This is a genomic window from Enterobacter sp. 18A13, assembly GCF_007035975.1.
Taxonomy (GTDB): domain Bacteria; phylum Pseudomonadota; class Gammaproteobacteria; order Enterobacterales; family Enterobacteriaceae; genus Enterobacter; species Enterobacter vonholyi.
Genome location: NZ_AP019634.1, coordinates 4,003,321 through 4,059,169, shown reverse-complemented (window position 1 = coordinate 4,059,169; position 55,849 = coordinate 4,003,321). Strand labels below are relative to the sequence as shown.

Genomic DNA, 55,849 nt, shown 5'->3' with positions numbered 1-55,849 from the left:
AGGTGACCTATGAGCAACACAGAAAGCATTATCGTTGGCCAGACAAAAACGTCCTCCTGGCGTAAGTCTGATACCACCTGGACGCTTGGCCTGTTTGGTACCGCCATTGGCGCAGGCGTGCTGTTCTTCCCCATCCGCGCGGGCTTTGGCGGATTAATCCCTATCCTGCTGATGCTGGTTCTCGCGTTCCCGATAGCGTTTTACTGTCACCGCGCGCTGGCGCGCCTCTGCCTGTCCGGCAGCAATGTCTCCGGCAACATCACCGAAACGGTAGAAGAGCATTTCGGTAAAACCGGTGGGGTGGTGATCACGTTCCTCTACTTCTTCGCCATTTGCCCGCTACTGTGGATTTACGGTGTCACCATTACCAACACCTTTATGACCTTCTGGGAAAACCAGCTCCAGCTGCCTGCGTTGAACCGCGGCGTGGTGGCGCTGTTCCTGCTGCTGATGATGGCCTTTGTTATCTGGTTTGGTAAAGACCTGATGGTGAAGGTAATGAGCTTCCTGGTGTTCCCGTTTATTGCCAGCCTGGTGCTGATTTCCCTGTCGCTGATCCCTTACTGGAACTCGGCGGTGATTGACCAGGTCAACCTGAGTGATATCGCCTTCACCGGCCATGACGGCATTCTGGTCACCGTGTGGCTGGGTATCTCCATCATGGTCTTCTCCTTCAACTTCTCGCCTATCGTCTCCTCTTTCGTGGTCTCCAAGCGCGAAGAGTACGAGCCTGATTTCGGAAAAGAGTTCACCGAGCAGAAATGTTCCAAAATCATCGGTCGCGCCAGCCTGTTGATGGTGGCCGTGGTGATGTTCTTCGCCTTTAGCTGCCTGTTTACGCTCTCTCCGCAGAACATGGCTGACGCCAAGGCACAGAACATTCCGGTGCTCTCTTACCTGGCGAACCACTTTGCGTCAATGTCCGGAACAAAATCGACGTTCGCGACGGTGCTGGAATACGGTGCCTCCATCATCGCGCTGGTTGCTATCTTCAAATCCTTCTTCGGGCACTATCTGGGCACGCTGGAAGGTCTGAATGGTCTGATACTCAAGTTCGGCTACAAGGGCGACAAGAAGAAAGTCTCTGTTGGCAAACTGAACACCATCAGCATGGTGTTCATCATGGGCTCCACCTGGGTTGTGGCCTACGCCAACCCGAACATTCTCGACCTTATTGAAGCCATGGGCGCACCAATCATCGCCTCTCTGCTGTGCCTGCTGCCGATGTATGCCATCCGCAAGGCACCGGCGCTGGCGAAATACAAAGGGCGTACCGAGAACGTCTTCGTTACCGCGGTCGGCCTGCTGACCATTCTGAATATCGTTTACAAACTGTTCTAACCCATTGCTCAGGAAGAGCGGAGTCACATGATGATTGAGTTTCCGGTTGTACTGGTTATTAACTGCGGATCGTCCTCTGTTAAGTTTTCGGTGCTCGATGCCAGCAGCTGCGATGCCCTGATGACGGGCATCGCAGACGGGATCAACACCGAGAAGGCCTTTATTTCCGTGAACGGGGGTGCGCCGGCCAGACTGGCTCACCAGGACTACGAAGGGGCGCTGGCTGCCATCGCCCTGGAGCTGGAGAAGCGTAACCTGATGAGCAGCGTGGCCTTAATTGGCCATCGCATTGCTCACGGGGGCAATCTCTTCAGCGAGTCGACCCTGATCACGGAAGAGGTGATTGAGCAGATCCGCCAGGTCTCACCGCTGGCGCCGCTGCATAACTACGCCAACCTGAGAGGCGTGGAAGCTGCACAACATCTGTTCCCGGGCGTGCAGCAGGTAGCGGTATTTGATACCAGCTTCCACCAGACGCTGCCGCCTCAGGCGTATCTGTACGGATTGCCGTATCGTTATTTTGAAGCGCTGGGCGTGCGCCGCTACGGCTTCCACGGCACCTCTCACCGCTACGTGGCCGCGCAGGCGCATACGCTTCTCGGGCTGTCCCCCGATGACAGCGGCCTGGTGATTGCCCATCTCGGCAACGGAGCCTCCATCTGCGCGGTGCGCAACGGCGAAAGCGTCGACACCTCGATGGGGATGACGCCGCTGGAAGGGCTGGTAATGGGGACGCGCTGCGGCGATGTGGACTTCGGCGCGATGGCGTGGATTGCCCAGCAGACCGGCCAGTCGTTCGAGGATCTGGAGCGCGTGGTCAATAAAGAGTCGGGATTGCTTGGGATCTCCGGCATCTCCTCCGATTTACGCGCGCTGGAGAAAGCCTGGCACGAAGGCAATGAGCGGGCGCAGCTGGCTATCCATACCTTTGTTCACCGCATTGCGCGACATATCGCCGGGCACGCGGCGTCGCTGCACCGCCTGGATGGTGTGGTCTTTACCGGCGGCATTGGCGAAAACTCAACGCTGATTCGCGCGCTGGTGGTGGAACATCTGAAAGTCTTCGGCATCAACCTCGACGACGCTAAAAATGCCCTGCCGGGCAGCGCGGGTGAGCGCGTGATCTCCACCGAATCGTCCCGCGTGGCCTGCGCGGTTATCCCTACCAACGAAGAAAAAATGATCGCGCTGGACGCCCTCCGTCTTGGGAAGGTTACCCCGGCCGCGGCTTACGCCTGATAAAGCGAGAATCACATGAATGTAACAATCGATACGGGCGTCGCACCCTACAGCGACGCATGGGCCGGGTTTCGCGGTGAAGAATGGAAAAACGCCGTCAACGTCCGCGATTTTATTCAGCATAACTACACCCCTTATGAAGGCGATGAAGCTTTCCTCGCGCAGGCGACGCCTGCAACGACGGCGCTGTGGCAGAAGGTAATGGTCGGCATTCGCCAGGAGAATGCCACCCACGCCCCGGTAGATTTCGACACCAACATTGCCACCACCATTACGGCCCACGGGCCTGGCTACATCGACCAGGATCTGGAGACGATCGTCGGCCTGCAAACCGAAAAGCCGCTCAAGCGCGCCCTGCATCCGTACGGCGGGATCAACATGATCCGCAGCTCGTTTGAGGCCTACGGGCGGGAGATGGATCCGCAGTTTGAATATCTCTTTACCGAGCTGCGCAAAACCCATAACCAGGGTGTGTTTGATGTCTACTCCCCGGAGATGATGCGCTGTCGTAAATCCGGGGCGCTGACCGGGTTGCCGGACGGCTACGGGCGCGGACGCATCATCGGTGATTACCGCCGCGTGGCGCTCTACGGCATCAGCTATCTGGTACGCGAACGTGAACTTCAGTTTGCCGATCTGCAGGGCAGGCTGGAGCGCGGCGAAGATCTGGAGGCAACGATCCGCCTGCGCGAAGAGCTGGCGGAGCACAGGCGCGCGCTGCTGCAGATCCAGCAGATGGCGGCGAACTACGGGTTTGATATCTCTCGTCCGGCTATGAACGCCCAGGAAGCGGTGCAGTGGGTCTATTTTGCCTACCTGGCAGCGGTGAAATCCCAGAACGGCGGGGCGATGTCGCTGGGGCGCACGGCCTCGTTCCTCGATATCTACATCGAACGCGACATGCAGGCGGGGCGGCTGAGCGAGGTGCAGGCGCAGGAGCTGATCGACCACTTCATCATGAAGATCCGCATGGTGCGTTTCCTGCGCACGCCGGAGTTCGACACGCTCTTCTCCGGCGATCCGATCTGGGCGACGGAAGTGATCGCCGGCATGGGGCTGGACGGACGCACGCTGGTGACCAAAAACAGCTTCCGCTATCTGCATACCCTGCACACCATGGGACCCGCGCCGGAGCCGAACCTGACGATCCTCTGGTCAGAACAGTTGCCGATCGCGTTCAAGAAATACGCCGCGCAGGTATCGATCGTCACCTCTTCTCTGCAGTATGAGAACGACGATCTGATGCGTGCGGACTTCAACAGCGACGATTATGCCATTGCCTGCTGCGTCAGCCCGATGGTGATCGGCAAGCAGATGCAGTTCTTTGGCGCGCGCGCCAACCTTGCCAAAACGCTGCTGTACGCGATCAACGGTGGGGTGGACGAAAAGCTGAAGATCCAGGTCGGGCCAAAAACCGAGCCGCTGCTGGACGACGTGCTGGATTACGACACCGTGATGGCGAGTCTCGATCACTTTATGGACTGGCTGGCGGTGCAGTACATCAGCGCCCTGAATCTCATTCACTACATGCATGATAAGTACAGCTACGAAGCCTCGCTGATGGCGCTGCACGACCGGGATGTCTATCGCACCATGGCCTGCGGCATTGCCGGGCTGTCGGTGGCAGCGGATTCCCTGTCGGCGATTAAATACGCTACGGTGAAGCCGGTGCGCGACCATACCGGCCTGGCGGTCGATTTCGTGATTGAAGGGGACTATCCGCAGTACGGCAACAACGACGACCGTGTGGACAGCATTGCCTGCGACCTGGTGGAGCGCTTTATGAAGAAAATTCAGGCGCTGCCAACCTACCGCAACGCGGTGCCGACCCAGTCGATCCTGACCATCACTTCTAACGTGGTTTACGGCCAGAAGACCGGGAACACGCCGGACGGACGACGCGGCGGCACGCCGTTTGCCCCAGGCGCAAACCCGATGCACGGGCGCGACAGGAAAGGGGCGGTGGCCTCGTTAACGTCGGTCGCCAAGCTGCCGTTCACCTATGCCAAAGACGGGATCTCCTACACCTTCTCTATCTTGCCGCAGGCGCTGGGCAAGGACGAGCTGGTGCGCAAAACCAACCTGGTGGGGCTGCTGGACGGGTACTTCCATCACGAAGCGTCTATCGAGGGCGGGCAGCACCTGAACGTTAACGTGATGAACCGGGAGATGCTCCTCGATGCCATTGCGCATCCGGAGAATTACCCGAACCTGACGATACGCGTTTCAGGCTATGCGGTGCGGTTTAATGCGCTGACGCGGGAACAGCAGCAGGACGTGATTTCTCGAACGTTTACCCAGTCAATCTAAATGTGAGTGCTCATGCCCCCTCAACCCAGGGGGCATGTTTTTGCCCGCGAAACATACAAAATTGTTTATATAATTACTCACACATATTCATCCGCTCTTGAAAAACAATGCCCGCTTTTCCTATCACAGCATGTAAGGACAGTAAGATGATGAAAATGACCCGTATTGCGCTGATCGCCGCCTCGCTGGCAGTGTGCAGTTTTACGGCACAGGCCGCGAACGTTGAGGCTGCTCCGTCTCCATCGCAGGATCCGCTGGTACAGCACCTGAAGCTCAGCAATGAGCAGGTTAAGAAGATTGAAGATCTGCATAAGCAGCTGGAACAAAATGTCAGCAAGATCCCGATGACGGGCGTAAAGGACGGCGCGCTGGTCGACATGTTCCAGGCGGGTAAATGGGACGAAAGCACGGTCAAAAGCCAGCTTGCCGCCTTTAGCAAAATTGAAGAGCAGACCCGTTATTACCGCGTGAAATATTACTTCGACGTCAGCCAGGTATTAACGCCGGAACAGCGTAAACAGATTAGAACTGATATGGCCAACGCGCTGGCAGAGTGATTTCGTCGTTGCGTACGGCGCCGGATAATTCTGCCGAGGCTCGAGCGGTTCCCTCTCCCGTTGGGAGAGGGTTAACGTGAGGGCATTCTCTAAACCGGCAAATCAATCAGCAGCGCGCGCAGCGGAGTATCTGCCACCAGCGTGATATTCGCTTCATCACGAATAAACGCCCCGTCGCCGCAGGTGAGGGCTTCTTTTTCTTCCGTGTGCGTCACCGCATGCACCGTACCGTGAATAGACTGTAGATAGGCGCGCGGACCGTGAAGCTGGAAGCTCGCCTGTTCACCTTTCTTCAGTTCGATATGATGCAGCCACACCTGCTGGCGCAGCTGCAGGCTACCTGTACTGCCGTCCGGCGATGCAATCAGCTGCTGCTTATCGCCCGTTAAATCTAACTTCTGTACCAGCGGATTTTCCCGCTCAGGGCAGGCGTCGAGCCACAGCTGCATGCGGGTCAGCGTTTTATCTTTGCTGAGGTTATGCTCGCTGTAGCTGATGCCCGGCTGCGTGGAAATTAACAACGCTTCGCCAGCCTTTGCCTGGACATGATTGCCCTCGCTATCGCGGTATTCTGCCTCGCCTTCCAGGATCAGGTTCAGGATATCGACTTTCGGGTACGTACGCGGCTGGAAGGAGGCGCCCGGGGCGAGCACTTCCTGGTTCAGCACGCGCAGTGAAGCGTAACCGAGGAGTTTAGGGTCAAAGTAGTGTCCAAAGGAAAAGGTGTAGCGGGCCTGCAGCCAACCGAAATCGGCTTGTCCGCACTGTTTAGCTGTTCTTGTCGTAATCATAAACTTGACCTCTCTTTACACTAAAACAATGGTAAAGGTATGGACGCTTCATTGTTAGCCAGATATTCTGCCCGGTATGTTCAAATTTCCTGAATGAGAACGAGATGGCTAAAGAGAGAGCATTGACGCTTGAGGCGCTTCGCGTCATGGACGCGATTGACCGGCGCGGCAGTTTTGCGGCGGCGGCCGATGAACTGGGGCGCGTTCCGTCTGCGCTGAGCTACACCATGCAGAAGCTGGAAGAAGAGCTGGACGTGGTGCTTTTTGACCGCTCCGGTCATCGAACAAAATTCACCAACGTGGGCCGAATGCTGCTGGAGCGCGGCCGCGTACTGCTGGAAGCAGCGGACAAGCTGACGACAGACGCCGAAGCGCTGGCGCGCGGCTGGGAAACCCATCTCACGCTCGTGACCGAAGCGCTGGTGCCGACCGAAGCGCTGTTCCCGCTGGTGGACCGCCTGGCGGCGAAGGCCAATACGCAGCTGTCCATCATCACCGAGGTGCTGGCAGGGGCGTGGGAACGTCTGGAGACGGGCAGGGCAGATATCGTTATTGCGCCGGACATGCACTTCCGCTCATCTTCAGAAATCAACTCGCGCAAGCTCTACAGTGTGATGAACGTTTATGTTGCCGCCCCCAACCATCCGATTCATCAGGAGCCCGAGCCGCTCTCTGAAGTCACACGAGTGAAGTATCGCGGCGTAGCGGTAGCGGATACCGCGCGCGAGCGTCCGGTGCTGACGGTGCAGCTGCTGGATAAACAGCCTCGTCTGACGGTGACCTCGCTGGAGGACAAACGGCAGGCGCTGCTGGCCGGTCTGGGCGTGGCGACGATGCCGTACCCGTTTGTGGAAAAAGATATTGCGGAAGGACGACTGCGGGTTGTGAGCCCGGAGTACACCAGCGAAGTGGATATCATTATGGCGTGGCGTCGCGACAGCATGGGCGAAGCCAAATCGTGGTGCCTGCGAGAAATTCCAAAGCTCTTTGCGCACCACAACAAATAAGCGTACAGGCCCGGTAAACGTAAGCGCCACCGGGCAGTAATTTACGCGCCGATCTTAGGATCGGGACCAAAGCGGTTTTCGCCCGGCGTCCCGCTTTGACAGTTGAAAATCAAAATCACGATCCAGCCCACGATCGGGATTAACAGCAGCAATAACCACCACGCCGAACGATCGGTATCGTGCAGCCGACGGAACAGTACCGCCCACGATGGCAGCAGGACTAACAGGCCATAAATGGTGGTCAGCACGCCTTCACCGCCAGCCCGCTCCCAGCCAAGAATTTTATCCACAATACCCAGCACCATGATGAGGATGAAGTTCACCAGAACGAACATCCAGTACTCTTTGCGGCGGGCGCGGCCACCAAATCCAATGTAGTTGCGCAGTACTTTCAGATACCAGTCCATTTTCCTTGCCTCAATAATCGGTCAATCACTTGTTTTCTAAGCAATCAAAGTAAGGATAGATGGAGATTGTGAATTAAAAAAGGGCATCTATTGATGCCCTTAATATTTATCCAAATCGGACGTCGCGCCCGTGCGGTTCATCCAGGTTCTGCCACGGGCCGATGGAGATAATACCCGTCGGGTTGATGGTCTTGTGGCTGCGGAAATAGTGGGTGCGAATATGGTCGAAGTCGACCGTCTCCGCGATACCCGGCATCTGGTAGATGTCGCGCAGGAAACCATACAGGTTCAGGTAGTCGCTGATGCGGTGTTTATCGCACTTAAAGTGGGTGACATAGACCGGATCAAAGCGAACCAGCGTGGTCCACAGGCGAATGTCCGCTTCCGTCAGGCGATCGCCCGTCAGGTAGCGATGCTGGCCCAGGATCTGTTCCAGGCGTTCCAATGATTCAAACACCTTCCCGACCGCTTCGTCATACGCTTCCTGGCTGGTGGCGAAACCGGCCTTGTAGACACCGTTGTTGACGTTGTCGTAAATCCAGCCGTTCAGCTCGTCAATCTTATCACGCAGTTCAACCGGGTAATAATCTCCGGCACGAGCGCCGTGCGCATCAAATGCGGTATTGAACATGCGGATGATTTCCGCAGACTCATTGCTGACAATCGTCTGGTTTTTCTTGTCCCACAGCACGGGCACGGTCACGCGCCCGGTGTAGTGCGGATCGGCGCGCAGATAGAGCTGGTACAGGAAATCGTGGTGATACAGTTCGTCGCCGGTTGCCGCAGGAAAATCACTGCCGAACGTCCAGCCGTTTTCCAGCATCAGTGGGTTGACCACCGAAACCGGAATTAAGGATTCGAGACCTTTGAGCTTGCGCACAATTAGCGTGCGGTGCGCCCACGGGCAGGCAAGGGAAACATAAAGATGATAACGGTCTTTCTCAGCCGCGAAGCCGCCTTCGCCGCTCGGGCCGGGGGCACCGTCGGCGGTCAGCCAGTTACGGAAGGCCGAAACTGAGCGCTTGAAGCGACCTCCGGTGGATTTGGTGTCATACCAGACATCCTGCCATACGCCGTCTACGAGTTGTCCCATTTTTTCTCCTCCGTCAGATAGCAAAAGCGAGGAGAAGTCTCCTCGCTTTGAGTTCATTCAGTATAGCGTGCTTACCATTTCTTATTCAGAACGCGGTCGATGCTGTATGCGCCCGGGCCAGTGACGGCCAGCAGCAGGAAGCCACCCGCGATGGTCAGGTTTTTCATGAACATCAGAGAGTTCACGCCTTCCGCAAAGTTGCTGTGGAAGATGAAAGCCGTCAGCACGGTGAAGCCTGCGGTAAACAGCGCGGTAGTGCGGGTCAGGAAGCCGAACAGGACTGCCAGGCCGCCGCCGAACTCAAGAAGAATGGTCAGTGGCAACAGGAATCCCGGAACGCCCATGGCTTCCATATACTGCTGGGTACCCGCATAACCGGTGATTTTTCCCCAACCTGCCACGATGAACAGAATTGGCATCAGAATACGCGCTACCAGTACACCAACATCTTCTAATTTTTTCATTTTACTCTCCAGGAAACCACATCAGCGGCTGAACGTTATTTGTCTGCAATTCCGGGTAGATACCGCGTCGTTGCTGTCGATGGAGAGGATAATAAACGGGGCGGGTGGCAATTGTTAGCAAGGAAAACTGTCAATCTTCTTCAAAGATATTGAGTAAGGGAGGGGGAGGATTTTGCCGGGTGGCGGCTACGCCACCCGGCGATAAGGCTAGCGTAATTGCTGCTGCCGCAACGTTGCTTTCACCAGACGCCAGGCGCTCCAGGCACCAAACCCACGGCGCGCCCAGCGGATGAGCATATTTGGATGACGAACCGTCCAGATAGCCATCACGCTGCTGCCGACCAGCGCCCATGAACGCAGGCTCAGGAAGGTGTTCCAGCCTCGGTCAAACCGTCGCGTCGCGTCAATCCAGTCGCGACGGCTGGCCGACAGATCCAGCCGTTGCTGCTGGATCTGGCTTAGCAGGTACGCTTTTCGCTTTTGACGTTCGGCTTTACCACTCACGGCTTGTCATCCTCCAGCAGGGCGCGGTCGTTAGCCAGCTCCTGACGCGTATGGCGCAGGAACGTGGACTTACGCGCTTTACGCAGCGTCCAGATACCGCCAATCAACGCTGCTACCAGCAGAACGACGGTGGTGGCAATCATGGCGTTAAGACGATACTGCGGGTCAATGGCCCAGATGATTAACACCATCAGACTCATCAGACCAAACGCGGCGAAGAGCATGGTCAGTCCGAGCATCAGCAGCATCTGGAAGAGGTTGGCTTTCTCCTCTTCCAGCTCAACCACTGCCAGCCGGACGCGCGTTTCGGCAATCCCGACCAGCGTTGTTAAAATACGCTGGCCGATGCCGAGGACGTTGTTAGCAGGCCCTTGTGCGTGACGAGGATCTTCCATATCAACGACGCGTCAGAAGGACACCCAGTACCACACCCACTGCGGCACCAATTCCTACACCCGTCCATGGATTATCACGCACGTATTCGTCCGCGCGGGCAGCCGCTTCGCGGGTCTGTTTCGCCAGTGCATCACCGGTTTCACCCAGGCGGTAGCGGCTCTCTTTCAGGGCCTGCTCCGCCTTGCTGCGCAGCTTGCTGACCTCTTCTTTTGACTTGTCAGCAGAGGAGTTCAGCACCTCTTCAAGGGTATCGGCCAGGGATTTCAGTTCAGCGCGCAGATGTTCAGACGTCGTATCTTTTGACATGATTCTTTCTCCTGTTGAGATTTCCGTTAACTCAATAATCGCGAGCTTCCAGCGCTTTCAGGTCGTCCTGCGCTTCTTTCAACTTCTTCTCGCGCTTAGCAATTTTTTCCGCATCCCCTTTCTCTTTCGCTTCCTGCAGGTCGCGACGGCGCTCGGCTATCTCGTCCTTCTGTTCAGCGATTTTCTTCTTGTGGTCGGCACGAAGCTTGCTGTCTGAACAGTTCGCTTTCACTTCGCTCAGCGCTTTTTTAAGACCGTCAACACGGTGCTGATTGTTATGCTTTTCGGCATAACCGATCTCACGCTGAATATCCTGTTCTTTCTCCTGACAAAGAGAGTTTGCGAAGGATGCTGTGCTTAAAGAAAAAAGGGCCAGAGCCAGAGTCATGCGGAATTTCATTATCGAAACCTTCCATTGTGTTGCGGCGTAAGCCGCTATCCAAAGTTATGCGGAGTACAGTCGAGGGGTGCTCCGCGTACTTAAGCATAGTAAGTAAACGGGGGATTCACCAAAGTGAGTGAAAAGATTCGGAATCCTGGAAGTTATCCAAACCGATGCGACGTATCGCGAATCAACGAGAGCCAGGCTGCAGGCTGGCTCTCATCTTCCTGCTGGGCAATGATATACCCGTGCGGCAGCGTACGGTCGAGAACCACTTTCGCGGCGGCACTTTGCGCACGGGAATCAAACTTGATCAGTAAAACGTCGTCCTGCGGAGTGATGCTTTTAAAGCGGATCCCGTTCGCATCCAGATGGTGCCAGACAGAAAAACCGTCAGGCACGCTGGCACCCTGGTTCACCGGGCGAATGGCAAGCGTGGATTCCTGGTGCGAAAGCGCGCTCCATGCCAGCAGCATGGCGCTGAGCACCACCAGTGTCATCACGGCGCAGGCAAAACGGCGCAGGGCAAGCGGTGAGATAGCCATCGTTAGCCTCTGGCTCCGTATTTCTTTTTCCACAGCACGACCAGAGAGCCGATCAGGCCGAAGACCAGCAGAACCACAGGCAGCAGCATCAGGCAGGACATCAGCTGGTCTTCATATTTCATAAACACCGGCGTTTTACCCAACGCATAGCCGAGCGTTGTCAGAATAAGCACCCATAACAGACCGCTCATCCAGTTAAAGAACTGGAAGCGGGCGCTGCTCAGCCCCGACAGACCGGCAATGGTCGGCAACAGCGTACGTACAAACGCGATAAAGCGGCCAATCAGCAGCGCGGAAAGCCCGTGCTTATGGAAAAGGTGGTGCGCCCGCTGATGATAATGTGCAGGCAGGTGCGAGAGCCAGTTCTGGACGATCCGGGTATTGCCCAGCCATCTACCCTGGATGTAGCTCACCCAGCAGCCGAGGCTGGCCGCGACGGTCAGTAATAAAATAGTTTGCGGAAACGCCATCGCCCCTTTGGCACACAGCACGCCGACGAGCACCAGCAAACTGTCACCAGGCAGGAAGGCAGCAGGCAGCAAACCGTTCTCAAGGAACAGGATCATAAACAAGACGAAATAGAGCATGCCAATCATGGAAGGGTTGGCCAGCGTTTCAAAATCCTGCGCCCAAAGGGCATGCAGTAGTTGGGTCAAAAGTTCCATTCAGTGTTCCTGGAAATCGGTTAACGTCACGCCTGTTATCCGGGGCAAACAGCACGGCGACATTGTTGTGATTTCATTATGGTCGCTCGCGGACACATTGCGGTGTGGCCAACACGTTTCCCTGTTAATTGGCTGGTTAGCAAGCACTAACTTACAAAATAACGAAGTGAATCCAATTGTAACAAAGCCCAACGTTCTGCGTCACAGAATTTGCAGGCGTGAGTTGATTTTGGCGTAAGCCCAGGAAGTGAGCGAGGGGATTTACAAAGGCTGACACTATATATGTTTTGCTTACCCACTGGAGCCAGAAGGCGCAGCGAGGCGCCTGCCAGCGGGAAGGTCATCTATTTTGCGGCACTGGGGGCCGTATCGAGATGAACAACGGGATTATCGGCGAAAAGATAGCGGTCAGCGTTAAATTCGAAGTCGTCGCTGGTTTCATTGAACAGCATCTGCTTGGTGTTTTCCAGATGCTGCCACATCGCCAGCTTAGCGGCATGGGGATCTTTACGAATCAGCGCCTTAAGGATTTGATCGTGATCGTCACACCAGTTGTCGACGGTACGGGAATCGATATGGTCGTGCAGTTTCTTCCAGTACGGGTTATGAACGCGCTGAGTCCACATTTTCTCAACAATTGCCGCCAGCGCCGTATTTTGGGTTGCCAGGGCGACCTGGACGTGAAACTGCAGATCCCACTCTGAATCGCGGAAACATTTTTCCTTACGGGCATTCTCCTGGATTTCCATCAGCTTCATGATGTCCTGCTTGGTCACCTGCGTCGCCGCAAACTCAGCAATATTGCTTTCGATCAGTTGGCGAGCCTGGAGCAGCTCAAACGGACCGTAGCTGGCGAATTCCAGACTTTCGTCCGCGACGGGAGAGTGTTTCGGCAGATTAGAAATCACGTGAATGCCGGAGCCTTTGCGTACCTCAACGTAGCCTTCCACTTCCAGCATGATGATGGCTTCGCGCACCACGGTGCGACTGACGCTTTTTTCATCCGCAATGAAGCGCTCGGCGGGAAGTTTATCACCGACAAGATAGACTCCTTGCTCGATGCGATCTTTCAGCTCGGCAGCAAGTTGTTGATATAAACGACGTGGTTCGGTGATTTCCATATGCGCTCCAGGCAGGGTACGGCAGATGATTTGTTATACCACTTTTGCGTGCCACTCTCCAGATTTTGCCATTAAAAAAGCCGCCCGGAGGCGGCTTCGGTGAAACGCATTTTCGCTAACTCTGTGTCGCCGGTTTCCCGAGGGACTCTTTCGCTAGCTCTTCTGCCGATTTGCTTTTCAGCACCGTCCAGATCACCACCGCGCCCAGCAGGTCGAAAATAGCCAGCACGGCGAACAGCGGGCTGAAGCCGATGGTATCCGCCAGTGCGCCGACCACCAGCGCAAACATCGTACTCGCGGTCCAGGCGGCCATCCCGGTCAGGCCGTTGGCGGTGGCCACTTCGTTACGGCCAAAGACGTCAGAGGAGAGCGTAATCAGCGCGCCGGACAGGGACTGGTGAGCAAATCCGCCGATGCACAGCAGGGCGATGGCCACATACGGGCTGGTGAACAGGCCGATCATGCCCGGGCCAATCATCAGCAGTGCGCCCATGGTCACCACCATCTTACGGGAAACAATCAGGTTCACCCCAAACCAGCGCTGGAACAGCGGTGGCAGGTAGCCGCCCACGATACAGCCCAGGTCAGCGAACAGCATCGGCATCCAGGCGAACATCGCGATTTCTTTCAGGTTAAAGCCGTAGACTTTAAACATAAACAGGGGGATCCACGCGTTGAAGGTACCCCATGCCGGCTCGGCCAGGAAACGCGGCAGGGCGATACCCCAGAACTGGCGGGTGCCCAGGATCTGCCAGACGGTCATTTTTTTGCCGTTATTGGTCTGATGCTGCGCTTCCTGACCACCAATGATGTACTCGCGTTCTTCTTCAGACAATTTTTTCTGATCGCGCGGATGTTTATAGAAAATCAGCCACGCCATGGCCCACGCAAAGCTCAGCACGCCAGAGATGATGAACGCCATCTGCCAGCTGTGCATCACGATAGCCCACACCACCAGCGGTGGTGCAATCATCGCCCCTATGGACGAGCCGACGTTGAAGTAACCGACCGCAATGGAACGCTCTTTTGCCGGGAACCACTCGGAGCTGGCTTTCAGCCCTGCGGGGATCATGGCGGCTTCAGCTGCACCTACCGCGCCGCGCGCCAGCGCCAGGCCGCCCCAGCTTCCCGCCAGCGCGGTGGCTCCGCAGAACACCGCCCAGGCGATGGCGAAGAAGGCATAACCGATTTTGGTACCGAGAATGTCCAGCACATAGCCAGCAACAGGCTGCATGATGGTATAAGCCGCGGAGTAGGCGGCAATGATGTAGGAGTATTGCTGCGTGGAGATATGCAGCTCTTCCATCAACGTTGGCGCTGCTGCTGCCACGGTGTTACGCGTCAGGTAGCCCAGCACGGTGCCTAACGTCACCAGTGCGATCATATACCAACGTAACCCTTTAATTTTACGCATCTAAAACCTCATCGTTATGTTATTTCCGCGCCAGAACGCGGCAACCTCTCGACCGTTTCCGGGAGCAGTTGTGTAACGGGAGGGGCGCAGCCGGGAGCATGTCCCGGAACGGCCCGAACCTTGCCATAAGTAAGCGTGCATAAGTCGGTATCCGTACCGTTAAATCTGGTGTATCTGACACCAGTAATGCATTCCGTCGGCTTATAGTTTGCGACGGCGAAAAGATAACTTGTCATACAACTTTAAAAGGTGAGTGACATCACAAATGTATGATTCTTTGTGGGGACATTAATTGCTGAGCGCAAAGCCAGTAATGATGCGGCTTGTAGAAGGGTTTACTCCATTGAGGGTAATTTATTTGTTGACGTTTATTGATCTCACTCACGAAAAAAACGTCGGCTGGTGGAAATTGGTGTGATAACTTTGCAGCATATGAACATACGCTTTCTGCGCTCCCGTAATGAGGAAGACGATAATGACGCCGTTTATGACCGACGATTTTCTGTTAGATACCGAATTTGCTCGCCGCCTGTACCACGACTACGCAAAAGACCAGCCGATTTTCGACTACCACTGCCATTTACCGCCGCAGCAGGTTGCCGAAAATTATCGCTTCAAAAACCTGTATGACATCTGGCTGAAGGGTGACCACTACAAATGGCGCGCCATGCGCACCAACGGCGTGGCTGAGCGCCTGTGTACCGGCGATGCGACCGACCGCGAGAAGTTTGACGCCTGGGCGGCGACTGTTCCGCACACCATCGGCAACCCGCTTTACCACTGGACGCACCTTGAGCTTCGCCGTCCGTTTGGCATCACCGGCAAACTTCTCTCCCCAACGACCGCCGATGAAATCTGGGAGCGCTGCAACGCCCTGCTGGCGCAGGATAACTTCTCCGCGCGCGGCATCATGAAGCAGATGAACGTGAAGATGGTGGGCACCACCGACGATCCGATTGACTCTCTGGAGCATCATGCGGTTATCGCCAAAGACACCTCTTTTGATATCAAAGTGCTGCCAAGCTGGCGCCCGGACAAAGCCTTCAACATTGAGCAGGCTACCTTCGCCGACTACATGGCGAAGCTGGCGGAAGTGTCCGATACCGACATACGTCGTTTCACCGACCTGCAAACCGCGCTGACCAAACGTCTGGATCACTTCGCGGCGCACGGCTGTAAAGTCTCTGACCACGCGCTGGACGTGGTGCTGTTTGCAGAATCAAACGAGGCCGAGCTGGACAGCATTCTGGCACGTCGTCTCACCGGTGAATCGCTTAGCGAGCACGAAGTGGCGCAGTTCAAAACGGCGGTACTGGTGTTCCTCGGTGCGGAATACGCGCGTCGCGGCTGGGTACAGCAGTACCATATCGGTGCGCTGCGCAATAACAACCAGCGCCAGTTTAAGCTGCTTGGTGCGGATGTAGGCTTCGACTCCATCAACGACCGTCCGCTGGCAGAAGAGCTGTCCAAACTTCTGAGCAAACAGAACGAACAAAATCTGCTGCCTAAAACCATCCTGTACTGCCTGAACCCGCGCGATAACGAAGTGCTGGGTACCATGGTCGGCAACTTCCAGGGCGAAGGGATGCCGGGCAAGATGCAGTTCGGCTCCGGCTGGTGGTTCAACGATCAGAAAGACGGTATGGAACGTCAGATGACGCAGCTGGCGCAGCTTGGCCTGCTAAGCCGCTTTGTCGGCATGCTGACCGACAGCCGCAGCTTCCTGTCCTATACCCGTCATGAATATTTCCGCCGCATTCTGTGCCAGATGATTGGCCGCTGGGTGCACGCAGGCGAAGCGCCAGCGGATATCCAGCTGCTGGGCGAAATGGTGAAAAACATCTGCTTTAACAATGCGCGTGACTACTTCGCCATTGAACTGAACTAGGGCCGTTTGAGGTTGATATGCAATACATCAAAATCCATTCGCTGGATAACGTGGCCGTCGCGCTGACGGATCTCGATGAAGGCGACGTGGTGACCGTTGATAACCAGAGCGTCACCCTGCGTCAGGCGATTGCTCGCGGACACAAGTTTGCCGTGAAGCCTCTCGCCAAAGGGGACAACATCATTAAGTACGGTCTTCCGATTGGGCATGCGTTAGCGGATATCGAGCCGGGTGAACATATTCATTCTCACAATACGCGCACCAATCTGAGCGATCTGGACGAGTACAGCTATCAACCTGATTTACCCGCGGAAGAGCGTCAGGCGGCAGATCGTGAAGTACAGATCTACCGTCGCGCTAACGGTGAGGTGGGGATCCGCAACGAGCTGTGGATCCTCCCGACCGTCGGCTGCGTCAACGGCATCGCGCGTCAGATCCAGACGCGTTTTCTGAAAGAGACCAACAGTGCCGAAGGCACTGACGGGGTACATCTGTTCAGCCACACCTACGGTTGCTCCCAGCTGGGTGACGACCACATCAATACCCGCACCATGCTGCAAAACATGGTGCGCCACCCGAACGTGGGGGCGGTGCTGGTGATCGGCCTGGGCTGCGAGAACAATCAGGTGGACGCCTTCCGCGAGACGCTCGGTGAGTTCGATCCTGAGCGCGTGCATTTTATGGTGTGTCAGCATCAGGACGACGAAGTGGAAGCGGGCGTTGAGCAGCTTCATCAGCTGTATAACGTGATGCGCCACGACAAGCGCGAGCCGGGTAAGCTGAGCGAGCTGAAGTTTGGTCTGGAGTGCGGCGGGTCTGACGGCCTGTCCGGCATCACTGCCAACCCGATGCTGGGTCGCTTCTCGGATTACGTTATTGCCAACGGCGGCACCACTGTGCTGACCGAAGTGCCGGAGATGTTCGGTGCGGAACGTATTCTGATGAGCCACTGCCGCGACGAAGAGACGTTTGAGAAGACCGTCACCATGGTGAACGACTTCAAACAGTATTTCATCGCCCACAATCAGCCCATTTACGAGAACCCGTCACCGGGTAACAAAGCGGGCGGGATCACCACGCTGGAAGAGAAATCTCTCGGCTGCACCCAGAAAGCGGGCGCCAGCCAGGTGGTGGACGTTCTGCGCTACGGCGAGCGCCTGAAAACGCACGGTCTGAACCTGCTGAGCGCACCGGGTAACGATGCGGTCGCCACCAGCGCGCTGGCGGGCGCCGGCTGCCATATGGTGCTGTTCAGCACCGGTCGCGGCACGCCGTACGGCGGTTTTGTGCCGACGGTGAAAATTGCCACCAACAGCGAGCTGGCGGCGAAGAAAAAACACTGGATCGACTTTGATGCGGGCCAGCTGATTCACGGCAAAGCGATGCCGCAGCTGCTGACGGAATTCGTGGACGCGATTGTGGAATTTGCCAACGGCAAGCAAACCTGTAACGAGAAGAACGACTTCCGCGAGCTGGCGATCTTTAAGAGTGGTGTGACGCTTTAAATAGGGAGCGGGCTGGTGCCCTCACCCTGACCCTCTCCCACAGGGAGAGGGTACAAACACTAAAAACGGCAACCTCAGGGTTGCCGTTTTGCTGTTAACCTCGCAGGGCGTTCTTCGCTAAACGCGCGTCTTCCGCCTGACAGGCCGCTGCGGTAAACAGCACGTCGGTAGAGGAGTTCAGCGCGGTTTCGCAGGAGTCCTGCAGCACGCCGATGATAAAGCCGACGGCTACCACCTGCATGGCGATTTCGTTCGGGATACCGAACATATTACACGCCAGCGGGATCAGCAGCAGGGAACCGCCCGCCACGCCCGATGCGCCACAGGCACACAGCGACGCCACGACGCTCAACAGCAGCGCGGTTGGCAGATCCACCGGAATGCCCAGCGTATGCACCGCCGCCAGGGTCAGCACAGTAATGGTGATTGCCGCACCCGCCATATTCACGGTTGCACCCAGCGGGATCGAAACGGAATAGGTGTCGCGGTCCAGGTTCAGCTTCTCCGCCAGCGCCATGTTAACCGGAATGTTCGCCGCCGAGCTGCGGGTGAAGAAGGCGGTTACGCCGCTTTCGCGCAGGCAGGTCAGCACGAGCGGATACGGGTTGCGGCGGATCTGCCAGAACACCAGCAGCGGGTTGATCACCAGCGCCACCAGCAGCATACAGCCGACCAGCACAACCAGCAGCTGCGCGTAACCCCACAGTGCGTCAAAACCGGTAGTTGCCAGCGTGGAGGAGACCAGCCCGAAAATACCGACTGGCGCAAAGCGAATCACCAGCTTCACCATAAAGGTCACGGCGTTGGACAAATCGTTGACCAGGTTTTTCGTGGTCTCGTTGCCGTGGCGCAGCGCGAAGCCCAGACCAATCGCCCAGACAAGGATGCCAATGTAGTTTCCGCTCATCAGCGCGGTGATGGGGTTAGAGACCATGCTCATCAGCAGGCCCCGCAGGACTTCGACAATGCCGGACGGCGGCGTGATATCACCGGCCGCGCTGGTCAGGTGCAGCGTGGACGGGAACAGGAAGCTAAACACCACGGCCGTTAAGGCAGCCGAGAAGGTTCCCAGCAGATAAAGGAACAGAATGGGGCGAATGTTGGTTTTTTGTCCGTGCTGGTGGTTGGCAATTGACGCCATGACCAGCATCAGAACCAGTACCGGCGCGACGGCTTTCAGTGCACCTACGAACAGCGTCCCGAGCAGCCCCGTGGCTTCCGCGGCAGGTTTTGACACCATCGCCAGCAGAATACCCAGCACCAGCCCGACCAGAATTTGTTTAACGAGGCTGCCCTGCGCCAGGCGCGCGAACAGACCGCTTGATTGTATGCTCATACATATTTCCTGAGTGAAATTGCGTTCCATCCCGGATGTGCTCTTAGTCACATTTATGTCCGGATGTAAGTAAATGTTTGCCTGGTCGAGTATAGGGAATGTGCCAAAGGAGGGAAGCGTAAAATGCTGGATTTTACGTGTTGCATCATATTTTTTAACTACTGCGTTACAAAAGTGTGTTCACCCTCTCCCTGTGGGAGAGGGCCGGGGTGAGGGGATTACTCCACCTGCTGCTTCTTATCGTGCTGGCGGTTAACCCAGGTATTGATAATTAGCGTCACGATCAGAATGCCAAATACCACGCCGAGCGAAATAGCGATCGGGATATGGTAGAAATCGACGATTAGCATTTTGATACCGATAAACACCAGAATCACCGACAGGCCGTACTTCAGCATGGAGAAACGCTCCGCCGCGCCTGCCAGCAGGAAATACATGGCACGCAGGCCGAGAATGGCGAAAAGGTTAGAGGTCAGGACGATGAACGGGTCGGTGGTTACCGCGAAGATCGCCGGAATGCTGTCCACGGCGAAAATCACGTCGCTCAGCTCAACCAGAATCAGCACCAGCAGCAGCGGGGTGGCAAACAGCAGGCCGTTCTTGCGCACGAAGAAGTGCTCGCTCTCGATCTTGTCGGTCATGCGCAGATGGCCGCGGATCCACTTCACCAGCGGGCGATCGCCAATCGCAGAGCCGTCCTCTTTCGCCAGCGCCATTTTGACCCCGGTGAACAGCAGGAACGCGCCGAAGACGTACAGCAGCCACTCGAACTGGGTAATCAGCCAGCTGCCAGCGAAGATCATGATGGTACGCAGGATAATTGCGCCCAGCACGCCGTACACCAGCACGCGACGCTGCAGAGCCGCAGGTACGGCGAAGTAGCTGAACAGCATCAGCCAGACGAAGACGTTATCAACCGCCAGGGCTTTTTCAATCAGATAGCCGGTGAGGAAGGCAAGCGCCTGAGGGTCGGCAACCGCGCGGCCTTCGGTCGAGGCCAGGTACCACCAGAAGGCGGCGCAGAAGAGCAGAGAGAGGGTGACCCACACCAGCGACCAGGCGGCGGCCTGTTTCATGGTCATGCCGTGCGCGCCGCGACGTCCCTGCAAAAAGAGGTCGATCGCCAGCATGATGAGCACGACAACCGCGAATCCGCCCCACAACATGGGAGTGCCGACAGAATGCATACTATTTTCCTTACACATAAAAAACAAAAACGGCCATGGTCAGAAGACGATAGCCGTTAGCTTTTTATGCATAGACCTCGCCTTCCGGCAAGGTCTCACTTACAACCACGAAGGTTGCCCGGCGACCGGATGCGGTATTGCACGCATCGTAATGACGATCCACCGACGAAGAAGTTACTCCCCTTTGCAGGTAACAAAATATGTCAGACCATTGGTTTCGTCAATGGTCTGCGCCGTTTCATTACACAGCTTTACGCGATAACTTCCGCACTCACGCCGTCTGCAGGGAATACCACGCCGGTCTGGCGGCGGATCTCCGTTTGCAGCTTCGCCGTGGTGCGGCTCACCGCAAGGCCTGGGTGATTCACTTCGTTGTCTTCCACCAGACGGGCGAAGACCTCTGCCTCATAGAGCATAGTGTTAATATGCTGAGGCTGCGTCAGCTCCTGGGCTTTGCCGCCGCGCGGCACGAAGCTCACCTTCTGGCACTCGGAGATTTTCTCGATGACCAGCGAGCCCGCTTCGCCCTGAATTTCGCTCGGCAGGACAGAGTCGCTCACCTTGGAGTGCTGCAGCGTGACGCTGAAATCCCCGTAGTCCAGCACCGCGACACCGTGCGCATCCACGCCGCTCTCCAGCAGGCTGGCGGTAGCCGTGACGCCGTGCGGTTCGCCCCACAGGGCCACTGCAGAGGCCAGGCAGTAAAATCCGATATCCATTATCGAGCCGTTCGAGAACGCCGGGTTAAAGGTGTTCGGGTTCTCGCCGTCCAGATAGCGCTGGTAGCGCGACGAGTACTGGCAGTAGTTAATAAAGGCTTTGCGTACCTTGCCGATTTTCGGCAGGGACTGCTGCAGCAGCAGGAAATTCGGCAGGCTGGCGGTTTTGAACGCTTCGAAAAGAACCACCTGGTTTTCGCGGGCAAGCGCAATGGCCGCCTCCACTTCCTCAATATTTGATGCCAGCGGCTTCTCGCAAATCACATGCTTTTTATGGCTGAGGAACAGCTTCGTTTGCGGAAAGTGCAGGGAGTTCGGGCTGGCGATATAGACCGCGTCAATGGCATCGCTTTGCGCCATCTCATCAAGCGAGGTGAAGAGATGCTCAACGAGGTAATCGTTGGCAAAACTCTGCGCCTGCTCAAGGCTGCGGGAATAGACTGCGGTAAGTTTCAGTTTGCCGGTTTCGTGGGCGGCGTCGACGAACTGGCGCGTGATCCAGTTCGTTCCAATGACTGCGAAACGTATCATAGACGTTTACGTACTCCGTAGCGGGGAACCTTTAGCCACTGTAGCACGTCATCATGACAATTCGCGTGCGCTATTCCGCATTACCATTTAACGATAAATGCGTAAGCCACAGACGGGTATCAAACTCCAGCTGGTGGTACTGTGGCTCCATGTGGCAGCACAGGGAATAGAACGCTTTGTCGTGCTCTTTCTCTTTCAGGTGTGCCAGCTCATGGACGACGATCATCCGCAGAAAGGCTTCCGGCGCGTTGCGGAAAACCGTCGCGACGCGGATTTCGGCCTTTGCCTTCAGCTTGCCCCCCTGCACGCGGGAGACGGCGGTGTGCAGGCCGAGCGCGTTTTTCAGCACGTGGATCTTGTTGTCGTACATCACCTTGTTGATCGGCGGCGCGCTCTTCAGATACCGGCTTTTCAGATCCTGCGTATACTGCCAGAGGGCCTTATCGGTCGCGAAATCGTGGGTGCCGGGATAGCGTTTTTCCAGCACTGCGCCGAGCTTCTGCTCGGCAATCAGGCTGCGAACCTGAGTCAGTAAATGCTCCGGATAGCCCTGGAGATAAGTAAGTTGGTTCATCAAAAGCCCAAATTAATGCGAAAACGGGTATACTCACGCACCCTTTTCAGGGATACGCCAAATTTTACCATTCAGGAGGGCCGATGAGCCACTTAGACAACGGTTTCCGTTCACTCAACCTTAAACGTTTCCCGGAAACGGACGACGTTAACCCGCTTCAGGCGTGGGAAGCGGCGGATGAATATCTGCTGCAACAGTTGGATGAGACTGAAATCCGCGGCCCGGTTTTGATCCTGAATGACGCCTTCGGCGCGCTGGGCTGCGCCCTGACAGAGCACACGCCTTACAGCATTGGCGATTCCTACCTGAGCGAACTGGCGACGCGTGAAAACCTGCGCCATAACGACATCGACGAGTCCAGCGTGAAGTTCCTCGACAGCACCGCGGACTACCCGCAGGCGCCGGGCGTGGTGCTGATCAAAGTGCCAAAAACCATGGCGCTGCTGGAGCAGCAGCTGCGCGCGCTGCGTAAGGTCGTGACGCCTGAAACGCGCATCATCGCGGGTGCCAAAGCGCGCGATATTCACACCTCGACGCTGGAGCTGTTCGAGAAGGTCCTCGGCCCAACCACCACCACGCTGGCGTGGAAAAAAGCGCGCCTGATTAACTGCACCTTCAGCGCGCCGGAGCTGGCCGACGCGCCAGAGACCCTGAGCTGGACGCTGGAAGGGACCGACTGGACCATCCACAACCACGCGAACGTCTTCTCCCGCACCGGTCTGGATATCGGCGCGCGCTTCTTTATGGAACATCTGCCGGAAAATCTGGAAGGAGAGATTGTCGACCTGGGCTGCGGCAACGGCGTGATTGGCCTGACGCTGCTGGCGAAGAACCCGGAGGCCAGCGTGGTGTTCAGCGACGAATCGCCGATGGCGGTGGCCTCCAGCCGTCTGAACGTTGAAACCAATATGCCGGACGCGCTGGACCGCTGCGAGTTTATGATCAACAACGCGCTGTCCGGCGTAGAGCCGTTCCGCTTTAACGCCGTGTTCTGCAACCCGCCGTTCCACCAGAAGCACGCCCTGACGGATAACGTCGCGTGGGAGATGTTCCACCACGCGCGCCGCTGCCTGAAGATTAACGGCGAGCTGTACATCGTGGCCAACCGCCACCTGGATTACTTCCACAAGCTGAAGAAGATTTTCGGCAACTGCGTCACCATTGCGACGAACAATAAGTTCGTGGTGCTGAAGGCGGTGAAGCTGGGACGTCGTCGTTAAGATTGTTTTGCCTGGCGGCGCTTCGCTTGCACAGGCCTACGGTTTTGTAGGCCCGGTAAGCGCAGCGCCACCGGGCAATGCCCTAGATCGCCAGAGCTAATTTCGTCCCCTGCGCAATCGCGCGCCGCGCGTCCAGCTCCATCGCCACGTCGCACCCGCCAATCAGATGCACTGTTTTACCGGCCTCGCGCAGCGGATCGGCCAGATCGCGCTTTGGCTCCTGCCCGGCGCACAAAATGACATGATCCACGCGCAGCAGCTGCGGCTCGCCGCCGATCGTGACGTGCAGCCCCTCGTCGTCGATCTTGTGGTAGCTGACAGCCGGGATCATCTTCACCCCGCGTGAGAGCAGGGTGGCGCGGTGGATCCAGCCGGTCGTTTTGCCCAGCCCTTCGCCCGGCTTGCTGGCCTTACGCTGCAGCATCACGATCTGGCGCGGGCTTTTCGGCAGCTGCGGCCCTTCCGGGCGCAGGCCACCGGACTGGCTGAGGCTGGTATCAATGCCCCATTCGACGCAAAACTCGGCAATGTTCTGGCTGGTCGCCTCGCCCGGCTGGCTCAAATACATGGCGGTATCAAAGCCGATCCCGCCGCAGCCGATAATCGCCACCTTCTCGCCAACCGGTACTTTGTCACGCAGCACGTCGAGATAGCTCAGCACTTTTGGATGATCGATACCCTCGATCGCAGGCGTGCGCGGTACGATCCCGCTCGCCAGAATCACCTCATCGAAATCAGTCAGATCCGCCGCGCTGACAAACTGGTTAAGCCGCAGCTCGACGCCCGTCAGCTCGATCATCCGGCGGTAGTAGCGCAGCGTTTCGTAGAACTCCTCTTTGCCGGGGATCTGTTTGGCGATATTAAACTGCCCGCCAATCTCCCCCAGCGCATCAAACAGCGTCACGCTGTGCCCGCGCGAGGCGGCATTGACCGCAAACGCCAGGCCCGCAGGCCCTGCGCCGACAACCGCCAGGCGTTTTTTCGCTGTCGCCGGGATTACCGGCATTTTGGTTTCGTGGCAGGCGCGCGGGTTGACGAGGCAGGAGGTCACTTTCCCGACGAAGATCTGATCCAGGCATGCCTGATTACAGCCGATGCAGGTGTTGATCTCATCCGCGCGGCCGCTTTGCGCTTTGGACAGCAGCTCGGCATCGGCCAGGAACGGGCGCGCCATCGACACCATGTCGGCATCGCCGCGCGAAATCACATCGTCCGCCACCTGCGGATCGTTAATGCGGTTGGTGGTGACCAGCGGAACAGACACTTTCCCTTTCAGCCTGCGCGTTACCCAGCTGAACGCCGCGCGCGGCACCGGCGTGGCGATGGTCGGAATGCGCGCCTCGTGCCAGCCAATCCCTGTGTTGATAATCGTCGCACCTGCGGCTTCAATCGCCTGCGCCAGCTGCACGGTTTCGTCAAACGTGCCGCCGCCCTCCACCAGGTCGAGCATCGACAGGCGGAAGATGATAATAAAATCCGCGCCCGCACGTTCGCGCACGGCGCGCACGACTTCTACAGCAAAGCGCATCCGGCGGGCATAGTCGCCGCCCCATTCGTCGTCGCGCTGGTTGGTGCGGGCCGCGAGGAACTCGTTAATCAGATAGCCTTCTGAGCCCATTACCTCCACGCCGTCGTAGCCCGCCTCACGCGCCAGCGCCGCGCAGCGGGCAAAGTCGTCGATCAGCGCCAGGATCTCGTCGTGGGTGAGGGCGTGAGGTTTAAAGCGGTTGATCGGCGCCTGAATGGCCGACGGTGCGACCAGGTTAGGCTGGTAGCTGTAGCGTCCGGTGTGCAGGATTTGCAGGGCGATTTTACCGCCCTCGCTGTGCACCGCGTCGGTCACAATGCGGTGGTGCGGCAGCTGCGACGCATCGTTCAGCACCGCGCCGCCCTCCATGCCGACGCCGGAAGGGGTAGGGGCTACACCGCCGGTGACAATCAGCGCCACCCCGTGGCGGGCGCGTTCGGCATAGAAGGCCGCCAGACGCTCGGCCCCGTCCGGATGCTCCTCCAGCCCGGTGTGCATCGAGCCCATCAACACGCGGTTTTTAAGGATGGTAAACCCCAGATCGAGGGGGGCGAATAACGACGGGTAGCGGCACATAGTCTCTTCCAGTGTAAAATTATTGTTATGTGGTCGGATGAGTTACTAATTTAGCCAGCGGCAGCGGAAAGGTAAAAGCGGGATCGAATGATTGTGATAGATCTCAAAGAACTTCCCCAGTGGCGCTGCGCTTACCGGGGCTACAAAACCCCAGGACAGATAAGCGTAGCGCCATCCGGCGTTATTTACGGCGCCGCTGCCCGGACCAGCCCCGGAGCCTGCCACATCGAGGTCGTCAGCCCGTTGTCCACCAGCCCGAGCTGGTCGGCGTACACCGCCTGCCATTTCTGCATCATGCCGTCGTACAGCTCCCGGTGTTGCGGGTTCGGCGTGAACTCGCGGCTCCACTTCACCAGCCGCTCGCCCGTCGAGGCCATATCGGCAAACAGCCCCGCGCCAGCACCTGCCGCAATCGCGCAGCCGAGCGCCGTCGCCTCTTTCACTTCCGGCACGCGCACCGGCAGGCCGGTGACGTCGCTTAAGATCTGGCTCCACAGAGCGCCTTTGGAACCGCCGCCCGCAAACACCAGGCTTTCAAACGTTACGCCGGAGAAGCGCGAAATCTGCGCCAGGTTGCAGGCCGAGACGATCGCCGCATTCTCCTCCAGGGCGCGGAACAGCGTCGCTTTGTTGCATTTTTCCGGGTCGATGGAGAGGTTAATAAACGACGGCGCGGCGTGGTACCACTGCTTAAAATGCATCGCGTCGGAGAAGATCGGCATCACCCCGTGGGAACCCGCCGGCACGCGGCTCGCCATCTCTTCCAGCAGGGAGTAGGTGTCCATCCCCATCCGCTCGGCAATCAGCTTTTCCTCCGCGCAGAAGGCGTCGCGGAACCAGCGCATGGTCAGCCCGGTAAAGAAGCTGATCGACTCCGCCTGCGCCATGCCGGGAATGACGTGCGGGTTCACGCGGATGTTCATCTCAGGATCGGTGCGCACCTGCGGCAGGTTGACCACCTGCTGCCAGAAGGTACCGCCCAGCACCGCCGTTTGTCCGGCGCGAACCACGCCCAGCCCCAGACAGCCCAGCTGTACGTCGCCGCCGCCCATCACTACCGGCGTGCCTTCGCGCAGGCCGCTCTGCTGCGCGGCCTCTTTGGTAATCGCGCCCAGCACGGTACCGGTCTCTTTCACCGGGGAGAGGATATCGGCGCGCAGCCCGGCCATGTCGAGCAGCGCCGGACGCCAGTCGCGGGAAAACAGATCCAGCATGCCGGTGGTGCCCGCGTTAGACGGGTCGACCGCCAGCTCGCCGGAGAGCTTCGCCGCCAGCCAGTCGCTGATCATGGTGATGGTCGCGGCGTTGCGGTAAATATCCGGACGATGGTGCGCCAGCCACAGCAGGCGCGGCATGGCGCTCAGCGCCAGCGTCTGGCCGGATACCTCATACACTTCGGATTCAAAACGGTCATCGTGGATCTCTTTGAGTTCGGCCACTTCGCGGCTGGCGCGGGCGTCGACGTTGGCGCAGGCCCAGATGGCCTCGCCGTTGCGGTCATACAGCACGATCCCTTCGCGCATTGAACAGCAGGCGACGGACTGAATATCTGCCGCGGTCAGATTCGCGCGCGACAGCGCCTGATGAATGCACCGGCAGGCCAGCTGCCAGTTGGTCTCGAGGTCGAACTCCATCGACCCCGGCACGTTCTCAACGCTCAGGTGCTTCCACTCGGCCTGACCGACGGCAATCTGGTTGCCCTGTAAATCGAAAATAACGGCGCGAACGCTGCCTGTCCCTGCATCTAACGCTAAAAGGTAACTCATGAGCTTGCCTCGCTGTTAGCGCAGGGCGGGCTCTCATTTGGCCAGAGCCAGCACCGCGCGGGCTGTCGTCTCTTCCGTCACCAGGCCATTGATACGGCGACCCTTCAGTGCGGCATAAATCGCATCGGCTTTCTCTTCCCCGCCGGCCACGCCAACGATGGTGGGCAGCTGCGCCAGCTCATCAAGCGAGACGCCGAGTAATTCTTTATGGATCTCCAGCTCCTCAACGCATTCGCCTTCGGCATTGAGGAAATAGCCGAGAATGTCGCCGACCGCGCCTTTGCGGGCGTACATCAGCTGTTCACCTTCGCTGATATAGCCGGAGCGCAGTATCGTAGCGTCGCGGCGCTGGTTGACCGAACCAATGCCAACCACCGCGACATCGGCGGCGGTGGCGGCGAGGATCACGTCCCGCACGCTGGTTTCACGTTTTAAGATCCCGGCCACTTCGGCGGAAGACACGCGAAGCGGGGCGGGGATCATGCTGACGCTGCAGGCGGCGTCCAGCTGTCCAATACCGGTCATATATGGCCCGACGCCGCCGGAGAGCGTCACGAGGCGGATCTGCTGCGAGCTGATAAAGCCGCTCAGGTGCTGCAGGCTGCTCATGGTGGTTTCACCGAACCCCACCGCCAGCAGCTGGCCGGGTTCCAGCACGCCCATCAGCGACTGCGCCGCGCCAATGCCTAACCGCACGTTCATCGGCGGCGTATTCAGGGCGGGCATCACGCGCACCAGCTTCAGGCCAAAGCGCTGCTGTAGCTCGGTTTCCAGCGCCAGGCATCCCTCGTAGCGGGAGTTAATCTGCACGCGGATCACCCCGGACTGACGGCCTTTTTCCAGCAGGCGAGAAATCTTCAAACGCGGCAGCCCGAGCCGCTCGCCGATATCGTTCTGGGTCAGCCCGTCGTGGTAGTAGCACCAGGCTACGCGCGCCACCAGCTCCTCTTCCGCCAGCGCCAGCCCGGCAAACCTTCCTTCTTCCGCAGTGCGTTTATCGCTCATAGTTGAACTCTTATAAAAATTTAGATCATATGTTCGTGATGACGCGGAGGGAAAGTGTGAGCCACGCGACAAAACGGATCATTTCGATCGTTTCTGGTTTATTTGAATCTCAATCGATAAAACTGTGATCCCTGCACGGTTGTAAATATAGTTCACCGTCTACGCTTTTGAACATTATTAAATCTAAAAATCATTTGTTCAATAGCGGAGCGATGATGACACCACTTCTCGACGCGCGGAATATCAGCAAGCAGTTCTCAGGCGTGCCGGTTCTGAAAGGCATTGATTTCACGCTGCTTGCGGGCCAGGTGCACGCGCTGATGGGCGGAAACGGCGCGGGAAAATCGACGCTGATGAAGATCATCGCCGGGGTCGAGACGCCGGACAGCGGTGAACTTTCCGTCGAGGGGCAGTCATATGCGCGGCTGACGCCCGTGCAGGCGCACAGGCTCGGCATTTACCTGGTGCCGCAGGAGCCGCTGCTGTTCCCCAACCTTACGGTGCGGGAAAACATCCTGTTCCGCCTGCCGCGCGAACGCGATCGGGAAAAGCGGCTGGAGGAGAAGCTTGAGCAACTGCATTGCCAGCTCAACCTCGACGCCGCCGCCAGCACCCTGGAGGTGGCGGATCAGCAGATGGTGGAGATCCTGCGCGGATTAATGCGCAACGCCAGGATCCTGATCCTCGACGAGCCCACGGCCTCCCTCACGCCGGGCGAAACCGAACGGCTGTTTCGTCAGATCCGCGCCCTGCAGGCACTCGGCGTCGGGATCGTGTTTATCTCCCATAAGCTGCCGGAAATTCGCATGCTGTCGAGCCACGTCTCGGTGATGCGCGACGGCGCGGTGGTGCTGAGCGGCGAAACCGCGCAGTTTGACGATAGCGCCCTGATCGCCGCCATGACGCCGGTGAGCCGCGAGAAATCCCTGAGCGATACGCAAAAGCTGTGGCTGGCGCTGCCGGGCAACCGCCGCACCCAGCCGCAGGATTTTCCGGTGCTGCGGGTAGAGGACCTGACCGGAGAAGGGTTTATCGAGCTGAGCCTTGAGATCTACGCCGGGGAGATCGTCGGGCTGGCCGGGCTGGTCGGATCCGGGCGCACCGAATTTGCCGAAACCCTTTATGGCCTGCGGCCGGTGCGCGGGGGCCGCATCTGGCTGGAAAATCAGGAGATCGCCGGCGATCCGGTAAGTTCACGCCTGGAAAAAGGGCTAGTCTACCTGCCGGAAGACAGGCAGGTGTCCGGCCTGTTCCTCGACGCGCCGATCCGCTGGAACACCGTGGCGCTGAACGAGCCGTCGCTCTGGCAGCAGCGGAAAAGAGAGTCCGCGGTGGTGGAGCGCTATCACCGAGCGCTGGGGATCAAGCTCAACCATGCGGATCAAACCGTGCGCACGCTCTCCGGCGGCAACCAGCAGAAGGTGCTGCTTGCACGCTGTCTGGAAGCCAACCCGTTATTGCTGATCGTCGACGAGCCGACGCGCGGCGTGGACGTCTCGGCGCGCGCCGATATCTACCAGCTTATCAAAAGCGTGGCGGCGCAGAACGTGGCGGTGCTGATGATCTCAAGCGATCTCGATGAGTTTCCGGGCCTCGCGGACCGCGTGCTGGTGATGCACCAGGGCGTGCTCAGCGGCGAACTGCCGCGCCACGCCGTCAGCCTCGATCGCATGATGGCGCTGGCGTTCGGAGGGCAATCATGAAGACCTTACTGAAAAACCGCGAGCTGAGCGCGTTTCTCGCCATTCTGGCGCTGTTCGCCGTGCTGGTGGCGCTGAATCCCTCTTACTTCAGCCTGCAGACGCTGGGGATGATCTTCGCCAGCTCGCAGATCCTGATCCTGCTGGCCATCGGCGCGGCGCTGGTAATGCTGACCCGCAATATCGACGTGTCCGTCGGTTCAACGGTCGGGTTGTCCGCCATCGCCGTCGGCGTGGCGCTGAACGGCGGCTACAGCCTGCCCGTTTCCATTCTCTTCGCACTGTCGATCGGGGCGCTGGCCGGGGCGTTCAACGGTTTTCTGGTGGTGGGGCTGCGCATTCCGGCGATTGTCGCGACCCTCGGCACGCTGGGGCTGTACCGCGGGGCGATGCTGCTCTGGACGGGAGGAAAGTGGATTGAAGGGCTGCCGCCGGGGTTGAAATCCCTCTCTGAGCCTGCCGCCGTCGGCGTATCGCCCCTTGGCATGGTGGTGTTGACCATCGCGGCCACAGGCGCGTGGACGCTGTCGCGCACCGCGTTCGGGCGTGATTTCTACGCGGTGGGGGATAACCTCGCCGCCGCGCGCCAGCTGGGCGTAGCGGTGAACCGCACCCGCATGATCGCCTTTACCCTGAACGGCATGCTGGCGGCCTGCGCCGGGATCGTCTTTGCCGCGCAGATTGGCTTTGTGCCTAACCAGACCGGCAGCGGGCTGGAGATGAAGGCCATCGCCGCCTGCGTACTGGGTGGCATTTCGCTGCTGGGCGGCACGGGGACGCTGATTGGCGCGCTGCTCGGTGCGTTCTTCCTGACGCAAATCGACACCGTGCTGGTGCTGTTCAGGCTCCCGGCGTGGTGGAACGACTTTATCGCCGGGCTGGTGCTGCTGGGAGTGCTGGTGCTCGACGGGCGTCTGCGCCAGGCGCTGGCGCGGCATCAGCGGGCGCTGAAGTACGGTCGCTTCCAGCCGGGTAACAGAGGGGGAAAGCACGTCACCCCCTTTCCCAAACGTAAAAAAGAGGTGGCGTAAATGAGGCTTAACTGGGAAAGCGCGCTGCTGATTTTACTGGTGCTGGAGATCCTGCTCTTCGGCGCCATCAACCCGCGCATGCTCGATATCAACATGCTGCTGTTCAGCACCAGCGACTTCATCTGCATCGGCATTGTGGCGCTGCCGCTTACGCTGGTGATCGTCAGCGGTGGGATCGACATCTCCCTCGGCTCGACCATCGGCCTGTGCGCGATTGCGTTGGGGGTGATGATGCAGGCGGGCTGGCCGATGGCGGTCGCCGTTCCGCTGACGCTGCTGCTCGGCCTGCTGTGCGGGCTGATGAATGCGGCGCTGATCCACTACACCGGCATCAGCCCTTTGGTTATCACCCTCGGCACGCTCTACCTCTACGGCGGCGGGGCGCTGCTGCTCTCCGGCATGGCGGGGGCCACGGGCTACGAGGGAATCAGCGGTTTCCCGGACGGCTTCACGGCGTTCGCTAACCTCACGGTGTTGGGCCTGCCGATCCCATTGGTCTTGTTCGCGGTAATCACCGTCTTCTTCTGGCTCATTACCCACCGGGGGCGCTTTGGCCGTCATCTGTTCCTGATTGGCCAAAATCCGCGTGCGGCACGCTATGCGGCGCTGTCGGTGAACGGCATGCCCTACGCGCTGTACGGCCTGGTGGGCGTTGCCTCCGCGATTGCCGCGCTGGTCATGGTCTCCTATTTCGGCTCCGCACGTTCGGATCTTGGGCGCGATTTACTGATGCCCGCGCTCACCGCCGCCGTGCTCGGCGGAGCCAATATCTACGGAGGTTCAGGTTCGGTTGTCGGTACGGCGCTGGCGGCGCTGCTGGTGGGGTATCTCCAGCAGGGTTTACAGATGGTCGGTATCCCCAATCAGGTGTCGAGCGCGCTGTCAGGGGCGCTGCTGGTTGTGGTGGTGATGGGACGTTCGCTGAGTCTGCACCGCGAATGGGTGCGATCTCTCTTTAGAAAACTATCCGGAGCGTAAGATGAAAACAAAACTGCTCGTCCTGGCAATGGCCCTCAGCTTCGCTTCGGCGCAGGCGGCGGACCGCATTGCCTTTATCCCGAAGCTGGTGGGCGTGGGCTTCTTCACCAGCGGCGGCAACGGCGCGAAAGAGGCGGGGAAAGATCTTGGCGTGGACGTGACCTACGACGGCCCGACCGAGCCGAGCGTTTCCGGCCAGGTGCAGCTCATCAATAACTTCGTCAACCAGGGCTATAACGCCATTATCGTCTCCGCCGTGTCGCCGGACGGGCTGTGTCCGGCGCTTAAGCGCGCGATGCAGCGCGGCGTCAAGGTCCTGACCTGGGATTCCGACACCAGGCCGGAGTGCCGCAGCATCTACATCAACCAGGGGACGCCGGAACAGCTGGGCGGCCTGCTGGTGGAGATGGCGGGCAAGCAGGTCACCAAACCGAATGCCAAAGTGGCGTTCTTCTACTCAAGCCCCACCGTCACCGACCAGAACCAGTGGGTGAAAGAGGCGAAGGCCAAAATCGAGAAAGATCACCCCCAGTGGCAGATCGTAACGACCCAGTTTGGCTATAACGACGCCACCAAATCATTGCAAACCGCCGAAGGGATCTTAAAAGCCTACCCGGATCTGGATGCGATTATCGCCCCGGACGCCAACGCGCTGCCGGCCGCGGCGCAGGCGGCGGAAAACCTGAAGCGGGAAGGGGTGGCGATTGTCGGCTTCAGCACGCCGAACGTGATGCGCCCGTACGTTGAGCGCGGCACGGTGAAGGCCTTCGGCCTGTGGGACGTGGTGCAACAGGGCAAAATTGCGGTCAATGTCGCCGATCGTTTGCTTAAAAAAGGCGATCTTAACGTCGGCGACAGCGTGGACGTAAAAAACATCGGGGCGCTGAAGGTCGAGCCGAACAGCGTGCAGGGCTACCAGTATGAGGCGAAGGGCAACGGCATCGTGCTGCTGCCGGAGCGGGTGGTGTTCACCAAAGAGAACATCAGCAAATACGATTTCTGACGGGGGAGCAAATGGCTGATTTAGACGACATCAAAGACGGTAAGGATTTTGGCATCGGCACGCCGCAGCAGAATGTGCCGTTCACGCTGAAAGGCTGCGGCTCGCTGGACTGGGGCATGCAGTCGCGGCTGGCGCGCATCTTTAACCCAAACAGCAACCGCACGGTGATGCTGGCCTTTGACCACGGCTATTTTCAGGGGCCAACCACTGGCCTTGAGCGTATCGATCTCTCCATCGCGCCGCTGTTTGGTGAAACCGACGTGCTGATGTGCACCCGCGGCATCCTCAGGAGCCAGGTACCCGCCGCGACGAACAAACCGGTGGTTCTGCGCGCCTCCGGCGGTAACTCGATTCTGGGCGAACTCTCCAACGAGTGCGTGGCGGTGGCGATGGAAGACGCGTTGCGCCTGAACGTCTGCGCGGTGGCAGCGCAGGTCTATATCGGAAGCCCGTTTGAGCATCAGTCGATTAATAACATCATCAAGCTGGTGGACGCTGGCGCGCGCTACGGCATGCCGACGCTGGCGGTGACGGGCGTCGGCAAAGAGATGGCGCGCGACGCTCGGTATTTCTCGCTGGCAAGCCGCATCGCCGCCGAAATGGGGGCGCAGTTCGTCAAAACCTACTACGTGGATGAGGGTTTTGAAAAAGTGACCGCCAGCTGCCCGGTGCCGATCGTTATCGCAGGGGGCAAAAAGCTGCCGGAGCACGAGGCGCTGGAGATGTGCTGGCGCGCGATAGACCAGGGCGCGTCCGGCGTGGACATGGGGCGCAACATCTTCCAGTCCAGCGCGCCGCTCGCCATGCTCAAGGCGGTGAAAAAAGTGGTTCACGAGAGCTGGAATGCCCGCGATGCGTTCCAGTTCTGGCAGGAAGAGAAACAGGGAGAAGCAAAATGAACGTGACGCTGGTAGAGATCAACATTAAGCCAGAGCGGGTAGACGAGTTTCTGGAAGTGTTTCGCGCCAACCACGAGGGCGCAATCCAGGAGCCGGGGAACCTGCGTTTTGACGTATTGCAGGACCCGAGGGTAAAAACCCGATTCTTTATCTACGAAGCCTATAAAGACGAAGAGGCGGTGCTGGCTCACAAGCAAACCCCGCACTATCTGGCGTGCGTGGAGAAGCTTGAGGAGCTGATGTCGGAGCCGCGTAAAAAGCGCAGCTTTGTTGGGTTGTTGCCGGAGTAACAGGCGTTATAAAAGTGTTGTAGGCCGGGTAAGCGCAGCGCCACCCGGCATTTTTCAAACCAGCTCCAGATGGGCAAGTAATCTCGCGAGCGCTTCACGCGGCTCACCCTGAACCGCCTGCAAGGGGAACGGCAACGCGGGTGCAGCCACTTTTCCCATCATCTCTGCCGCCGCCGCGATAACCCGTAAGCTGCCGTAGTGACGGAACAATTCCCACAGTGGCTCTAATCGCTCGGATTGGGCAGTCTCTTTCGAACGGGCAATCGCCAGCGCTGTTTGCGGTAACAATCCGCCGAGCACCGAGTACCAGACGTCAAACCCGGCCTGCAGGGCAGAGGCCGCTCGCCAGTCGCCGGCGATGCCCAGCGTGACTGTCTCAGGAAGACGGGCGCGTACCTGCGACAGGTCTTCCGGCACGCGACCAAGCTTAATGGATCCCACATTCGGCAGGGCCGCGACGGAAAATAACAATTCATCGCTAAACGCAAACCCGGTGGTGGCCGGATTATCGTAAATGCACAACGGTATGGAGAGCTGGCGGGTCACCGTTTCATAGAGATTAAACACTTCGTCTTCCGTTAATCGCTGGTAGGACACGGGGGCCATCAGCACGCCGGAGACACCTGCCGCCTGCGCGTCGTCAGCCAGACGCAGTATATCGTCCAGCCGGAGTGCGCCAATGCTGACGATGACCGGAATATCATCAGCATGCGCCACCGCGCAGCGTGCGATCCGACCGCGCTCTTCTACAGTCAGATAGGCATAGCTTCCCGTTGAGCCGAGAATGCCCAGAGAATCCACGCCAGCGTCGACCACGGGGCGCAGAAGATTGATGAAGGATTGCTCGTCAAACGTCCCCTCTTTCAGGGGCGTTAACGGAAAAGCGCTTAACCCGTAAAACATCGTGTTGTCCTCTTACAGCGTGAGCATCTGAACCTGAGCCGTGGCCCCCGGCATCAGCCGCTGCAGGTTGTTGACCAGCTCATCTCCCGCCTCATCCAGCGCCGCAAGCGGCATCGACGGCAGGCTTTCAAGAATAAACCACATGGATTGCGCCTGGCTATCAAGGCGCGTCCGTATCCCCTGGCGCCAGTTCCAGCGGCGGCAGGTAACGCCAGTATCGTCGCGCCAGATAACCTCGCCCGGTTCCGGATGTTCCACCACCGGCTGTCCCTCTTTGAAGGTATCAAATGGCTCGCTGCCTTCGGCAAGCGTCAGACGTGGCGTACCCGAATAAGCCGCGAGATTTTCTCCGCCGACCGGAATGGCGTAGCGAATACTCACCGCGTTATAGATATCCACCACCGGATCCAGCGGCGGCAGCGAGCCATCTTTCAGGACCCGCTTACGCAGGGCGGATGCCGAGCAGGGCGTGCGTTTCGGTTTCGCGCCGAAGGCTTTAAACACTTCATCCCAGCCTGAAAGGTGTGCATCAGCCCAGGGCACATCATCATTAATCATCTGCTGGCAGGCCTGCGCCAGCGCGGCAGCCGCCACCTCCGGGTGGGTAATTGGCGCAGCTTCAACCAGAATGCTCAGCGCCCGAAAGCCTGGGGCAATCCCGGCAAGACGTGAGTCTATTGACGGCGTAACGAGAGACATAAATAATCCTGTATTGACTGTTTTATACCATGGTAGTGACCAATGACTGATAAAGTCAATATAATGACTGCGCACGGGGCCGATGTTGCCCAGGTAAGCCTGGCCGTGGCGAACCGCATACGCAACTGGCGCAAAGAGAAAAAGCTATCTCTGGACGAGCTGTCCCGCCGCGCAAGCGTCAGCAAAGGCATGCTGGTAGAGATCGAAAAGGGCGCAGCCAACCCCAGTATCGCCATCTTGTGCAAACTGGCTGCCGCGCTCGGTATCTCAGTGGCGGATATCGTTAACGTCACCAGCGAGCCGCTGGTGCATGTTATCGAAGAAGAGACTATTCCGGTGCTGTGGCAGGGCGAACAGGGTGGACGCGCCAGACTGCTGGCGGGAACGGCAGGCCCGGATATGATTGAGTTATGGCAATGGGAGATGCAGCCGGGGGAGCGTTTTACCTCTCCGGGGCACCCGGCGGGAACCTTTGAGCTGTTGCACGTGAACGAAGGCGTTTTAACGCTGACGGTGGATGAGACGGTAACCCAAGTTAACGCTGGCGCATCGGCTGTGGCGAAAACGGAAGCGGCGCACGGCTACGCCAATGAGGGCGATACCGTGCTTCGCTTCACCATGACGGTGGCGGAATTTCACCGCTAAAAAACCGGGCCTACAAACGCCTGTAGGCCCGGTGATTTTTTTACGCCTCTTCCACGCTCACCCGCAGCGCTGCCAGCGCTTTACGCGCCGCTTTCAGCACCTGCTCGCACTGCTCAATCGTCAGAGTCAGCGGCGGTTCAATGCGGATGGTTTTCGAGTTGTTGAGCGTTCCGGCCACCAGCACCCGCTGGCGGAACATCTCGCTCGCAAAGCTGTAGCCGATTTCGTTGTCGACAAACTCAATCGCCATCAGCATCCCTTTGCCGCGCGCCTCCTGTACAAGGTCAGGGTATTCCCGGCCCAGCTGGCGGAAGCCGTCCAGCAGCATGTCGCCTTTCTGCTCCGCCTGCGCGGGCAGGTTTTGCTCCAGCAGCACGTTGATGGTCGCCAGCGCCGCTGCGCAGGCCAGCGGGTTACCGCCAAAGGTGGTGGTATGCAGGAACGGATTGTCGAACAGCACCGAGAACACCTCTTCAGTAGCAACCGTCGCGCCAATCGGCATCACGCCGCCGCCAAGCGCCTTCGCCAGACACAGTATGTCCGGCTGCACGTTCTCGTGCTCGCAGGCAAACATTTTGCCGGTGCGCCCCATCCCGGTCTGGACTTCGTCGAGGATCAGCAGCGCGCCAAACTCATCGCACAGCTGACGCACGGCAGGCAGATAGCCCTGCGGAGGGAGGATCACGCCGCCTTCACCCTGAATCGGCTCCAGGATCACCGCCGCCACGTCATCGCCGGTTTTACGGCATTCACTCAGCACGGTGCGCATGGCGTTAATGTCGCCGAACGGCACGTGGCGGAAGCCCGGCAGCAGCGGCATAAACGGTTTGCGGAAGGTGGATTTGGCGGTAGCGGACAGTGCGCCCAGGGATTTACCGTGGAACGCGCCGCTGGTGGCGATAAAGGTGAATTTCCCGCGCGGCGACTGGTACGCTTTGGCGAGCTTTATCGCCGCTTCGACCGATTCCGTGCCGCTGTTGCTAAAGAAGCTGTATTTCAGTTTGCCGGGCGTTAAGGCCGCCAGCGTTTTCGCGAGCATGGCGCGAAGCGGGTCGAGCAGTTCCTGGCTATGGAGAGGTTGTTTCGCAAGTTGATTCTGTACGGCGGAAACCACAACTGGATTACGGTGCCCCACGTTGAAGATACCAAAACCACCAAGGCAATCGATAAACTCCTGTCCCTGGGTGTCGACAAGCGTGTTAAGACTCCCCGCTTGCCACTCTACGGCTCCGTAATCCCCGCCGGCGGTAACAGATTTGCGATACTCCAGAAACCCTGGATTGACGTGCTCTTTAAAGTAATCGATGACCTCTCGGTTAAGTTGTTTCATCTCCTCATGATCAAGCGTTCGCTTCTCAATGAGATTCAGTGCGTGCGCGGTACAGGCAAGAGCCGAGGCGCTGGAAGGTAACCTGTTCAAAATGTGCTCCCGGGGATCGCGTATCACATGATACTGGTTTAAGTATTGCAGGGATTACGCCACTTCAGATGCCTTAATGAAAATCGGGATAAACGCCAGGTTAAAATAATGTTGCACAATATTTAATCATGCCGAAGCAACCGAAACGGGATTTAGCGGTACAGGACAGATAAGGATAAATGGGGGCGAAAAAGCGCAACTGCACTAAAGAAGTGCATTCGCTGCAACTTAAGTGGGCGTTAACTGGTCATGCTTTATAGGTAATTTCTTTGTGAAAGTATTTGAAATCAATGAATTATAAATTCGTACAAAAAGTATGGTTTAAGTGAAATCTGCGATCTTCATCAAGTTTAACAACTAAAGATAAATTGTTTACCGCCGAAAAAACATTGACCCACAAAATTAACATTCAAATAACCTGCAAGGGATGCCCACGATGTCCTCTCCAACCTATGTCACCCAGAATGAATATCCTCTGGACGATGACACCACCTTAATGTCTACCACAGACGTCCACAGCTACATCACTCACGCCAACGACACTTTTGTGCAGGTGAGCGGCTACCGGCTTGATGAGCTGACGGGCCAGCCGCACAACCTGGTACGCCACCCCGACATGCCAAAAGCCGCGTTTGCCGATATGTGGTACACGCTGCAGCAGGGCGAACCGTGGAGTGGGATTGTCAAAAACCGGCGCAAAAACGGCGATCACTACTGGGTGCGTGCTAACGCAGTGCCGATGGTGCGCCACGGGCAGGTCACGGGCTATATGTCCATTCGCACCAAAGCCACGGCGGAAGAGATTGCCACCGTGGAACCGCTCTACCGGGCGCTCAACGACGGGAGCTGTAAGAAACGTGTGTACAAGGGGCTGGTGGTTGGAAAAGGCTGGCTGGGCAAACTGCCTGCTATGCCGCTGCGCTGGCGCGTGCGCAGCGTGATGGCGGTGCTCTTTGCCCTACTCGCCTCCACCCTGGCGGTGACCTCCGCCGGGTGGATGCCGCTCGTTGCTGCTGCGGTGGTGATGCTGCTGGGGACGCTGCTCTTTGAGCAACAGATTGTCCGCCCGGTAGAGAATGTGGCTCGACAGGCGCTGAAAGTCGCAACCGGTGAGCGCAACAGCGTGCAGCATCTGAACCGCAGCGACGAGCTGGGGCTGACGCTGCGCGCGGTAGGGCAGCTTGGCCTGATGTGCCGCTGGTTGATTAATGACGTGTCGAGCCAGGTGGTTAGCGTCCGCGACGGCAGCGACAGGCTGGCGCAGGGAAATGAAGATCTGAACGATCGGACCCGTCAGACCGTGGCGAACGTGCAGCAGACCGTCGCGACAATGAATCAGATGGCCGCATCCGTTCAGAGTAACTCCGAAACCGCCGCCGAGGTGGACAAACTCTCCGTGGCCGCGAGCAGCGCGGCGACAAAAGGAGGCAATGCGATGCAGACCGTCGTTAAAACGATGGATGATATTGCCGACAGCACGCAGCGAATTGGCTCAATTACCTCCCTGATTAACGACATCGCTTTCCAGACCAATATTCTGGCGCTGAACGCGGCGGTTGAAGCGGCTAGGGCAGGCGAGCAGGGAAAAGGTTTTGCCGTGGTCGCGGGCGAAGTCCGCCATCTCGCCAGCCGCAGCGCCAGTGCCGCGAATGATATTCGTAAACTCATTGATGCCAGCGCCAGCAAGGTGCAGTCCGGCTCTGAGCAGGTGCATGCCGCAGGCCGTACGATGGATGATATTGTGGTACAGGTGAAAAACGTGACGCAGCTTATCGCCCAGATCAGCCACGCGACCTCCGAGCAGGCAACCGGACTCTCTGAGCTGACCCGTGCGGTGGCTGAACTCGACAGCATTACGCAGAAAAACGCCGACCTGGTCGAGGAGAGCGCACACATTTCTGCGATGGTGAAGCATCGCGCCGGACGTCTCAAGGATGCGGTGACTGTGCTTCATTGAGCCAGTAATGTTCCAAAAAAAGCCGTTTATTTCGTAAGGAATAAACGGCTTTTTATTTTCTGCTTGTGACTATTAATGTATTTTATTGTTAATCTAATATTAAATAACTAAAGAAAGTGCCTCAGTTATTTATCCCTGCCTAAGTCAATTATCCAGAAGGCTATTTTGAAAAATGCCTCTCTGGTGGTCTGGTAACGATCAATGGGGCAATATTAATAGCCTCTACCTATCCATTGTGTGGGTTATGAAATAAAAAAACGATCAAACTCATAAAGTTAGCGAAATCGTTACCGATAACAGCGATCGTCTGAGAAATAATCACATCGATGGAGAAAATATGTTCTTACATGACGTAAAGATCGGCACGAAATTATTTCTGGCGTTTGGGTTCTTTATTGTCCTGATGGCGATAAGCGCGAGCCTGTCTCTGCTGAGTCTGAACCGGGCTAATAACGGGATGCAATCCATTATTACCAGTGATTATCCGACCACGGTAAAAGCGAACCAGTTAATTGATAACTTCCAGGAATTTATTAGCACTCAACAGCTGATGCTGCTGGACGAGCAGGGCACCTACACTGGGCAATCTCAGCAGCGCCTGAAAGAGATCAGCGAGCATATCACGGTGATCCTGGGAGAGCTGAACACCGCGTTGCAGGATCAAAAGTCTCAGCAGGTGCTGGCGGAGATCCGCAGCGTGCGTCAGCAGTATCTGGACTCGCGCTACCGCATTTTGCAGGCGGTGCAGAACAACAATCGTGCGGGCGCCATTCAGGAGATGATGACCACCACCCTCGCCGTGCAGCAGGCTTATAAAGCGAAGGTGAAGGAGCTGATTACCATTCAAAACAGCGAGATGCAGAGCGCTGGCGCGCAGGTGGAAGGGGATTTCCGGTCTAACCGCCTGCTGTTGATCCTGCTCACGCTCTTTAGCGTCGGGGCAGGCAGCCTGATTGGCTGGTTTATCGTGCGCGCTATCACTCGTCCGCTCGGCGAGGCGGTGCATTTTGCAAAAGCCATTTCTGAGGGCGATCTCACGGGCAGCATCACGCCACACGGTAAAGACGAAACGGGTCTGCTGCTGCACGCGCTGATGGAGATGAAAACGCGACTACTGGACATTGTGCAGCAGGTGCAAACCGGCTCGGAGAATATCTCCAGCGCAGCCGCGCAGATTGTCGCCGGGAATCAGGATCTGGCCGCGCGCACGGAAGAGCAGGCCAGCTCCGTTGAACAGACCGCCGCCTCGATGGAGCAGATCACCGCGACGGTGAAAAATACCGCCTCGCATACCGGGGAAGCGACCAACCTCTCGGCTGATGCCGCCACGGTGGTCAAAAACAACGGTGAGATGATGAAGCAGGTGACCAGCAAAATGCGCCTGATTAACGAGACGTCCAACCGGATGTCCGACATTATCGACCTGATCGACGCCATTGCGTTCCAGACCAACATTCTGGCGCTGAACGCGGCGGTGGAAGCGGCGCGCGCCGGCGAGCACGGTCGCGGTTTTGCGGTGGTGGCCGGTGAAGTGCGTCAGCTTGCCCAGAAGAGCGCGTCGTCTGCCAGCGAAATCCGCGAGCTGATTGAGAGCTCTACCAGCCAGACCCAGGACGGGATGAACCTGGTTGAAAAAGCGAGTGCGTTGATCAACGGGATGGTCGGCAACGTAGAAGAGATGGACGTGATTCTGAGGGAAATCCGCCAGGCTAGCCACGAGCAGACGGAAGGTATCTCGCAGATTAACAGCGCGATTGGCCTGATTGATGCCACCACCCAGCAGAACTCCGCGCTGGTGGAGGAGTCCGTCGCGGCGGCAGCATCGCTTAATGAACAGGCGATGCACCTGAAAGAGCTGGTACGCGTCTTCCGCGTGAGCGAGCACGCTCCGGCTTAATCAAGCTGGGAGATCTCCAGCGCCGCGCGGTCAATTACGCCGATAATCTGCTTAAGCTGCGCGTCGCTGAGCTCTCCCTGATTCACCTTCAGGTCTAACACCGCTTTGAAGTTATCCAGCGCCCGCTTCATCTGCGGGTTTTTGCGTAGCTGAAAACCGACAGAACGCGCTTTGATACGCACCTGGATCTGTTCCACCTGTTCCCGGTTTTCGTCCAGCCAGCGTTGTCCTTCAGCGGTAATCGCAATCTTCTTGCGACCGTTCTCTTCTTCCGTAATGGTGATAAACGTCTGATCCTGAAGATAATCCAGGGTTGGATAGATGACCCCTGGGCTCGGGGTGTAATTCCCTTGGGTCAGGTTCTCAATCTCTTTGATCAGCTCGTAGCCGTGGCTCGCGTTGCGGGTCAGGATATCCAGAATCACCAGCCGCAGATCGCCGTGGCCGAAAAAGCGCGGCCGCCGCCCGCCGCCCTCATGTTCGTGTCGCATAGTATGCCCTTCATTTTGATATATCTAAACTATATCTAAGATATATTCAGATGCAATCTAAAAGATCTTGCATTTTTACTTATTAGTAATCATTATCATTTAAAAACTGATTTAGATATATCGTATTCACCAGAGAAGGGGCTAAAAATGGCAACTACCCGTTACCCACAGCGCGTTCGTAATGACCTGAGTTTTCGCGAGCTGACGGTGCTCCGCGTTGAGCGCGCCAGCGCGGGTTTCCAGCGCATTGTTTTAGGCGGCGAGGCGCTGGAGGGCTTTAGCTCCCGCGGTTTCGACGACCATACCAAAGTCTTTTTCCCGGTACCCGGGGCGACGTTCGTGCCGCCGGTGGTTACCGAAGAAGGCATCGACTGGGGCGACGGCGTGCGTCCGCAGGCGCGCGACTATACGCCGCTCTACGATGAGGCAGATCATGAGCTGGTTCTCGATTTCTTCATTCATGACGGCGGCATTGCCAGCAGCTGGGCGATTGAGGCGAAAGCGGGAGACAAGCTGACCATCGGCGGCCCGCGCGGCTCGCTGGTGGTGCCGGAGGATTACGCCTGGCAGCTGTACGTGTGCGATGAGTCCGGCATGCCCGCGCTGCGTCGACGCTTAGAGAGCATTGCGCAACTGCCGGTTCGCCCGGACGTTCACCCGGTCGTGACGGTTGGGGATGAATCCTATAAGGACTATCTGGCGCACCTGAGCGAGTTCAACATCACCTGGGTGGTGGGCCACAGCGAGCAGGCAGTCGCAGATCATCTGGCTGCGCTGACCGTTCCGGGGGACGATTACTTTATCTGGCTGACCGGGGAAGGGAAGGTGGTGAAAACGCTGAGCCGTCAGTTTGAAACCGACGCGATTGACCCTCAGCTGGTGCGTGCCAGCGCATACTGGCACGCCAAATAGTCACGCGGCGGAATCCAGCTGCGCTTCGCTCACCTGATGTTCGAGCGAGGCGCGGACCTCGTGCAGCGCTTTCTCCTGCTGAGCGAAGTACGCTTCCATATTGCTCAGCGACGAGACCAGAAGCCAGGACTCCTCTTTCTCCAGCTCCGCCAGCTCATTCACTAAAATGTCGATCTGCTCTCGGACCTGCGCCATTTTTTTGCGGATACGTTCCAGATCGTTCAGCCTGTCGCTTGCCATCAATGGCTCGAAGCCCTGCTGCAGGCGGGCCACCAGCGAACGAATGGCTTTCACATCGCCACGCTGCTTCGCCTGGTTGAGCTGGACCATCATCGCGTTGGCTTCCTCTTTCAGGTCGTCCGCCACCAGGTCAGGGTGGCAGAGCTTGCTCGCCTGCCGCCAGAGACGCTTCAGCTCGCTCCGATCCTCTTCCGAAAGATCCTTGCCCTTGCGCAGCCGCACTTCGGCATCGTGATGCTGCTCGCGATATTTCTCGTACTCTTCATTAGCGTCGTCGCGCGCCTGACGCGCAGGTTCCTCTTCGCGCGTTAAGCCGCTCTCCAGCTCCAGCGCTTCGGCCAGCAGGTTGGCGATGAGATTGCTTTGCTGCTCCAGATGTTTACGCGCCTCGGCTGCCTGCACGGAGTCGGCCGGGAGATCGCGCCAGCGCTGGGTGAGCGTCGTCAGCACCTCCACCGCCTGCGCCATATAGCACTGGCAGCGACGGTAATCTTCCTCGCGACGACGCGCTTCCGCCTGCTGACGACGCAGGTTAAGCTCGGCCAGGGTTTTACGCAGGGCGAGGATCTGCTGCATCAACGGCCCGAGGCGAGAGAAATAGAGATCGTTGAATTCATCAAGCTGCTGCACGCGGGCGTTGCGGCGGTCAATCAGATCGCGCAGACGCTCTTCCAGCGCCTTCAGCTCGAGCTTGCTGGCCGCCACCTGCGGATCGCGCCACTGGGTCACGGCGCGCTGGCCCTGCAGCCAGGCGGTAATGGCCGCCATGGCCGCGGTGTAGTTTTTTCCCTCAAGCGCCACGACGATTGCCTGTAGCTCATCGTCAAACGCTTCATTTTTCAGGCGTGTCAGCTGGCTCTGGATGATGTCGTCATCTTCCAGCTCAATGGCATTTTTAATGATTTCTAGCCGTTTGATCGGTGTGCTCATGATGCCTTTCGCTTTGGCGCTTAAGTATTTGAGTTAAGGTTAGTTGTTGTAAAAGCTACAGGAAATAATACACACGGATGATGATCGGCGCGATGGGGGATTTCTTTAGTTTTGCAGTTTGTGAGGGTGAGCGGCAGGCCGGGCTACGTGTGATTGATTCCGTATGTGCTTGCATAGGGTGCAGCAAAAAATCAGAGGCAATAACTGCCAGAGAATGCTTAACAGCATAAAGCATGATTAAAATACCCCAAACGTATAAGAAGTGCGGAGAGCCGGCACCGGGTGATCGCGCGAGGTATTGCCATCGAGGGAGGCTACGTGCTGGCAGACCCAAGGTGCGAAAGAATTGGCACTAAAAACAATATAGGGCGGATTAACCGCCCTTTTTTAAGCTGTTACACGCTCGTTCCACGCGTCTGAATATTGGACGTTCCCATCGCAATATTTCCAGGTGATCCGCTCATAGCGCAGCTGTACGCCCTCATTATGATTATGCATCTGTAAACCTGGCTCTTTGCAGTTATGCATAACTGGGTTAATGCTGGCTATCCGGACGTTTTCCAACAGCATGTTGAAATACTCTACCTCTTGCCCCGCATCGTTGATTTTATACCACTTAATTTCCGCGCTTTTCAGCGTCTGCCCGGTAGCTACGGCCTTATAAAGATATGGGCTGGAGCTATCAAACTCCTTTTCTATTACGAGCGGCGCATGTACGCGTGTACCGGTGATTTTGCCCGTGTTGTTATCGGTAGGAACTAACAGGCCGTGACTAAAAGAAAGCACCTCAATGCTTCCCTCGCGGTTTTGAACATCCACAGATCCATAAATCGGATTGCCGCCATCGTCTTTAAGCCACAGGTAAGCAGGAATAGCCATTTTTAAAAGTCCATTTTATGTAAAGAGAATAAACCCTCATTAACGGCTAAAAACCGATCGCAGGTGATACAAATTGTGTTATAGATTCGTGTTATTTAATCGGGTTACTTATTGATGTTGCAAATAAAATTAATAGATTGATCTCAAACAGTATCGCACCGTGCTGTTGCTCTTATGTTGCTGGTTTGCCAGGCAAAAGGGAATAACGATGGCATGTATACCGATTTACCCGCCCCGCGGGCTGGAGATATTGCGCGAACACATCAGGCTTGCGCGGGCGCGTCACGGCGTTCAGGGCATGGCCACCCCGCTTACGTATACGTGGTTTTATGAGCGAGTAAGGAACGGCGGGACGTGGGATTACAAACAACAAAAACGGGCTTACGCTGACTTCGGAAATTTTCATTACGGCGCTGTGGGTTTTGCAGCGTGCATCCCTGAAAAGATTTTGCTTATTGCCGCTGGCGCGGCGCAGTGGAAGGCCGGCACATCAAGGCCGGAATGGGGCAATTTTACGGGGGCCCCGCCGTTTGGTGATGATCCGATGGACCAATTTTGGATAAAGCAAGGCATAGACTATGTTAAGCAGCACCACTATTAAGGCGTTTAAGGCGTTGCATTGGGTGGCTACATTCACTATGGCTATCGTGATTGCGGGATACTGTTATTTTCAGCATATCCAGCGCTTAACGGTGAGTGACAAACTTTATGAGGTTCGCCAACTCACGCCCCGTACGTGGTTATATATAACTGAATATGACGGCTCGAACATGACCACAGGGGAAGTATATCGTTATTTTTTAGCAAGCAAGATTGACGGCGATCCGCTGGCGGCTCTCGAAAAACAACATATCGCCCCAACGCTTACAGCGAACACCGCCCGTGCGAAAGTTGACGGCATAGGCAAAAATATCTCATTTACTGTTTATGGCACCGTGTACAGCTTTACAACGTCCGCATTTTTTTATGATGCTGAGGGAATAGCGGCCGCGCCGTCAATCGACTTAACGGCCCGCGGCGAGGGCTGGGACAAGGGGAAATATAGTCGATAGATAATTATTTATTTAAAAATCCCCTGCGGTCGTGTCAACGAACTGATGAGACGCGTGTAAGTTTTCACGGCGTACCCGTAGCGGTTTATGGATCAAAAGTACATTGTGATTGCCCGCCGGGTATTGCCCCTCCAACTCACTGCCGGACAGTAAATATTTTTTATGACCGCCCGGGGAAGGGGGGACTTGAGGTATCTGGAGTTCTGTACAAAAGGAGTCGAACGGCTACCGATCTCAGACTCACTTTTTACTGATGAGTCCGATGTTTGGCAAGCGGCATATAGCCATTGGATGGAAAGTAGTAGGTTTTAAACCGACGCTGAACTTATTCCCCGTACCTTATACGGCTATAGTAAATTTCAATCGCATCCATGGTACAGGGAGCTTCGTTTAAACTTGCCACATTAATTGTAACTTTCTTCAGAGGAACACCACATGAAGAGCATCTTTGGTCATTTGTGATGTACCCCTGAGCGCCTATCCCATCGATTCTAACGTTACAGTTAGGGCAATAATCAGTATTAACGTCATCGGAATATGCCATTTTAGCCTCCCGTCACGGGTATATTCCGTAAAATTGTGCGACACTGCCAGTGAATTAACAAAAAAGCCACCTTAATAGGTGGCTTAATCATATGATTCAACAGCTAAAATTTGGTGGCCCCTGCTGGACTTGAACCAGCGACCAAGCGATTATGAGTCGCCTGCTCTAACCACTGAGCTAAGGGGCCGTGGCGGTGAATTATAAAGTAACTCCCCGCAGCAATCCAGCCATTCGCACCTGCCTGCTGTTTTTATAAACAACGCATAATCAATCCTTTATACTTCCATAACGATGTATCAGCGGGAGTAAAGATGATCAACGATATTCTGGCCCCTGGCCTGCGGGTGGTGTTCTGCGGAATTAACCCGGGCAAGTCCTCGGCGCACACCGGTTTTCACTTCGCCCATCCGGGGAATCGCTTCTGGAAGGTGATTTACCAGGCCGGGTTTACCGACAGGCTACTCAAGCCCGAAGAGGAGCAGCACCTGCTGGACACGCGCTGCGGAATTACCATGCTGGTCGAACGTCCGACTGTACAGGCAAGTGAGGTCAACCTCCATGAGCTGCGAAGCGGCGGGCGTGAGCTGGTGAAGAAAATAGAAGACTATCAGCCGGCCGCGCTGGCGATCCTCGGTAAGCAGGCCTACGAGCAGGCTTTCAGCCAGCGTGGCGCTAAGTGGGGTAAGCAGAACATTACTATCGGTGTGACGCAGGTCTGGGTGCTGCCGAATCCGAGCGGGCTCAACAGGGCGACGCTGGATAAGCTGGTGGAGGCCTACAGGGAGCTTGATGAGGCGCTGATGGTGCGGGGGCTTTAATCCCCTGCTGCCTGATGCTCTCACCCCTGACTTTCTTCCACAGGGAGAGGGAATAAACAAAAAAAAGCTCCCGATTGGGAGCTTTTTCACTGTCAGGACAGATTAGTCGTCCAGGAAGCTACGCAGCACTTCAGAGCGGCTTGGATGACGCAGCTTACGCAACGCCTTCGCTTCGATCTGACGGATACGTTCGCGGGTAACGTCGAACTGTTTACCCACTTCTTCCAGCGTGTGGTCGGTGTTCATATCGATACCGAAACGCATACGCAGGACCTTCGCTTCACGAGCGGTCAGGCCAGCCAGAACGTCGTGTGTCGCAGCACGCAGGCTCTCGGTGGTGGCAGAGTCCAGCGGCAGCTCGAGGGTGGTATCCTCGATGAAATCACCCAGATGTGAATCTTCATCATCACCGATTGGTGTTTCCATGGAGATTGGCTCTTTGGCGATCTTCAGCACTTTACGGATCTTGTCTTCCGGCATCAGCATGCGCTCGGCCAGCTCTTCCGGCGTCGGCTCGCGGCCCATCTCCTGCAGCATCTGACGGGAAATACGGTTGAGCTTGTTGATGGTCTCAATCATATGCACCGGAATACGAATGGTGCGCGCCTGATCCGCGATAGAGCGGGTGATCGCCTGACGGATCCACCAGGTTGCATAGGTGGAGAACTTGTAACCACGACGGTATTCAAACTTATCTACCGCTTTCATCAGACCGATGTTGCCTTCCTGAATCAGATCCAGGAACTGCAGGCCACGGTTGGTGTATTTCTTGGCGATAGAGATAACCAGACGCAAGTTCGCTTCAACCATCTCTTTCTTCGCACGGCGAGCTTTCGCTTCACCGATGGACATACGACGGTTGATGTCTTTTACCTGCTCGATGGTCAGGCCGGTCTCTTCTTCAATCTGATGCAGTTTCTGCAGGCCGCGATGCACATCGTCCTTCACGTCGTGCAGTTTTTCAGACCACGGCTTGTTCATCGCGATAGCCGCGTTGAACCAGGTTTCGCTGGTTTCGTTACCGGTGAAGAGGGTGATGAAGTTCTTCTTCGGCATTTTGCACTGCTCAACGCACAGCTTCATGATGATGCGTTCCTGGGTGCGTACGCGATCCATCATCACGCGCATGCTGTTTACCAGGTAGTCGAACTGTTTTGGCACCAGGCGGAACTGTTTGAATACTTCAGACAGCTTCAGGATCTCTTCCTGAGCGGCAGCGTGGCTGCGGCCTTTCGCTTTGATGGTGTCACGCGTCACTTCGTACTGGGTACGCAGCTCGGCAAACTTCTCGCGTGCCAGCTCCGGGTCGATGCTGTTGTCATCGTCCGCGGTGTCGTCGTCGCTCTCTTCCTCATCTTCGTCTTCGTCATCATCCATCTCTTCCTGAGACAGTTCAGAGCCGACGTGAGTGGCGGTAGGCGCCATATCTTCTTCAGCGTTCGGGTCGACAAAACCGGTGATCAGGTCAGACAGGCGCGCTTCTTCCGCTTCAACGCGATCGTACTGCTCCAGCAGATAGGTGATCGCTTCCGGGTACTCGGCGACAGAGCACTGAACCTGGTTGATCCCGTCTTCGATGCGTTTTGCGATGTCAATTTCGCCTTCGCGGGTCAACAGTTCAACGGTACCCATTTCGCGCATGTACATGCGGACCGGGTCAGTGGTACGCCCGATTTCAGATTCCACGCTGGACAGTACCTGTGCAGCAGCTTCTTCCGCATCTTCGTCAGTGTTGTTGGAGGTTTCAGCCAGCAACAGATCATCGGCATCCGGTGCTTCTTCCATCACCTGAATGCCCATGTCATTGATCATTTGGATGATGTCTTCGATTTGATCTGAATCGACGATATCTTCCGGCAGATGGTCATTGACCTCGGCATAGGTCAGATAGCCTTGCTCCTTACCACGTTGGACAAGAAGTTTCAGCTGTGACTGCGGGTTTTGCTCCATAAGACGGTATCCACACTTAATTCGTTTGATTGGTGTCGGCGATGGGGCTGCCAACCTTTAAAGCGAGGGCGTACTTATATTTTTGCCGCTGCCTCTCAGTGCGGCTGCCGGGGGCTTCCCGATCGATATTCGGCACTTAAGCCGTTAAATACTTTTGTCTTTGACTTATTTCTTCGCCAGTTCCTGGTTAATCATCCAGAGCTCCCGGCGTTCTTCGCTGCTCAAACCGTGTGTGCGCTCGCGAGCTATCAACTCTTCCTGGCGCAGCTCAAGCATCGAATCAAACATATGGTTGAGTGAGTCGGTGAACGTTTTTTCTGCAATGTCCTTATCTGCTATATCGTCCCACATCGACAATTTTTCAAGGGTAGCGGCCTCTTTTGTGCCGCGATAATGCTCTAAAAGTTGTCCGGTGGTCAGACCTGGCTGAGACAAACACGTGTTGACCAGTTCTGAAAATAAGCCAAGTCCGGGCAATTTTTCGTGGTTCAAACCCGCCAGCGACGGCACCTGCGGCGCAAGCTCGGGGTTTTGGACCAGTAACCCTATCAGTATACGCATGGTTGTGCGTTTTAGCTGAGGCGCGGGGCGAACCGTGCCGTTTTCAGCCTGTTTAGGCATTAAACGTTCAAGCTGGCTGTCATCCAGAATGCCGAGCTTGTTGCCTAACTCCTGACGCAGGTAGATGCGCAGCGTTTCGCCGGGCACCTGACTGATTAACGGCAGCGCCAGCGTGCTGAGCTGCGCGCGCCCGTCAGGGGTACTCAAATCGACCTGCGGCATCAGGCTGTTAAACAAAAACGTGGAGAGCGGCTGAGCCTGCTCCATCCGCGCTTCAAACGCCGCTTTGCCCTCTTTACGCACCAGCGTATCCGGGTCTTCACCGTCGGGCAGGAACATAAAGCGTAGCTGACGCCCGTCGGTCATATAGGGTAGCGCGGTTTCCAGCGCACGCCAGGCGGCGTCGCGTCCTGCACGGTCACCGTCGTAACAGCAGATGACGTTATTGGTCACCCTGAACAGCAGTTGAATATGATCGGCGGTGGTGGACGTACCTAACGACGCAACCGCGTAGTTAATGTCGTACTGCGCCAGCGCAACGACGTCCATATAGCCTTCGACGACCAGAAGACGCGGAGGTTCCGCGTTATCCTGCTGCGCCTCATAAAGACCGTAAAGCTGGCGGCCCTTATGGAAAATATCGGTTTCCGGGGAGTTAAGGTATTTCGGCAGGGCATCACCCAGCACGCGACCACCAAAACCAATTACCCGGCCTCGCTTGTCGCGGATCGGAAACATCACCCGTTCGCGGAAGCGGTCGTAGCTTCGTCCCTGGTCGTTGGTGACCAGCATGCCTGCATCGATGAGAGATTTACGATCTTCGCTATTGCCGCCAAAACGCTTTAACACGTTGTCCCAGCCGGGCGGGGCGTAACCAATAGCGAAACGCGCAATGACATCGTCGCTCAGTCCGCGCTTGTTCAGATACTGACGCGCAGGCTCAGCCGCAGAGTGCTTAAGAGACTGTTGGTAAAACGAATTCAGGCCATCCATCAGTTGATACAGCGTTTGCCGTTGATGGCGCTCGATCTGACTTGGCCCACTGCCTGCTTCATACGGCACTTCAAGGTTATGCATTGCCGCCAGCTCTTCGACGGTTTCAACGAACTCGAGCTTGTCGTAGTTCATTAAAAAATCAACGGCATTACCGTGAGCACCACAGCCGAAGCAATGGTAAAACTGCTTTTCACCGTTTACGGTGAAGGAGGGGGTTTTTTCGTTATGGAACGGACAGCACGCATGGTAATTCTTGCCCTGTTTTTTCAGCTTTACCCGCGCGTCGATGAGATCGACGATGTCGGTTCTGGCAAGCAGGTCATTGATGAAAACGCGTGGGATTCTTCCGGCCATATGCCCCAAAAATTTAAGCGACTTATAAACGAAAACAAGCCGCGCATTCCTTCCGGAAGCACGGCCTTACGACTATTACTCTGTCTGTCAATTGAGGGCTGAGGCCCTCAACCAATTAGTACAGACGAGTACGGCGTGCGTTTTCGCGAGCCAGTTTCTTCGCGTGACGTTTCACAGCGGAAGCTTTAGCGCGCTTACGTTCAGTCGTTGGTTTTTCATAAAACTCACGACGACGAACTTCAGCCAGAACACCTGCTTTCTCGCATGAACGTTTGAAGCGACGCAGTGCTACGTCGAACGGCTCGTTTTCACGTACTTTAATTACCGGCATGTAACTCTCACCTTTAATAAATTCGGTTTGCCGCTGGCATCAACGCCAGCTTATTTCAAAATGGTGCGGAATTTTACTGCAAATGCTGCTGCTTTGTAAAGCACCGATGCGATTTTGAAAGGGACTTTAATAAGGGTGAGGAGTATACACGAGCCTTCTTCCTGGGGCGAACAAAGTTTTACATCAACCCGCCCAGGCTCTACACTGCGCGGTATTGAAACGAGGTAAAACAAGTCATGCGTGTACTGGGTATTGAAACATCCTGCGATGAAACCGGCATCGCCATTTACGACGACGAAAAAGGACTTCTGGCCAACCAGCTGTATAGTCAGGTGAAATTGCACGCTGACTACGGCGGCGTCGTACCTGAACTGGCCTCTCGTGACCACGTGCGTAAAACGGTTCCCCTGATTCAGGCGGCGCTGAAAGAGGCCGGGTTGAGCTCAACCGATATTGATGCCGTGGCCTATACCGCAGGCCCGGGCCTGGTCGGTGCGCTTCTGGTTGGCGCAACCGTTGGTCGTTCGCTGGCCTTCGCGTGGGACGTGCCGGCCATCCCGGTTCACCATATGGAAGGGCATCTTCTGGCGCCGATGCTGGAAGAGAATCCGCCTGAATTCCCGTTTGTTGCGCTGCTGGTTTCCGGCGGCCATACGCAGCTGATTAGCGTAACGGGCATTGGCAAGTACGAGCTGCTGGGCGAGTCGATCGACGACGCCGCCGGTGAAGCGTTCGATAAAACCGCCAAGCTGCTGGGTCTGGATTACCCGGGCGGCCCGATGCTGTCAAAAATGGCGTCGCAGGGAACGGAAGGGCGCTTTGTCTTCCCGCGCCCAATGACCGACCGTCCGGGGCTGGACTTCAGCTTCTCCGGGCTGAAAACCTTCGCGGCGAATACGATCCGTAATAACGATGACAGCGAGCAAACCCGCGCCGATATCGCCCGCGCGTTCGAAGATGCGGTAGTGGACACGCTGATGATCAAGTGCAAGCGCGCGCTGGATCAGACCGGCTTTAAGCGTCTGGTGATGGCGGGCGGCGTGAGCGCTAACCGCACGCTTCGCGCGAAGCTCGCCGAGATGATGCAAAAGCGTCGCGGGGAAGTGTTCTATGCCCGTCCGGAATTCTGTACCGATAACGGGGCGATGATCGCCTACGCCGGGATGGTGCGCCTTAATGCGGGGGCAACGTCCGACCTGAGCGTGTCCGTGCGTCCGCGCTGGCCGCTGGCGGAACTGCCGGAGGCGTAATCCCTCACCCTAACCCTCTCCCACAGGGAGAGGGGATCGTTTGACTACACCCGCAACATCCCTTTCTCTTCCAGAAATGCAATAATCGTCGCAAGACCGTCACCCGCCTTCAGGTTGGTAAAGGTCCATGGACGCTCGCCGCGCATGCGGTTGGTATCGCGCTCCATCACCTCCAGCGAGGCACCCACGTACGGCGCGAGATCGGTTTTGTTGATGACCAGAAAATCGGATTTGGTGATCCCCGGCCCGCCCTTGCGCGGGATTTTTTCCCCTTCGGCCACGTCGATCACGTAAATGGTCAGATCCGCCAGCTCAGGGCTGAACGTCGCGCTGAGGTTGTCTCCGCCGCTTTCAACGAAGATCAGGTCCAGATTGCCGAACTTCTCGCTCAACGCTTCCACCGCCGCCAGGTTCATCGAAGCATCTTCCCGGATAGCGGTATGCGGGCAGCCGCCCGTCTCCACGCCCACGATGCGCTCTGGCTCCAGCGCGCCCGCTTCGGTCAGGATGCGCTGATCCTCTTTGGTGTAGATATCGTTGGTGACCACCGCAAGATGATAGGTATCGCGCATCGCCTTGCAGAGCGCTTCCAGCAGCGCGGTTTTGCCCGACCCTACCGGGCCGCCCACGCCCACGCGCAGGGGATGTTTGTAATCAGCCATGTTGACTCCTCAGGAACGGAATAGTCGTGAATATTGGGTTTCGTGGCGCGCCGAGGCGATGGCGGACAGCGGCGTTGCTGCCCCCAGCACGTCGTCGCTACGTAAAAATGCCTGTTCAAACCCGGCGGCGTAGTGGTCGCTCAGTTCGATAATCAGCTGCTGCGCGGCCTGTTGCCCAAACGGCACCAGCTTGACGCCCGCCATGACCGCGCTCTCCATCCAGCTGTAGCCCAGACTCAGCGCCAGTTCGCGCGCGCTAATGCCCCAGCGAACGCCGAGCCACGCCATGTCGCAGAGCTGGCTTTGCATAAACAGCGGCAGCCATTCGGGCAGACAGTCAGGTTCCCAGCTCTTAATCAGCCGCGTAAAGGCCGCCCCGCGGTTGCGCTCTTCTTCTCGTAGCTCGCGCGTTTCCCGACAGGCGAGCAGGTATGCCGTCCAGCGTTTTGCATTTGTAAGCGAGCGTTGCTCACAGGCCTGATAAAGACGGATAAACAGCGGCAGGTCGACGCAGAAAAAGCTCTGCTCCATCTGCTGGATTTGCCAGCGTTTAAAGGCGTTGGCGTCCGTGACCCAGCCCGCCTCAACGGCCCACTCCAGCCCCTGTGACCAGGTAAACGACCCGACCGGCAGGCTGCTGCTGGAGAGCTGCATCAGGCGCAGCCTCTGGCGGGCGTGCTCCATCAGCTCATCAGCGCCAGTAGGGCGGAGACGATCAGCCCGCCGCCGAAGGTTTTACGCAGGCCGTCGTGACGGCGCAGCAGCAGCCCTGCGGCAAAGCTGGCGCACAGGACCGTGGCGCTGGCGAGCATAAAGCCGCTGGTGAAGAGCCAGAAGCTGTGGCCGGACATCTCCACGCCGTGCGCCCAGCCGTGGAACATCGCCAGGACAGGCACTGCCAGCAGCAAGCGATTTTCAGTTTTAAACATCATCACGCCGCAGACCGCCAGCGAGGCGATAATCAGCATCTCCATGCCGCTAAAGCCGCCGAGCAGGCTGCCCGCAATAGCGCCAACGAGCATCATGCCGAGGGTGGCAAACGGCAGCAGGAGCTTGCGGCCGCTCAGTGCCGAGAGCACGCCTGCACCCGCCAGCATCAGCAGGTGATCGAGTCCGGTCAGCGGATGGAGAAAACCGGCCTGGAAGCTGTCGGCGCCGTGGCCGGGATGCGCGAGCGCGGGAACGGAAAAGGCCAGAAGCAGCAGAGGTAAATACTTACGCATGATTAATCCTTAATGTGAATGAGCGTGAGAATGGCTGTGGGCATCGCTGGTGTAAGCGCCCGCTTCCGGTTCAAACGGCAGGCTGGCGTAGGTCACGTCCAGCCCGAACTGGCGCAGCATGTCGTCGAGAACGTGATCGTGGTGATAGCGCAGCTCGCCGGGCATGACCTGCAGCGGCACGTGGCGGTTGCCCAGGTGGTAGCAGGCGCGGGCGAGCAGGAACGGATCGGCACAGCGCACCACGGAGACCGACTCCGGCGCGGCGATCACCTCGACAACCTCGCTGCCGTCGTCGGTAGTCAGCAGGTCGCCCCCGCGCAGCAGCAGGCCGCGCGGCAGCATTAGCCCGGCCTCGCGCCCGTCGTTCAGCGATACGCGGGCGCGGCTTTTCACCCGTACGTCAATCGGCAGCGTGACGCTGGCGGTGGCGGGGTGGGCATGGTCCAGGCGTTGGGTTAAATAGATCATCATCACTCCTCAAAACAGGAAATAGCGTTGCGCCATCGGCAGAACGTCAGCCGGTTCGCTGGTTATCAGTTCACCGTCGACGCGCACCTCGTAGGTTTGTGAGTCGACGGTGATATTCGGCTGCAGGCCGTTGTGGATCATGTCCGCCTTTTTCACCGTCCGGCAGCCTTTCACCACCGCGGTAGCGCTCTGCAGGTTGAGCTGCTGCGGGATGCCGTTGGCACTGGCGGCCTGCGAGATAAACGTCAGCCGGGTGGCGTGGCGCGCGGCACCCAGCGATCCAAACATCGGGCGGTAATGCACCGGCTGCGGCGTGGGGATCGAGGCGTTGATATCGCCCATCGGCGCGCAGGCAATCATCCCGCCCTTGACGATGGTGGCGGGCTTGA

The 55,849-nt window shown here is 57.3% G+C and carries 55 protein-coding genes and 1 tRNA gene (1 of these 56 cut by a window edge); 22 read left to right on the top strand and 34 right to left on the bottom strand.

From position 1 onward, the window contains the following. Nucleotides 1-9: 9 nt before the first annotated feature. From tdcC to FOY93_RS19545, 4 genes are all read left to right on the top strand, one after another. A complete protein-coding gene (gene tdcC, locus FOY93_RS19560) occupies nt 10-1,341 on the top strand; it encodes a threonine/serine transporter TdcC (RefSeq protein WP_143345576.1) in 1,332 nt (443 codons plus the stop codon). A 30-nt stretch (nt 1,342-1,371) separates the two neighbouring features. After that, nucleotides 1,372-2,580 (top strand): propionate kinase, encoded by a 1,209-nt coding sequence (gene tdcD / locus FOY93_RS19555; RefSeq protein WP_143345746.1) that lies wholly within the window; start codon nt 1,372-1,374, stop codon nt 2,578-2,580. 15 nt (nt 2,581-2,595) lie between these two features. After that, nucleotides 2,596-4,890: a formate C-acetyltransferase gene (pflB, locus tag FOY93_RS19550; protein ID WP_143345575.1), complete on the top strand. Its 2,295-nt coding sequence runs from the start codon at nt 2,596-2,598 to the stop codon at nt 4,888-4,890. A gap of 146 nt (nt 4,891-5,036) precedes the next feature. Then, entirely contained in the window at nt 5,037-5,447 is a 411-nt protein-coding gene (locus FOY93_RS19545; RefSeq protein WP_133295180.1) for a Spy/CpxP family protein refolding chaperone, read from the top strand. A gap of 89 nt (nt 5,448-5,536) precedes the next feature. Here FOY93_RS19545 and FOY93_RS19540 read toward each other — a convergent pair whose 3' ends face one another. Then, nucleotides 5,537-6,238: a pirin family protein gene (locus FOY93_RS19540; RefSeq protein ID WP_115876325.1), complete on the bottom strand. Its 702-nt coding sequence runs from the start codon at nt 6,236-6,238 to the stop codon at nt 5,537-5,539. Nucleotides 6,239-6,342: 104 nt separating this feature from the next. Here FOY93_RS19540 and yhaJ point away from each other — a divergent pair, with 104 nt between their 5' ends. Continuing rightward, a complete protein-coding gene (gene yhaJ, locus FOY93_RS19535; RefSeq protein ID WP_008503135.1) occupies nt 6,343-7,245 on the top strand; it encodes a DNA-binding transcriptional regulator YhaJ in 903 nt (300 codons plus the stop codon). A 41-nt stretch (nt 7,246-7,286) separates the two neighbouring features. Here yhaJ and FOY93_RS19530 read toward each other — a convergent pair whose 3' ends face one another. From FOY93_RS19530 to FOY93_RS19480, 11 genes are all read right to left on the bottom strand, one after another. Continuing rightward, nucleotides 7,287-7,652 carry a DUF805 domain-containing protein gene (locus tag FOY93_RS19530; protein WP_023294635.1) on the bottom strand — a complete coding sequence of 122 codons (366 nt, stop codon included), beginning with the start codon at nt 7,650-7,652 and terminating at the stop codon, nt 7,287-7,289. A gap of 106 nt (nt 7,653-7,758) precedes the next feature. Beyond that, the gene (locus FOY93_RS19525; RefSeq protein ID WP_133295179.1) at nt 7,759-8,745 is read right to left on the bottom strand and encodes a glutathione S-transferase family protein; all 987 of its coding nucleotides are present in this window, start codon (nt 8,743-8,745) and stop codon (nt 7,759-7,761) included. Between the two features lie 71 nt (nt 8,746-8,816). Beyond that, nucleotides 8,817-9,209: a DoxX family protein gene (locus FOY93_RS19520; protein ID WP_023309292.1), complete on the bottom strand. Its 393-nt coding sequence runs from the start codon at nt 9,207-9,209 to the stop codon at nt 8,817-8,819. A 207-nt stretch (nt 9,210-9,416) separates the two neighbouring features. After that, the gene (locus FOY93_RS19515) at nt 9,417-9,713 is read right to left on the bottom strand and encodes a YqjK-like family protein (protein ID WP_111964937.1); all 297 of its coding nucleotides are present in this window, start codon (nt 9,711-9,713) and stop codon (nt 9,417-9,419) included. After that, nucleotides 9,710-10,108 carry a phage holin family protein gene (locus FOY93_RS19510; protein ID WP_014885329.1) on the bottom strand — a complete coding sequence of 133 codons (399 nt, stop codon included), beginning with the start codon at nt 10,106-10,108 and terminating at the stop codon, nt 9,710-9,712. The genes FOY93_RS19515 and FOY93_RS19510 overlap by 4 nt, the downstream gene beginning before the upstream one ends. Nucleotide 10,109: 1 nt before the next feature. Beyond that, on the bottom strand, nt 10,110-10,415 hold the full coding sequence (locus FOY93_RS19505) for an ElaB/YgaM/YqjD family protein (RefSeq protein WP_008503141.1): 306 nt from the start codon (nt 10,413-10,415) through the stop codon (nt 10,110-10,112). A 31-nt stretch (nt 10,416-10,446) separates the two neighbouring features. Then, a complete protein-coding gene (locus tag FOY93_RS19500; protein WP_023309291.1) occupies nt 10,447-10,815 on the bottom strand; it encodes a DUF1090 domain-containing protein in 369 nt (122 codons plus the stop codon). Between the two features lie 143 nt (nt 10,816-10,958). Further along, the gene (gene mzrA / locus FOY93_RS19495) at nt 10,959-11,342 is read right to left on the bottom strand and encodes an EnvZ/OmpR regulon moderator MzrA (protein WP_023344960.1); all 384 of its coding nucleotides are present in this window, start codon (nt 11,340-11,342) and stop codon (nt 10,959-10,961) included. A 2-nt stretch (nt 11,343-11,344) separates the two neighbouring features. Then, complete coding sequence (gene yqjA, locus FOY93_RS19490; RefSeq protein ID WP_008503144.1) at nt 11,345-12,007, bottom strand: DedA family general envelope maintenance protein YqjA; 663 nt, start codon at nt 12,005-12,007, stop codon at nt 11,345-11,347. Nucleotides 12,008-12,351: 344 nt separating this feature from the next. After that, entirely contained in the window at nt 12,352-13,128 is a 777-nt protein-coding gene (gene exuR, locus FOY93_RS19485) for a transcriptional regulator ExuR (RefSeq protein WP_023615584.1), read from the bottom strand. A gap of 115 nt (nt 13,129-13,243) precedes the next feature. Further along, complete coding sequence (locus FOY93_RS19480) at nt 13,244-14,542, bottom strand: MFS transporter (protein ID WP_024906406.1); 1,299 nt, start codon at nt 14,540-14,542, stop codon at nt 13,244-13,246. 475 nt (nt 14,543-15,017) lie between these two features. Here FOY93_RS19480 and uxaC point away from each other — a divergent pair, with 475 nt between their 5' ends. Together uxaC and FOY93_RS19470 are read left to right on the top strand one after the other, a co-directional pair. Further along, nucleotides 15,018-16,430, top strand: coding sequence for a glucuronate isomerase (uxaC, locus tag FOY93_RS19475; protein WP_136195047.1), 1,413 nt, complete (start codon nt 15,018-15,020; stop codon nt 16,428-16,430). Between the two features lie 17 nt (nt 16,431-16,447). After that, nucleotides 16,448-17,935, top strand: coding sequence for a UxaA family hydrolase (locus FOY93_RS19470; RefSeq protein WP_143345574.1), 1,488 nt, complete (start codon nt 16,448-16,450; stop codon nt 17,933-17,935). A gap of 94 nt (nt 17,936-18,029) precedes the next feature. Here FOY93_RS19470 and sstT read toward each other — a convergent pair whose 3' ends face one another. The 4 genes from sstT to FOY93_RS19450 all read right to left on the bottom strand — a co-directional run bounded on the left by sstT (nt 18,030) and on the right by FOY93_RS19450 (nt 22,282). Next, complete coding sequence (gene sstT, locus FOY93_RS19465) at nt 18,030-19,271, bottom strand: serine/threonine transporter SstT (RefSeq protein ID WP_115876320.1); 1,242 nt, start codon at nt 19,269-19,271, stop codon at nt 18,030-18,032. A 218-nt stretch (nt 19,272-19,489) separates the two neighbouring features. After that, entirely contained in the window at nt 19,490-20,458 is a 969-nt protein-coding gene (locus FOY93_RS19460; protein WP_023309283.1) for a TerC family protein, read from the bottom strand. Between the two features lie 251 nt (nt 20,459-20,709). Beyond that, nucleotides 20,710-21,708, bottom strand: coding sequence for a Gfo/Idh/MocA family protein (locus FOY93_RS19455; RefSeq protein WP_047072913.1), 999 nt, complete (start codon nt 21,706-21,708; stop codon nt 20,710-20,712). A gap of 70 nt (nt 21,709-21,778) precedes the next feature. After that, complete coding sequence (locus FOY93_RS19450; protein WP_023309281.1) at nt 21,779-22,282, bottom strand: YgjP-like metallopeptidase domain-containing protein; 504 nt, start codon at nt 22,280-22,282, stop codon at nt 21,779-21,781. Between the two features lie 83 nt (nt 22,283-22,365). Between FOY93_RS19450 and rlmG the strand changes: the two genes are divergently transcribed. Beyond that, on the top strand, nt 22,366-23,502 hold the full coding sequence (gene rlmG / locus FOY93_RS19445; protein ID WP_143345573.1) for a 23S rRNA (guanine(1835)-N(2))-methyltransferase RlmG: 1,137 nt from the start codon (nt 22,366-22,368) through the stop codon (nt 23,500-23,502). Nucleotides 23,503-23,584: 82 nt separating this feature from the next. Here the strand turns inward: rlmG and FOY93_RS19440 are convergent, their stop codons facing one another. The 3 genes from FOY93_RS19440 to lsrR all read right to left on the bottom strand — a co-directional run bounded on the left by FOY93_RS19440 (nt 23,585) and on the right by lsrR (nt 28,377). Next, complete coding sequence (locus FOY93_RS19440) at nt 23,585-25,606, bottom strand: NADPH-dependent 2,4-dienoyl-CoA reductase (protein WP_143345572.1); 2,022 nt, start codon at nt 25,604-25,606, stop codon at nt 23,585-23,587. Nucleotides 25,607-25,791: 185 nt separating this feature from the next. After that, the gene (gene lsrK / locus FOY93_RS19435; protein ID WP_143345571.1) at nt 25,792-27,372 is read right to left on the bottom strand and encodes an autoinducer-2 kinase; all 1,581 of its coding nucleotides are present in this window, start codon (nt 27,370-27,372) and stop codon (nt 25,792-25,794) included. A gap of 33 nt (nt 27,373-27,405) precedes the next feature. Further along, nucleotides 27,406-28,377, bottom strand: a complete 972-nt coding sequence (lsrR, locus tag FOY93_RS19430) for a transcriptional regulator LsrR (RefSeq protein WP_003862617.1) — start codon at nt 28,375-28,377, stop codon at nt 27,406-27,408. 215 nt (nt 28,378-28,592) lie between these two features. Here lsrR and lsrA point away from each other — a divergent pair, with 215 nt between their 5' ends. From lsrA to lsrG, 6 genes are read left to right on the top strand one after another with little or no spacing between them, the layout of a single operon-like run. Further along, nucleotides 28,593-30,080, top strand: a complete 1,488-nt coding sequence (lsrA, locus tag FOY93_RS19425; protein WP_143345745.1) for an autoinducer 2 ABC transporter ATP-binding protein LsrA — start codon at nt 28,593-28,595, stop codon at nt 30,078-30,080. Continuing rightward, nucleotides 30,077-31,108 (top strand): autoinducer 2 ABC transporter permease LsrC, encoded by a 1,032-nt coding sequence (gene lsrC, locus FOY93_RS19420; protein WP_111964928.1) that lies wholly within the window; start codon nt 30,077-30,079, stop codon nt 31,106-31,108. The genes lsrA and lsrC overlap by 4 nt, the downstream gene beginning before the upstream one ends. Beyond that, nucleotides 31,109-32,086, top strand: coding sequence for an autoinducer 2 ABC transporter permease LsrD (gene lsrD / locus FOY93_RS19415; RefSeq protein ID WP_143345570.1), 978 nt, complete (start codon nt 31,109-31,111; stop codon nt 32,084-32,086). A gap of 1 nt (nt 32,087) precedes the next feature. Beyond that, on the top strand, nt 32,088-33,089 hold the full coding sequence (gene lsrB / locus FOY93_RS19410; RefSeq protein ID WP_115876313.1) for an autoinducer 2 ABC transporter substrate-binding protein LsrB: 1,002 nt from the start codon (nt 32,088-32,090) through the stop codon (nt 33,087-33,089). A gap of 11 nt (nt 33,090-33,100) precedes the next feature. Next, nucleotides 33,101-33,988: a 3-hydroxy-5-phosphonooxypentane-2,4-dione thiolase gene (gene lsrF / locus FOY93_RS19405; protein WP_115876312.1), complete on the top strand. Its 888-nt coding sequence runs from the start codon at nt 33,101-33,103 to the stop codon at nt 33,986-33,988. Further along, nucleotides 33,985-34,278, top strand: a complete 294-nt coding sequence (gene lsrG, locus FOY93_RS19400) for a (4S)-4-hydroxy-5-phosphonooxypentane-2,3-dione isomerase (protein ID WP_111964924.1) — start codon at nt 33,985-33,987, stop codon at nt 34,276-34,278. The genes lsrF and lsrG overlap by 4 nt, the downstream gene beginning before the upstream one ends. A gap of 54 nt (nt 34,279-34,332) precedes the next feature. Here the strand turns inward: lsrG and FOY93_RS19395 are convergent, their stop codons facing one another. Then, nucleotides 34,333-35,181 carry a dihydrodipicolinate synthase family protein gene (locus FOY93_RS19395; protein WP_143345569.1) on the bottom strand — a complete coding sequence of 283 codons (849 nt, stop codon included), beginning with the start codon at nt 35,179-35,181 and terminating at the stop codon, nt 34,333-34,335. Nucleotides 35,182-35,193: 12 nt separating this feature from the next. Further along, nucleotides 35,194-35,880, bottom strand: a complete 687-nt coding sequence (locus tag FOY93_RS19390; RefSeq protein ID WP_143345568.1) for a B3/B4 domain-containing protein — start codon at nt 35,878-35,880, stop codon at nt 35,194-35,196. A gap of 42 nt (nt 35,881-35,922) precedes the next feature. Here FOY93_RS19390 and FOY93_RS19385 point away from each other — a divergent pair, with 42 nt between their 5' ends. Then, nucleotides 35,923-36,525 (top strand): helix-turn-helix domain-containing protein, encoded by a 603-nt coding sequence (locus FOY93_RS19385; RefSeq protein WP_143345567.1) that lies wholly within the window; start codon nt 35,923-35,925, stop codon nt 36,523-36,525. Between the two features lie 40 nt (nt 36,526-36,565). Here the strand turns inward: FOY93_RS19385 and ygjG are convergent, their stop codons facing one another. Continuing rightward, nucleotides 36,566-37,945: a putrescine aminotransferase gene (ygjG, locus tag FOY93_RS19380; protein ID WP_042715413.1), complete on the bottom strand. Its 1,380-nt coding sequence runs from the start codon at nt 37,943-37,945 to the stop codon at nt 36,566-36,568. A gap of 436 nt (nt 37,946-38,381) precedes the next feature. On the opposite strand from ygjG, the gene FOY93_RS19375 reads away from it, so the two are divergent. Further along, nucleotides 38,382-39,902 (top strand): methyl-accepting chemotaxis protein, encoded by a 1,521-nt coding sequence (locus tag FOY93_RS19375; protein WP_143345566.1) that lies wholly within the window; start codon nt 38,382-38,384, stop codon nt 39,900-39,902. A gap of 337 nt (nt 39,903-40,239) precedes the next feature. Further along, nucleotides 40,240-41,799: a methyl-accepting chemotaxis protein gene (locus tag FOY93_RS19370; RefSeq protein ID WP_136195059.1), complete on the top strand. Its 1,560-nt coding sequence runs from the start codon at nt 40,240-40,242 to the stop codon at nt 41,797-41,799. On the opposite strand, the gene FOY93_RS19365 is transcribed toward FOY93_RS19370, so the two are convergent. After that, nucleotides 41,796-42,290: a PadR family transcriptional regulator gene (locus FOY93_RS19365; RefSeq protein WP_143345565.1), complete on the bottom strand. Its 495-nt coding sequence runs from the start codon at nt 42,288-42,290 to the stop codon at nt 41,796-41,798. The two genes, FOY93_RS19370 and FOY93_RS19365, sit on opposite strands and share 4 nt — an antisense overlap. A 147-nt stretch (nt 42,291-42,437) precedes the next feature. On the opposite strand from FOY93_RS19365, the gene FOY93_RS19360 reads away from it, so the two are divergent. After that, nucleotides 42,438-43,202 (top strand): siderophore-interacting protein, encoded by a 765-nt coding sequence (locus tag FOY93_RS19360; protein WP_143345564.1) that lies wholly within the window; start codon nt 42,438-42,440, stop codon nt 43,200-43,202. Here the strand turns inward: FOY93_RS19360 and FOY93_RS19355 are convergent, their stop codons facing one another. After that, a complete protein-coding gene (locus FOY93_RS19355) occupies nt 43,203-44,372 on the bottom strand; it encodes a DNA repair protein (RefSeq protein WP_143345563.1) in 1,170 nt (389 codons plus the stop codon). 387 nt (nt 44,373-44,759) lie between these two features. Beyond that, nucleotides 44,760-45,251, bottom strand: a complete 492-nt coding sequence (locus tag FOY93_RS19350; protein ID WP_127732361.1) for an Hcp family type VI secretion system effector — start codon at nt 45,249-45,251, stop codon at nt 44,760-44,762. A gap of 208 nt (nt 45,252-45,459) precedes the next feature. Here FOY93_RS19350 and FOY93_RS19345 point away from each other — a divergent pair, with 208 nt between their 5' ends. Together FOY93_RS19345 and FOY93_RS19340 are read left to right on the top strand one after the other, a co-directional pair. Then, nucleotides 45,460-45,852: a polymorphic toxin type 44 domain-containing protein gene (locus FOY93_RS19345; protein WP_127732359.1), complete on the top strand. Its 393-nt coding sequence runs from the start codon at nt 45,460-45,462 to the stop codon at nt 45,850-45,852. Further along, a complete protein-coding gene (locus FOY93_RS19340; RefSeq protein ID WP_143345562.1) occupies nt 45,830-46,303 on the top strand; it encodes a hypothetical protein in 474 nt (157 codons plus the stop codon). The genes FOY93_RS19345 and FOY93_RS19340 overlap by 23 nt, the downstream gene beginning before the upstream one ends. Before the next feature lie 655 nt (nt 46,304-46,958). Here the strand turns inward: FOY93_RS19340 and FOY93_RS19335 are convergent. After that, nucleotides 46,959-47,034 (bottom strand) — tRNA-Ile (locus FOY93_RS19335). Nucleotides 47,035-47,158: 124 nt separating this feature from the next. Between FOY93_RS19335 and mug the strand changes: the two genes are divergently transcribed. After that, nucleotides 47,159-47,665: a G/U mismatch-specific DNA glycosylase gene (gene mug / locus FOY93_RS19330; protein ID WP_006812011.1), complete on the top strand. Its 507-nt coding sequence runs from the start codon at nt 47,159-47,161 to the stop codon at nt 47,663-47,665. Nucleotides 47,666-47,767: 102 nt separating this feature from the next. On the opposite strand, the gene rpoD is transcribed toward mug, so the two are convergent. The 3 genes from rpoD to rpsU form a co-directional block, all read right to left on the bottom strand. Further along, the gene (gene rpoD, locus FOY93_RS19325) at nt 47,768-49,615 is read right to left on the bottom strand and encodes an RNA polymerase sigma factor RpoD (protein WP_023309228.1); all 1,848 of its coding nucleotides are present in this window, start codon (nt 49,613-49,615) and stop codon (nt 47,768-47,770) included. 165 nt (nt 49,616-49,780) lie between these two features. Further along, nucleotides 49,781-51,526 (bottom strand): DNA primase, encoded by a 1,746-nt coding sequence (gene dnaG, locus FOY93_RS19320; protein WP_003862574.1) that lies wholly within the window; start codon nt 51,524-51,526, stop codon nt 49,781-49,783. A gap of 115 nt (nt 51,527-51,641) precedes the next feature. After that, on the bottom strand, nt 51,642-51,857 hold the full coding sequence (gene rpsU, locus FOY93_RS19315; RefSeq protein ID WP_001144069.1) for a 30S ribosomal protein S21: 216 nt from the start codon (nt 51,855-51,857) through the stop codon (nt 51,642-51,644). Between the two features lie 236 nt (nt 51,858-52,093). On the opposite strand from rpsU, the gene tsaD reads away from it, so the two are divergent. Then, entirely contained in the window at nt 52,094-53,107 is a 1,014-nt protein-coding gene (tsaD, locus tag FOY93_RS19310) for a tRNA (adenosine(37)-N6)-threonylcarbamoyltransferase complex transferase subunit TsaD (protein WP_024906472.1), read from the top strand. 44 nt (nt 53,108-53,151) lie between these two features. Here the strand turns inward: tsaD and ureG are convergent, their stop codons facing one another. The 5 genes in view from ureG to ureC are tightly spaced (at most 9 nt apart) and all read right to left on the bottom strand, a layout consistent with a single transcriptional unit that may run on beyond the window. Further along, a complete protein-coding gene (ureG, locus tag FOY93_RS19305) occupies nt 53,152-53,769 on the bottom strand; it encodes an urease accessory protein UreG (protein WP_014071813.1) in 618 nt (205 codons plus the stop codon). A gap of 9 nt (nt 53,770-53,778) precedes the next feature. After that, entirely contained in the window at nt 53,779-54,453 is a 675-nt protein-coding gene (locus tag FOY93_RS19300; protein ID WP_143345561.1) for an urease accessory protein UreF, read from the bottom strand. Next, complete coding sequence (locus FOY93_RS19295; RefSeq protein ID WP_143345560.1) at nt 54,453-54,992, bottom strand: HupE/UreJ family protein; 540 nt, start codon at nt 54,990-54,992, stop codon at nt 54,453-54,455. The genes FOY93_RS19300 and FOY93_RS19295 overlap by 1 nt, the downstream gene beginning before the upstream one ends. 9 nt (nt 54,993-55,001) lie before the next feature. Then, on the bottom strand, nt 55,002-55,460 hold the full coding sequence (ureE, locus tag FOY93_RS19290) for an urease accessory protein UreE (RefSeq protein WP_133295467.1): 459 nt from the start codon (nt 55,458-55,460) through the stop codon (nt 55,002-55,004). 9 nt (nt 55,461-55,469) lie between these two features. Beyond that, a protein-coding gene (gene ureC / locus FOY93_RS19285) for an urease subunit alpha (RefSeq protein ID WP_133295159.1) crosses the window boundary here: on the bottom strand, nt 55,470-55,849 show its end. Its footprint extends 1,324 nt past the window's final position; 380 of the gene's 1,704 nt are visible here — the last part of the coding sequence; the start codon falls outside the window, past its right edge; the stop codon is at nt 55,470-55,472.

What these genes read in the sequence shown, in the direction of transcription:
- rpsU (WP_001144069.1), bottom strand. Translation starts at nt 51,857, where the DNA reads ATGCCGGTAATTAAAGTACGTGAAAACGAGCCGTTCGACGTAGCACTG.
- FOY93_RS19455 (WP_047072913.1), bottom strand. Translation starts at nt 21,708, where the DNA reads ATGATACGTTTCGCAGTCATTGGAACGAACTGGATCACGCGCCAGTTC.
- lsrC (WP_111964928.1), top strand. Translation starts at nt 30,077, where the DNA reads ATGAAGACCTTACTGAAAAACCGCGAGCTGAGCGCGTTTCTCGCCATT.
- lsrG (WP_111964924.1), top strand. Translation starts at nt 33,985, where the DNA reads ATGAACGTGACGCTGGTAGAGATCAACATTAAGCCAGAGCGGGTAGAC.
- yqjA (WP_008503144.1), bottom strand. Translation starts at nt 12,007, where the DNA reads ATGGAACTTTTGACCCAACTACTGCATGCCCTTTGGGCGCAGGATTTT.
- FOY93_RS19470 (WP_143345574.1), top strand. Translation starts at nt 16,448, where the DNA reads ATGCAATACATCAAAATCCATTCGCTGGATAACGTGGCCGTCGCGCTG.
- tdcD (WP_143345746.1), top strand. Translation starts at nt 1,372, where the DNA reads ATGATTGAGTTTCCGGTTGTACTGGTTATTAACTGCGGATCGTCCTCT.
- FOY93_RS19440 (WP_143345572.1), bottom strand. Translation starts at nt 25,606, where the DNA reads ATGTGCCGCTACCCGTCGTTATTCGCCCCCCTCGATCTGGGGTTTACC.
- FOY93_RS19295 (WP_143345560.1), bottom strand. Translation starts at nt 54,992, where the DNA reads ATGCGTAAGTATTTACCTCTGCTGCTTCTGGCCTTTTCCGTTCCCGCG.
- FOY93_RS19370 (WP_136195059.1), top strand. Translation starts at nt 40,240, where the DNA reads ATGTTCTTACATGACGTAAAGATCGGCACGAAATTATTTCTGGCGTTT.
- FOY93_RS19390 (WP_143345568.1), bottom strand. Translation starts at nt 35,880, where the DNA reads ATGTCTCTCGTTACGCCGTCAATAGACTCACGTCTTGCCGGGATTGCC.
- FOY93_RS19365 (WP_143345565.1), bottom strand. Translation starts at nt 42,290, where the DNA reads ATGCGACACGAACATGAGGGCGGCGGGCGGCGGCCGCGCTTTTTCGGC.
- ureE (WP_133295467.1), bottom strand. Translation starts at nt 55,460, where the DNA reads ATGATCTATTTAACCCAACGCCTGGACCATGCCCACCCCGCCACCGCC.
- ureG (WP_014071813.1), bottom strand. Translation starts at nt 53,769, where the DNA reads ATGGCTGATTACAAACATCCCCTGCGCGTGGGCGTGGGCGGCCCGGTA.
- dnaG (WP_003862574.1), bottom strand. Translation starts at nt 51,526, where the DNA reads ATGGCCGGAAGAATCCCACGCGTTTTCATCAATGACCTGCTTGCCAGA.
- sstT (WP_115876320.1), bottom strand. Translation starts at nt 19,271, where the DNA reads ATGAGCATACAATCAAGCGGTCTGTTCGCGCGCCTGGCGCAGGGCAGC.
- FOY93_RS19460 (WP_023309283.1), bottom strand. Translation starts at nt 20,458, where the DNA reads ATGCATTCTGTCGGCACTCCCATGTTGTGGGGCGGATTCGCGGTTGTC.
- FOY93_RS19395 (WP_143345569.1), bottom strand. Translation starts at nt 35,181, where the DNA reads ATGTTTTACGGGTTAAGCGCTTTTCCGTTAACGCCCCTGAAAGAGGGG.
- FOY93_RS19525 (WP_133295179.1), bottom strand. Translation starts at nt 8,745, where the DNA reads ATGGGACAACTCGTAGACGGCGTATGGCAGGATGTCTGGTATGACACC.
- FOY93_RS19350 (WP_127732361.1), bottom strand. Translation starts at nt 45,251, where the DNA reads ATGGCTATTCCTGCTTACCTGTGGCTTAAAGACGATGGCGGCAATCCG.
- mzrA (WP_023344960.1), bottom strand. Translation starts at nt 11,342, where the DNA reads ATGGCTATCTCACCGCTTGCCCTGCGCCGTTTTGCCTGCGCCGTGATG.
- lsrR (WP_003862617.1), bottom strand. Translation starts at nt 28,377, where the DNA reads ATGAGCGATAAACGCACTGCGGAAGAAGGAAGGTTTGCCGGGCTGGCG.
- pflB (WP_143345575.1), top strand. Translation starts at nt 2,596, where the DNA reads ATGAATGTAACAATCGATACGGGCGTCGCACCCTACAGCGACGCATGG.
- FOY93_RS19540 (WP_115876325.1), bottom strand. Translation starts at nt 6,238, where the DNA reads ATGATTACGACAAGAACAGCTAAACAGTGCGGACAAGCCGATTTCGGT.
- FOY93_RS19300 (WP_143345561.1), bottom strand. Translation starts at nt 54,453, where the DNA reads ATGGAGCACGCCCGCCAGAGGCTGCGCCTGATGCAGCTCTCCAGCAGC.
- FOY93_RS19385 (WP_143345567.1), top strand. Translation starts at nt 35,923, where the DNA reads ATGACTGATAAAGTCAATATAATGACTGCGCACGGGGCCGATGTTGCC.
- FOY93_RS19530 (WP_023294635.1), bottom strand. Translation starts at nt 7,652, where the DNA reads ATGGACTGGTATCTGAAAGTACTGCGCAACTACATTGGATTTGGTGGC.
- lsrK (WP_143345571.1), bottom strand. Translation starts at nt 27,372, where the DNA reads ATGAGTTACCTTTTAGCGTTAGATGCAGGGACAGGCAGCGTTCGCGCC.
- FOY93_RS19500 (WP_023309291.1), bottom strand. Translation starts at nt 10,815, where the DNA reads ATGAAATTCCGCATGACTCTGGCTCTGGCCCTTTTTTCTTTAAGCACA.
- FOY93_RS19375 (WP_143345566.1), top strand. Translation starts at nt 38,382, where the DNA reads ATGTCCTCTCCAACCTATGTCACCCAGAATGAATATCCTCTGGACGAT.
- FOY93_RS19340 (WP_143345562.1), top strand. Translation starts at nt 45,830, where the DNA reads ATGTTAAGCAGCACCACTATTAAGGCGTTTAAGGCGTTGCATTGGGTG.
- lsrF (WP_115876312.1), top strand. Translation starts at nt 33,101, where the DNA reads ATGGCTGATTTAGACGACATCAAAGACGGTAAGGATTTTGGCATCGGC.
- tdcC (WP_143345576.1), top strand. Translation starts at nt 10, where the DNA reads ATGAGCAACACAGAAAGCATTATCGTTGGCCAGACAAAAACGTCCTCC.
- FOY93_RS19355 (WP_143345563.1), bottom strand. Translation starts at nt 44,372, where the DNA reads ATGAGCACACCGATCAAACGGCTAGAAATCATTAAAAATGCCATTGAG.
- FOY93_RS19510 (WP_014885329.1), bottom strand. Translation starts at nt 10,108, where the DNA reads ATGGAAGATCCTCGTCACGCACAAGGGCCTGCTAACAACGTCCTCGGC.
- exuR (WP_023615584.1), bottom strand. Translation starts at nt 13,128, where the DNA reads ATGGAAATCACCGAACCACGTCGTTTATATCAACAACTTGCTGCCGAG.
- mug (WP_006812011.1), top strand. Translation starts at nt 47,159, where the DNA reads ATGATCAACGATATTCTGGCCCCTGGCCTGCGGGTGGTGTTCTGCGGA.
- rpoD (WP_023309228.1), bottom strand. Translation starts at nt 49,615, where the DNA reads ATGGAGCAAAACCCGCAGTCACAGCTGAAACTTCTTGTCCAACGTGGT.
- FOY93_RS19480 (WP_024906406.1), bottom strand. Translation starts at nt 14,542, where the DNA reads ATGCGTAAAATTAAAGGGTTACGTTGGTATATGATCGCACTGGTGACG.
- FOY93_RS19360 (WP_143345564.1), top strand. Translation starts at nt 42,438, where the DNA reads ATGGCAACTACCCGTTACCCACAGCGCGTTCGTAATGACCTGAGTTTT.
- lsrD (WP_143345570.1), top strand. Translation starts at nt 31,109, where the DNA reads ATGAGGCTTAACTGGGAAAGCGCGCTGCTGATTTTACTGGTGCTGGAG.
- tsaD (WP_024906472.1), top strand. Translation starts at nt 52,094, where the DNA reads ATGCGTGTACTGGGTATTGAAACATCCTGCGATGAAACCGGCATCGCC.
- lsrB (WP_115876313.1), top strand. Translation starts at nt 32,088, where the DNA reads ATGAAAACAAAACTGCTCGTCCTGGCAATGGCCCTCAGCTTCGCTTCG.
- FOY93_RS19520 (WP_023309292.1), bottom strand. Translation starts at nt 9,209, where the DNA reads ATGAAAAAATTAGAAGATGTTGGTGTACTGGTAGCGCGTATTCTGATG.
- FOY93_RS19545 (WP_133295180.1), top strand. Translation starts at nt 5,037, where the DNA reads ATGATGAAAATGACCCGTATTGCGCTGATCGCCGCCTCGCTGGCAGTG.
- rlmG (WP_143345573.1), top strand. Translation starts at nt 22,366, where the DNA reads ATGAGCCACTTAGACAACGGTTTCCGTTCACTCAACCTTAAACGTTTC.
- lsrA (WP_143345745.1), top strand. Translation starts at nt 28,593, where the DNA reads ATGACACCACTTCTCGACGCGCGGAATATCAGCAAGCAGTTCTCAGGC.
- yhaJ (WP_008503135.1), top strand. Translation starts at nt 6,343, where the DNA reads ATGGCTAAAGAGAGAGCATTGACGCTTGAGGCGCTTCGCGTCATGGAC.
- uxaC (WP_136195047.1), top strand. Translation starts at nt 15,018, where the DNA reads ATGACGCCGTTTATGACCGACGATTTTCTGTTAGATACCGAATTTGCT.
- FOY93_RS19505 (WP_008503141.1), bottom strand. Translation starts at nt 10,415, where the DNA reads ATGTCAAAAGATACGACGTCTGAACATCTGCGCGCTGAACTGAAATCC.
- FOY93_RS19450 (WP_023309281.1), bottom strand. Translation starts at nt 22,282, where the DNA reads ATGAACCAACTTACTTATCTCCAGGGCTATCCGGAGCATTTACTGACT.
- FOY93_RS19345 (WP_127732359.1), top strand. Translation starts at nt 45,460, where the DNA reads ATGGCATGTATACCGATTTACCCGCCCCGCGGGCTGGAGATATTGCGC.